This is a genomic window from Streptomyces atratus (assembly GCF_040655115.1).
GTDB lineage: Bacteria > Actinomycetota > Actinomycetes > Streptomycetales > Streptomycetaceae > Streptomyces > Streptomyces atratus_D.
Genome location: NZ_JBFAJH010000055.1, coordinates 1 through 43,389 on the forward strand (window position 1 = coordinate 1; position 43,389 = coordinate 43,389).

Annotated in this window: 26 protein-coding genes and 8 pseudogenes; 15 read left to right on the forward strand and 19 right to left on the reverse strand. The window is 69.8% G+C overall.

From position 1 onward, the window contains the following. Positions 1-96 precede the first annotated feature (96 nt). Positions 97-519: pseudogene (locus AB0I23_RS34920) on the forward strand (Rieske (2Fe-2S) protein); the annotation flags it as partial. 155 nt (positions 520-674) lie between these two features. Here AB0I23_RS34920 and AB0I23_RS34925 read toward each other — a convergent pair. After that, positions 675-1,103, reverse strand: coding sequence for a VOC family protein (locus AB0I23_RS34925; protein ID WP_099505056.1), 429 nt, complete (start codon positions 1,101-1,103; stop codon positions 675-677). Positions 1,104-1,344: 241 nt separating this feature from the next. On the opposite strand from AB0I23_RS34925, the pseudogene AB0I23_RS34930 reads away from it, so the two are divergent. Beyond that, positions 1,345-1,584 (forward strand): annotated as a pseudogene (locus tag AB0I23_RS34930) (DDE-type integrase/transposase/recombinase); the annotation flags it as partial. Here the strand turns inward: AB0I23_RS34930 and AB0I23_RS34935 are convergent. Both AB0I23_RS34935 and AB0I23_RS34940 read right to left on the reverse strand, forming a co-directional pair. Continuing rightward, positions 1,544-1,846: a transposase gene (locus AB0I23_RS34935; RefSeq protein WP_359115727.1), complete on the reverse strand. Its 303-nt coding sequence runs from the start codon at positions 1,844-1,846 to the stop codon at positions 1,544-1,546. The pseudogene AB0I23_RS34930 and the gene AB0I23_RS34935 sit on opposite strands and share 41 nt — an antisense overlap. Before the next feature lie 43 nt (positions 1,847-1,889). Continuing rightward, positions 1,890-2,351, reverse strand: coding sequence for a hypothetical protein (locus tag AB0I23_RS34940; RefSeq protein WP_359115730.1), 462 nt, complete (start codon positions 2,349-2,351; stop codon positions 1,890-1,892). Positions 2,352-3,052: 701 nt separating this feature from the next. Between AB0I23_RS34940 and AB0I23_RS34945 the strand changes: the two genes are divergently transcribed. Further along, entirely contained in the window at positions 3,053-3,550 is a 498-nt protein-coding gene (locus AB0I23_RS34945; protein WP_359115733.1) for a nucleoside deaminase, read from the forward strand. Positions 3,551-3,823: 273 nt separating this feature from the next. On the opposite strand, the gene AB0I23_RS34950 is transcribed toward AB0I23_RS34945, so the two are convergent. The 3 genes from AB0I23_RS34950 to AB0I23_RS34960 form a co-directional block, all read right to left on the reverse strand. Next, the gene (locus tag AB0I23_RS34950; RefSeq protein ID WP_359115736.1) at positions 3,824-7,084 is read right to left on the reverse strand and encodes a family 78 glycoside hydrolase catalytic domain; all 3,261 of its coding nucleotides are present in this window, start codon (positions 7,082-7,084) and stop codon (positions 3,824-3,826) included. A gap of 51 nt (positions 7,085-7,135) precedes the next feature. After that, positions 7,136-10,552: a glycosylhydrolase-like jelly roll fold domain-containing protein gene (locus AB0I23_RS34955; RefSeq protein WP_359115739.1), complete on the reverse strand. Its 3,417-nt coding sequence runs from the start codon at positions 10,550-10,552 to the stop codon at positions 7,136-7,138. A 209-nt stretch (positions 10,553-10,761) separates the two neighbouring features. Further along, on the reverse strand, positions 10,762-13,329 hold the full coding sequence (locus AB0I23_RS34960) for a beta-L-arabinofuranosidase domain-containing protein (protein ID WP_359115742.1): 2,568 nt from the start codon (positions 13,327-13,329) through the stop codon (positions 10,762-10,764). A 239-nt stretch (positions 13,330-13,568) separates the two neighbouring features. On the opposite strand from AB0I23_RS34960, the gene AB0I23_RS34965 reads away from it, so the two are divergent. Continuing rightward, positions 13,569-16,544: a glycosyl hydrolase gene (locus AB0I23_RS34965; RefSeq protein ID WP_359115745.1), complete on the forward strand. Its 2,976-nt coding sequence runs from the start codon at positions 13,569-13,571 to the stop codon at positions 16,542-16,544. A gap of 276 nt (positions 16,545-16,820) precedes the next feature. Here the strand turns inward: AB0I23_RS34965 and AB0I23_RS34970 are convergent, their stop codons facing one another. The 6 genes from AB0I23_RS34970 to AB0I23_RS34995 form a co-directional block, all read right to left on the reverse strand. Next, the gene (locus AB0I23_RS34970; RefSeq protein ID WP_359115748.1) at positions 16,821-17,957 is read right to left on the reverse strand and encodes a LacI family DNA-binding transcriptional regulator; all 1,137 of its coding nucleotides are present in this window, start codon (positions 17,955-17,957) and stop codon (positions 16,821-16,823) included. Next, positions 17,954-18,274 carry an L-rhamnose mutarotase gene (locus AB0I23_RS34975; RefSeq protein ID WP_359115751.1) on the reverse strand — a complete coding sequence of 107 codons (321 nt, stop codon included), beginning with the start codon at positions 18,272-18,274 and terminating at the stop codon, positions 17,954-17,956. Before AB0I23_RS34975 ends, AB0I23_RS34970 begins: the two co-directional genes overlap by 4 nt. 79 nt (positions 18,275-18,353) lie before the next feature. Next, positions 18,354-19,439, reverse strand: a complete 1,086-nt coding sequence (gene rhaS / locus AB0I23_RS34980) for a rhamnose ABC transporter substrate-binding protein (protein ID WP_359115753.1) — start codon at positions 19,437-19,439, stop codon at positions 18,354-18,356. Positions 19,440-19,545: 106 nt separating this feature from the next. Then, positions 19,546-20,580, reverse strand: coding sequence for an ABC transporter permease (locus tag AB0I23_RS34985; RefSeq protein WP_359115756.1), 1,035 nt, complete (start codon positions 20,578-20,580; stop codon positions 19,546-19,548). After that, a complete protein-coding gene (locus AB0I23_RS34990) occupies positions 20,573-21,628 on the reverse strand; it encodes an ABC transporter permease (protein WP_359115759.1) in 1,056 nt (351 codons plus the stop codon). Before AB0I23_RS34990 ends, AB0I23_RS34985 begins: the two co-directional genes overlap by 8 nt. Beyond that, positions 21,625-23,154: a sugar ABC transporter ATP-binding protein gene (locus tag AB0I23_RS34995; protein ID WP_359115761.1), complete on the reverse strand. Its 1,530-nt coding sequence runs from the start codon at positions 23,152-23,154 to the stop codon at positions 21,625-21,627. Before AB0I23_RS34995 ends, AB0I23_RS34990 begins: the two co-directional genes overlap by 4 nt. Positions 23,155-23,541: 387 nt before the next feature. Here AB0I23_RS34995 and rhaI point away from each other — a divergent pair, with 387 nt between their 5' ends. From rhaI to AB0I23_RS35010, 3 genes are all read left to right on the forward strand, one after another. Beyond that, on the forward strand, positions 23,542-24,702 hold the full coding sequence (gene rhaI / locus AB0I23_RS35000; protein WP_359115764.1) for an L-rhamnose isomerase: 1,161 nt from the start codon (positions 23,542-23,544) through the stop codon (positions 24,700-24,702). A 205-nt stretch (positions 24,703-24,907) separates the two neighbouring features. Beyond that, positions 24,908-26,947, forward strand: coding sequence for a bifunctional aldolase/short-chain dehydrogenase (locus AB0I23_RS35005; protein WP_359115767.1), 2,040 nt, complete (start codon positions 24,908-24,910; stop codon positions 26,945-26,947). A 292-nt stretch (positions 26,948-27,239) separates the two neighbouring features. Then, on the forward strand, positions 27,240-28,745 hold the full coding sequence (locus AB0I23_RS35010; RefSeq protein WP_359115770.1) for a rhamnulokinase: 1,506 nt from the start codon (positions 27,240-27,242) through the stop codon (positions 28,743-28,745). A gap of 463 nt (positions 28,746-29,208) precedes the next feature. Here the strand turns inward: AB0I23_RS35010 and AB0I23_RS35015 are convergent, their stop codons facing one another. Beyond that, positions 29,209-29,670: a pyridoxamine 5'-phosphate oxidase family protein gene (locus tag AB0I23_RS35015; RefSeq protein WP_359115772.1), complete on the reverse strand. Its 462-nt coding sequence runs from the start codon at positions 29,668-29,670 to the stop codon at positions 29,209-29,211. A gap of 715 nt (positions 29,671-30,385) precedes the next feature. Here AB0I23_RS35015 and AB0I23_RS35020 point away from each other — a divergent pair. From AB0I23_RS35020 to AB0I23_RS35035, 4 genes are all read left to right on the forward strand, one after another. After that, positions 30,386-31,006 (forward strand): hypothetical protein, encoded by a 621-nt coding sequence (locus AB0I23_RS35020; RefSeq protein ID WP_359115775.1) that lies wholly within the window; start codon positions 30,386-30,388, stop codon positions 31,004-31,006. Between the two features lie 71 nt (positions 31,007-31,077). Then, on the forward strand, positions 31,078-31,443 hold the full coding sequence (locus tag AB0I23_RS35025; protein ID WP_359115777.1) for a hypothetical protein: 366 nt from the start codon (positions 31,078-31,080) through the stop codon (positions 31,441-31,443). A gap of 84 nt (positions 31,444-31,527) precedes the next feature. Beyond that, entirely contained in the window at positions 31,528-34,827 is a 3,300-nt protein-coding gene (locus AB0I23_RS35030) for a PQQ-dependent sugar dehydrogenase (protein ID WP_359115780.1), read from the forward strand. A 305-nt stretch (positions 34,828-35,132) separates the two neighbouring features. Beyond that, positions 35,133-36,305, forward strand: a complete 1,173-nt coding sequence (locus tag AB0I23_RS35035) for an ROK family transcriptional regulator (protein ID WP_359115782.1) — start codon at positions 35,133-35,135, stop codon at positions 36,303-36,305. Positions 36,306-36,329: 24 nt separating this feature from the next. Here the strand turns inward: AB0I23_RS35035 and AB0I23_RS35040 are convergent. Further along, a pseudogene (locus tag AB0I23_RS35040) lies at positions 36,330-36,694 on the reverse strand (cytosine permease); the annotation flags it as partial. A gap of 122 nt (positions 36,695-36,816) precedes the next feature. Here AB0I23_RS35040 and AB0I23_RS35045 point away from each other — a divergent pair. Both AB0I23_RS35045 and AB0I23_RS35050 read left to right on the forward strand, forming a co-directional pair. Continuing rightward, positions 36,817-36,987, forward strand: a pseudogene (locus AB0I23_RS35045) (carboxymuconolactone decarboxylase family protein); the annotation flags it as partial. 415 nt (positions 36,988-37,402) lie between these two features. Next, the gene (locus tag AB0I23_RS35050) at positions 37,403-38,386 is read left to right on the forward strand and encodes a hypothetical protein (protein ID WP_359115793.1); all 984 of its coding nucleotides are present in this window, start codon (positions 37,403-37,405) and stop codon (positions 38,384-38,386) included. A 249-nt stretch (positions 38,387-38,635) separates the two neighbouring features. On the opposite strand, the gene AB0I23_RS35055 is transcribed toward AB0I23_RS35050, so the two are convergent. After that, on the reverse strand, positions 38,636-39,229 hold the full coding sequence (locus tag AB0I23_RS35055; RefSeq protein WP_359115785.1) for a TlpA family protein disulfide reductase: 594 nt from the start codon (positions 39,227-39,229) through the stop codon (positions 38,636-38,638). A gap of 282 nt (positions 39,230-39,511) precedes the next feature. On the opposite strand from AB0I23_RS35055, the pseudogene AB0I23_RS35060 reads away from it, so the two are divergent. Next, positions 39,512-39,636, forward strand: a pseudogene (locus AB0I23_RS35060) (DUF6192 family protein); the annotation flags it as partial. Positions 39,637-39,880: 244 nt separating this feature from the next. Here the strand turns inward: AB0I23_RS35060 and AB0I23_RS35065 are convergent. From AB0I23_RS35065 to AB0I23_RS35075, 3 genes and pseudogenes are all read right to left on the reverse strand, one after another. Further along, positions 39,881-40,122, reverse strand: a pseudogene (locus AB0I23_RS35065) (Ku protein); the annotation flags it as partial. Between the two features lie 72 nt (positions 40,123-40,194). After that, the gene (locus AB0I23_RS35070) at positions 40,195-40,974 is read right to left on the reverse strand and encodes an SDR family NAD(P)-dependent oxidoreductase (RefSeq protein WP_359115791.1); all 780 of its coding nucleotides are present in this window, start codon (positions 40,972-40,974) and stop codon (positions 40,195-40,197) included. A 116-nt stretch (positions 40,975-41,090) separates the two neighbouring features. Continuing rightward, positions 41,091-42,062 carry a saccharopine dehydrogenase gene (locus AB0I23_RS35075; RefSeq protein ID WP_436847046.1) on the reverse strand — a complete coding sequence of 324 codons (972 nt, stop codon included), beginning with the start codon at positions 42,060-42,062 and terminating at the stop codon, positions 41,091-41,093. On the opposite strand from AB0I23_RS35075, the pseudogene AB0I23_RS35080 reads away from it, so the two are divergent. Further along, a pseudogene (locus AB0I23_RS35080) lies at positions 41,952-42,947 on the forward strand (IS110 family transposase); the annotation flags it as partial. The gene AB0I23_RS35075 and the pseudogene AB0I23_RS35080 sit on opposite strands and share 111 nt — an antisense overlap. Positions 42,948-42,967: 20 nt before the next feature. Here the strand turns inward: AB0I23_RS35080 and AB0I23_RS35085 are convergent. Beyond that, a pseudogene (locus AB0I23_RS35085) lies at positions 42,968-43,389 on the reverse strand (transposase); the annotation flags it as partial.

Below are 43,389 nucleotides of genomic sequence, written 5' to 3' on the forward strand. Positions count from 1 at the left end.
TTGCTCATGTTGCTCTTGCCACTCAACCTGGACTGCTTCCTCCGGGACCCATCCGTCCCAGTATCAGGCTGTCCACTTCAGAGGGGGAACTTCAGGCTGTGTATGGCCGGCACCGGCGGGATGCTTGGTGGCCACCTCGCTTATCGCCAGGCCGCAGGCGCCAACAAAACGGCAGCGGTCCCGCATCTGCTGGAAGAGGGTTGGCACCCGGTCGGCAGAGTGGAGGACTTCCCCGTCGGCGAGGCCGTGCGGCGGGAATTGGGCGAGGTGCCTTTGCTGGTGTTCCGTCAGCGGGGCGGCCGCATTCATGTCCTCGCGGAGCGGTGCAGCCACCTGTCAGGGCCCCTGTCGGACGGGAAGATCGCCGACGGCTGCGTGGAATGCCCCTGGCACGGCAGTGTCTTCAGGCTGTCGGACGGCGCGAACGTACGCGGGCCGGCCACCGCACCGCAGCCGTCCTTCCAGGTGAGCGTGGACAGCGACGGCACCGTCCACGTAAAGCTGCCCGGCGCTGGCTGAACCACGCGCGGCTTGAGGGCACGGGTGTCCGGGCGCTCGCCCGAAGGTACGGGATCCATCGCCGAACGGTGGAAGCGCTGCAGCGCCCTGACAGTGTCGGGGGGCGTTCTTCGTCTTGGCCCATGGGGACAGAACGAGGACGCGTTCGCGGCCCCTCAGTCGATACAGAACTCGTTGCCCTCGATGTCCTGCATCGGGATGCACGAATCATTGCCGTCATACAGCGTTCGCACGTGTACCGCGCCGAGCGGGACCAGTCGTGCGCATTCGGCCTCAAGTGCGGCGAGGCGCTCTTTACCTACGAGTCCGGTGCCGACCCGCACGTCAAGATGCAGCCGGTTCTTGGCGGCCTTCCCTTCCGGGACGCGCTGGAAGTACAGTCGCGGGCCCACACCTGAGGGATCACTGCAGGCGAACCATGAATCCCGCTGCTCAGGTGGCTGCGAGCGCTTGAAATCGTCCCAAGTGGCAAACCCCTCCGGTGGCGGCGGTACGACGTACCCCAACACCTCGCACCAGAAACGAGCAAGGCGCTCAGGTTCTGCGCAGTCGAAAGTGACTTGGAACTGCTTGATCGATGCCATCAGTCCTCCATAACGCGTGCTGTTCACCGAAACCCCGGATGTCATCGCCGCGTGGAGAGCAGACGCGCCACCGGGGATCCATCGACGTCCACCCCGTCGTCGTGCGACTTGGTGATCTCAGTCAAGGCTGGCGAGCCTGCCACGTGATCATCCGAGGCTCAACCAATTTTCCACCTGCTGACCGGGGTCGTGCCTCACGTGCCTGGGCGCCTCCGACAACTCGCCGGCCCGCACCGGGCCGTCGTCCCAGTCGCCCACCGCCCCCGCCCTGGACCTGGTCGGCCGTGACGTCACCGCCGAGCGGCCCGGTCGGAAACTGGTCGGCGACATCACGTATCTGCCGACCATCGAGGGCTGGTGGTACCTCGCAACGGTGATTGATCTGGCGACCCGTGAGGTGATCGGGTACGCGATGGCCGACCACCACCGCGCCGAGCTGGTCACCGACGCCCTGGAGACGGCCGCCGGCCGCGGCGCACTCGAACGGCCCGGGCCTGCGACTGCCCGACGATGCGGTGCCAGGTGCCGTCCCGCTGCCAACGCCGGAACAGGCCATAGACCGTCTCCCACGGGCCGTACCGCTCGGGCACGTCCCGCCACGGAGCACCAGCTCGGGTGCGCCAGCGCATGCCGTCCATCAGCTGCCGCTTGGTGTGCGCCGGCGGCCGCCCAGGCTTCTTCCCGACCGGGAGCAACGGCTCCAGCTTCGCCCACTGCGCATTCGTCAGATCACGCCTTCCCACGAAGTGGATCTTGACACATCAAGATCCACTTCTGAAACGCACCCTAGCCGTGCATCGCGGTGCTGTAGACGTACAGGGCGATCACACCGACGACACAGGCGAGGATCACCCATGAACCGAAACTGGTGTGTTTCCCGCTGCCTTTGGGGCGCGCGGCCTTCCCGGACTGATTGGACCGCCCGGGCGCTGCCCGTCCCGGCACGACCGGCGCCGCATCGGCCGCCGCCTCGGCGAGCAGGCGACGGCAGGTCGCGGCGAGCACGCCTGTACCGGCGGAGAGGGGAACCACGGCCTCCGAACGCGCCGGAGCGGTGGTGCCACCGTCCAGGATGCGCCCCGCGCGTACGAGGACCTCGTCCCGGCCGCCCGCCGGCGCGAGGCTGATCCACCGCCGTACATGCTCACCCCGGATGACCACACCGCCGGACCGCTCCCGGTACACGGTGTGTTCCCGCCACAAGATCTCCGCCAACTCCCCGGCGGTGTCCCTCAGTTGCGCGCTCACGACCCCTCCCCCTCCACCTCACGGCGAATCGAACAAGCATCGCACTCTAGCGGTAGGCGCAGAGCGGGGGTCCAGCAGTCCCCCCCAGCGGCCGTGCCCGCCCCCGGGCACGGATCTAGGGCCTGTGCAATGTCGTGATCAATCGGCTGCTCGCAAGAGATCTTCGAGCCAGATCATTGAGGCACGGAGTTCGAGGCCGGCGAGGTAGCTCTCGGGCGTCTTGTCGAAGCGTGCGGCAATGCCGCGCCAGTCCTTCAGCCGGCCCTCGAGATGAGCCAGACCCAGGGCCTGGCAGTTACCGACGCGGCAGCTGGGACGAGGTCCGGGGCAGCGACGACGACAGCCGTGGACGCTGGGTCAGTGACCAGATCGAATAGATCCGGGACCACGACCGGTCAGTCACCGGCTGAGCGACGACGACAGCCGTCGACGCTGGGTCAGTGACCAGATCGAATGGATCCGGGACCACCATGGAGCTCACCACTGGGTCTCGGAGCACGAGGGGCGTTCATACCGCTGACGGCCACCGTTGGTTCCTGTGGAACACCACGGCTGCAGACTTCGATCACACGTGGCAATAGACGCCGATGGCCGGGATGGCCGACATCTCTTGGACGCCGCAGGCCACGGCCTGGCACGGTGGGTTCCGTGGGATCTGCCCCCGACGGCGAGGGTGATCCTGTACACGTGAGGAGCGAGTCTTGTCATCTGCCGAACTGACCGACGTGGAACACCAGCACCTGGAGCGGGCCGTACAGCTGGCGGCCGAGGCACTGCAGGCCGGGGACGAGCCGTTCGGCTCCGTCCTGGTGAGTGCCGATGGCCAGATTCTCGCCGAAGACCGCAACCGCGTGCACAGTCTCGGCGACAGCACCCGGCATCCGGAGTTCGAACTGGCCCGCTGGGCCGCCGTGCACCTCCCGGCGCGCCAGCGGGCCGCGGCCACCGTCTTCACCTCCGGCGAGCACTGCCCCATGTGCTCGGCCGCACACGGCTGGGTCGGCCTCGGCCGCATCGTCTATGCGCACTCCGCGGCCCAGTTGACGCAGTGGCTGGCCGAGTTCGGCGTACCGTCATCACCGGTGCGTTCCCTGGCGGTCCAGGACGTAGTGCCCGGCCTCGTGGTCCAGGGCCCTGTCCCGGCTCTGACCGGCCGTCTGCAGGAGCTGCACCGCACCTTCCACCTGCCGACCCGCTAGGAACTGTCCGGACGATCATGTGGCTGCGCTGCGACTGGGTCGCGGATGTGGCCATGGAGCGGGGTGATTTGGCGCCGCCTCGACACCATGCTCGGCAAGGCGGGGGATGCAGGGACCCCGCCCCGGGTTGGACGCTGCCCCGACAGCCGAGAGAGGCTCGGCTGTTCTTGGGCCTTACCGCCGAACACAGAGATCCTCCCCGGCGGATAACTGCAGGCCGGGGAGGATCTCAATCCCCCGTCACGTTTTCGCGGCCCTGCAAGAGAGCCGCGGTCACGTACCGGGGGTGAAGCTCGACTTGAAGGTCCAGGTGCCCGATCCCACCCGGTAGATCTGCACTCCGTCCCGGTGGCCGGCCGGGCGGGCGCCGTCGGGGGCGGTGACCTGGCCCGAGGTGGACGGAACCTCGACGGTGGCCGTGGTGCCGGCCGGGACGCGCGCGGTGAGGGAGAGTCCGTCCTCGTCGCGCTGCCACTGGCTGGCCGCCTCGCCGTACGGCGTGGTGTAGGTGGCGCTTGCCGAGGTCAGGTCACCGACGACGGCCGGGGCGATCCGCAGCGCGCGGTAACCGACCGATCCCGGTGCCTGGTCGAGGCCCGCCAGGCGGGTGGTGAACCAGGAGTCGATGGCGCCGAGCATGAAGTGGTTCTGCGACTGGCCGGAGCCGCCGTCCCAGGTCTCGCCGAGCGCGGTGTTGCCCGCCAGGACCTGGTAGCCGTAGCTGGGGCTGGTGGTCTGCGTGGCGATCCGGTGGACGATGTCGTCCCGGCCCGCACCGGACAGGACACGGAACGCGGCCGGCAGGGAGATCTCACCGAGCAGCAGATGGTAGTCGGCTGCCTCGACGGACGCCGTGAAATGGTCCAGGAGACGGTCTCGTTCGCCCTCCGGGTAGGCGCCCATGTCCAGGGCGAGGGCTTCCGCGCCCTGGCCGCCGCCGGCGAAGGTGCCGCCCTGCTGGTCGTAGTACTTGTCCGAAAGTGCCTTGGCGCTGGCGTCGGCCTTGGCGCGGTAGGTGGCCGCGTCCTCGTCCTCTCCCAGCACCTTCGCCATGTCGGCCAGGGTGTCGACAACGTGCCAGTAGCCGTACGTTCCGGACACCGCCTTGGGGAAGGTTCTGTCCGGGGTGAACCAGTCGCCGAGGGAGTAGTCGAGGATGCCGCCGGAGACCTTCTGCTCCAGGAACGTCACGTACTTCTTCATCCGGGGGTAGTAGGCGCGCATCGTCTCCTGGTCGCCGTAGGTGGTGTACAGCTGCCAGGGCACGAGAACGAACGCGCCGCCCCAGTTGGCGTCGTTGCGGTAGGTTCCCGCGAGTTCGACGTAGTCGGGGACAGTGGAGGGGATCAGGCCCTCACTGGTCTGTGCGTCGGCCATGTCCCGCACGATCTTGCGGAGGTAGGCGCGCATGTCGTAGTTGGCGGCGAGGGTGGGGAAGACCAGCTGGTCCTGCTCCAGCCAGCCGAGCTTCTCACGGCTGGGGCAGTCGGTGAGGATGCTCATCATGTTGCCCTCGACGGAGCGCCGGATGAGCGAGTGGATGCCGTTGATCAGGTCGTCGGAGCTGGAGAAGGAGCCGGCGGAGTCGTTGTCGGCCCGCAGCGCCTTGCCGTTCACCGAGACGGTGGCGCCCTTCGGCAGACCCTTGATCTCGATGTAACGGAAGCCGTGGTAGCTGAACTTGGGGTGCCAGGTCTCGGACCGCTGGTCGTTGCTGGTGGTGTAGCTGTCCCACAGCGGGGCGCCGACGTTGCTGATGGACTGGTAGGCGTGTCCGTTCTTGAGACTCTCGGCCGGGTAGGCGCGAATGGTGGTGCCTTCGGGGGCGGAGACGGTGATCTCCGGCCAGCCGGCGATGTTGCGGCCGAGGTCGAAGATCCGGCTGCCTTCGGCGGCCCCGTCGACCTCCTTGCCGCTGAGTGTCTCGACGACCCGGACGGGTTCCGTCTCACGGGCGCTCAGGGCAGCCGGGGCGGAGTCGGCGCCGAGGGTGACGGCCCGGTCCCAGTGGGAGCGGTCGCCCCGGGGCTCGTCCCAGTCACGGATCTCGCGCCGTGCGTCGTAGTCCTCGCCGCCGTACCAGTTGGAGGAGGTGGTGGCGCCGAGGGCGGTGCGCCAGTCGTCGCCGGTGGCGATGCGGCGCACGGTGCCGTCGGCGAGCGTCACCTCCAGCTGGGCGATCAGCTTGGGGTCGCTCCGGTTGCCGTACAGCTTGCGGTACCGGTCGGCGGTGCTGAGCTGGTTGGAGATGCCGTTGCCCAGCTCGACCGCCAGTGTGTTGTCGCCGCTGCGCAGCCGGTTCGTCACGTCGTAGGTGGCGTACTGGACTCGGTCGGCGAAGTCGGTGTTGGCGGGTTCCAGGACGGCGTCGCCGACCGGTGCGCCGTTGACACTGGCGTCGTACACGCCGAGTCCGGCGATGTAGAGGCGGGCCGACCGGATGTTCCTCGGGAGGGTGAAGTCCTTCGCGAACAGCGGCAGTGCGGAGGGCAGGTAGGGCTTGGGCGGCTTCTGGCCGGTGACCTGTGCCGCCCGGGTGTACGAGCTGCCGGGCCCGTCGGAGGTGGACAGCGTGTAGTCGACGGGGAAGCCGGGCACCTGCCCGTCGTCGGTGAGGATGTCGGCCCTCGGGTACAGCACGACCTGGTCGAAGGTCTTGGTCACCTTCAGATCGAGGGTGACGGTGACGGGTGCGTCGGAGACGTCGGAGCCGCTGTGCGGCAGGCTGGAGTAGCCGGCTGCCTGGTTCCAGGCGCTGTTGGTGACGGCGTCGGTGGCGAGTTTGGGCTCCCACACTTTGCGTTCGGTGTCCGACTCGGAGGCGGTGACCGTGGCACCCTGGGCGAGGTCGGTGCCGGGGTCGTCGCTGTCGCGCACCTCGATCTCGGCGAGCTGGAGCCGGTGGGCGAGGGCAGGGAAGTCGTCGGCGAGGGGCAGGCCCAGCTCGGTGACGTCGAGACGGACGTACCGGGCGGTGGTCCGGGGCACCTTGACGGTGACCGGTTCGACGGTGTGCTTGCTCAGCTGCCAGTCGTCGTTGGTGATCCAGTCCGCGGACCAGTCGGCGGCGCGGGTCAGGCCGGTCTCGAAGACGACGGGGCTGCTCCAGTTGCCGGGGCGTGAGCCGCCGCGGGACCAGAGCTGGACCCTCCAGTAGACGCGGGTGCGGGAGCCGGGCGTGCGACCGGCGTAGGTGGCCTGCGGGACGGACGACTCGACCTTGCCGGAGTCCCACAGGTCGGGGCGTGCCGACATCAGGCGGTCGCGGCTGGTGGCGGCCTGGATGCGGTAGGCGGTCTGGACCGTGTCGGGGCCGCGGGAGGTGAGCTGCCAGCTCAGGTCGGGGGTGGTGTCGTCGATGCCGAGGGCGTTGCTGAGGTGCTGGGTGCGCAGCTGCTCGGCGGCGGCCGTGGCCTGCAGCGGGGAGGCCGCGGCGGGCGGCGCGAAGGGCGCCGTGGTGACCAGAGCGGTCAGCGCGGAGGCGAGCACAAGGGATCGTCTTGACGTGCGTGATGCACGGGATGTGCGAGACATGCGGAACTCCACGAGTACGTCGGGAAAAGGGTGACCGGTACGGTGCGGGCGTCAGTCCAGTTCGACCGTGAGCGGCAGGCGCGGAAGCAGCTTCACCGGGCCGAGCAGGCCGGAGGGCAGGGGCTTGTTCCGCTCGTTGGAGAGGGTGTTGGACACCCGTACCGAGACCTGGTTGACGCCCGGCTTGAGGGCCTCGGTGACGTCGACGAGGTAGGGGGACCACAGGGCCGGGGCGAGCTTGTGCCCGTTGACGGTGACCTCGGCGACCTCGCGGACCGTGCCGAGGTCGAGGATGTGGTGCCGCCCGGCCAGGGCGCGGGCGTCGAGGGTGACGTCCTTGGTGTAGGTGCCGCTGCCCGAGTAAAGGCGGGCGATGTCGCTCCAGCCGGCCAGAGGGCGGGTGACGGGTTCGGCGCCTTCCTGGGCAAGGGTGAGCGTCCAGTCGCCGTCGAGGGCGATGGGGGTGAGCTGCTCGGTGACGCGGGCCGTCCCGGTGTGGATGTGGTTGCCGTCGCGGGCGGTGAGGCGGTACGTGCCGGGGGCCTCGCCCAGGGCGGTCACCCGCAGCCTGTTGCCGTGCCGGGTGATGCCAGTGACCGGCAGGCCGCCGGTCTCGGTGAGGTAGGGGGTGTCCTCGGCCTTCCGGCGCACCACGACCGCGAGGGTCTCGTAGGGGGAAAGAGTGAGCCGCACCCGGACACCCTTGGAGGTGGGCAGGCCGCGCACCAGGGCGGGGCCGGTGGCGCCGGTCGCCGGATCCCACACCTCGGGCACGCCCTGGGCGGGCAGCAGGGCCTCGGTGCTGACGGCCGTGCCGCTCTCGTTGTTGAACAGGAAGGCGATGTCCTCGCCGCGCCGGGTGCGCAGTACCCGCACGGCCTCGGCAGCCGGTTCGAGGACCGCCGCGGCGGCGCCGGCCGCGTGGCAGGCGGCGCCGAGGCCGGCGCCGTCCGCGACCCGTACGGCCTTGCCCCGGCCGACGGTGCGGCTGCCGGTGCCGGACGGGAAGAGCTCCGCCAGCGAACGCTTGAGTGTGGTGTTGTCCCCGTCGGCGGCGAGGGCGGGCAGGTCGCCCACGGCGACGAGGGTGCCGCCGCCCCGGACGAACGAGGTCAGGGTGTGCAGCGCGGCCGTCTCCAGCACCGGGGTCACTGGCAGCACCACCAGGTCGTAGGAGGCCTCGCCGACCCGGAGCGCACCGTCGCGCGGTTCGGCGTGCGCGAGCAGGTCCGGGTCGCCGGCCAGGGCGCCCTCGTGCACCAGGTCGAAGTCGACCTGGGCGCGTTCCAGGGCGAACGCCGTCTCGTCGAAGGCGGCGTCGACCTCGCCCTGGCGGGCGGTGGCGGTGAACTGTTCGGCGGCACGCTGCGGCTGCAGCAGCGCGGTGCGGGCGCCGGAGGTGCCGCGGGCCAGTTCCATGACCCGCCCGATCCAGGCGGTGATCGGAGGCATTGCCCACCACCAGGGGTTGCGGGGGCCGAACGGCGGCGCGAAGTAGACATGGGTCTCGTCGGTCCACAGCGCGTGCAGCACGGTGAAGTTGATGCCGCGGGTCGCGTACGCACCGAGCAGGGCCCGCATGAAGTCGGGGGCGACCTGCCAGCCCATGTTGCCGAAGGCCTCCATCAGCACGCGCGGGCGCCCCATCTGGTGGGCGACGGAGGCGGGGTTGCGCGGGTCCATGGTGGGCGTGTCGAGTTCGTACTCGGCGGTGATCGCGTCGCCGCCCGGGACCTGCGCCCACTGGTTGACCTTGTGCAGGTCGCCGGTGGACTGCATGCGCTTGGAGGGGGCCGTCTCGTCGTAGAGAGGGTTGGTGATCAGGCTCACGCCGCGGTCGCCGTACCAGGTGGCCTGCTTGGCGAAGTACTGGGCGAACCGGTTGGAGACGGCCTCCCAGTAGCGGCCGTGCAGGATCCGCCCCTGTTCGCCGAGGTCGTCGAAGGCGCTGGCGTAGGCGGCGCCGGGCTCGGCGCCGACGGCCTTCAGTTCCGCGGCGAGCGTGGGCGACCAGGGCCGGCGTTTGAAAGGGTGCGGGGCGGCGGAGGCGATGAACGGCTCGTCGTCCCAGAAGCCCTTGATCACGGAACCGAAGAAGCGGCGGAAGCGGCGGTAGTACTCCCCGGGCACGATGTCGAGGAAGAGTTCGACGGGCTCGTCGTCGAGGAGGTCGGCGCACCCGCGCGTGTAGCCCTTGGAGTCGTCGGTGAGCGTCGTCCCGCCGAACAGGTCGATCTGCCATCGCCCCGCGGGCACCTGCCAGGTGCTGTCGAGGTGTCCGGTGAGTTCGACCAGGTCGCCGGCGTCGGTGGCACCCACGGGGCGTGCGGTGGCGGCGACCGGGCGGGCGGCGTCCTTGGGCAGGTCCCGGACGGTGAAGTCGCCCGCGGCGGACGGTTGGTCGAAGGTCTGCTGGTAGAGGGCGGTGCCGTCGGCGGCGGTGACGGTCAGGTTGTCCCACAGGGAGCGCTGCCCGTCCCGGGCGTGCACGCCGACGCCGCCCTGGACCAGGGTCTCGTCGGTGACGGTGCCCTTGTCCTTGCCGTCGAGGGTGACGGTGGCCGTGGCACCGGTGACCTTGACGGCCAGGGTGTGGAACTTGGTCTTGTTGAAGCCATCGGTGCGGGTGGACCGGGCGAGCTGGGTGACCATGGTGCCGGCGACCCGGCTGATGGTGACGACACCGGTCTGCTCGAACTCCACCAGCAGTGCGTTCTCGCCCGTCGTCGAGGCCTTCACCAGCATTCCGGCCGCGGTGACGTCGGGCTTGACGCTGCCGGAGACGGTGCAGTCGCCCCATCCGGCGCTGTCGCTCAGCACGGCGGGGCCCGCGAGGACCGCCGCGTCGGCCACCAGGCTCCCGGTGTCGACGCCGACACCGGTGGTCCGGGTCGGGCGCGCGCTCGTCGGTCCCTGGACGATGTGCGTGGAGCGCCACAGGCCCTTCAGGCGCAGGTCGGGGCGGGCCTGGTAGGTGCGCGAACCGACGGTGCCGCCCTGGGTGATGAAGTAGCCGGCCCGGCCGCTGGGGAAGTGGTTGTCGTTGAACAGCCACACCTTCATGCCGGTCTTCTCGGCGGTGGTCAGCACGTGCTCGATGACGTCGAACCAGCCCTCGGTGAAGAAGGCGGGCTGCATCTCGGCGTTGTCGTAGGGGAAGACGATGACCTCGTACATGCCCTTGGAGCGGAGGTCGGCCATCTGGGTGTCGACGAGCTCGTTGGTGACCGGGCCGTTCCAGTACCAGTACACGGCGGGCCGGCTGTCGCGGCTGGGGTCGGCGAAGTCGACGTCGCCGAAGGCGGGCAGGGAGGTCACGTCGGAGTGACCGACGTCCCCGGAGGCGAAGGCGGGCAGGCCGTTCAGAGCGCCGCCGGTGACGGTGGCGGCGGTGAGCGCGGCGAGGGTCACGAAGCGGCGCCTGGTCAGGCGGGAGGCGCCTTCGGGAGAGCTGAACATGTGCGGCATGGCTGTGCGCTCTGCTTTCTGTGCTGGTCTACGTAGGGACGGCGCGCCACGGCTGTTGCGTGACGGCACAGGAGAATGACGATCTGTCATGCCCGGGACGACGGCGTCCGGCCGTCGGCACGGGGGTTCGGCCCGGATCGCGCCGAGCCCCGGCCGGCCGAGTGCCCGCGGTCCTCGGCCGGCCGGTCCACAGCCGACGGGGGACGGCCTTATCTGCGTGCCAGCGCCGCCATGTCCTGCGGCGACAGCACCCGGTTGTGGATGCGGAAGTCCGCCACGGCACCGTGCAGGTAGGGGTGGGTGGCGTTCTGCGAACGCCCCAGGTAGTTGCGGCTGGTCTCGCCGAGCAGCAGGGGTGAGCAGACCATGGCCTCGTTGCGGCCGGTCTCGGCCCCGTCGATGTACAGCACTCCCGTGCCGCCGCCGAGGGTGAGCGCCACATGGACCCAGCTGCCCTGCGGCAGCGGCTGGACGGAGTCCACGACGTCCTCGCCCGCCATCCCGGCGATCTTGAGGGCGGCCCGCGGGAAGCCCGTTCCGGTGCGGGCGGCGAGGAAGAGGTAGGTGCTCTTGTGGTAGCCGAGGTCGAAGATCCGTGCCGAATTGGCCACCGAGTCCAGGCGCGTCCAAGCGCTCACCGTGAGCTCGGTCAGACCGGTCACCAGGCCGCGCGGCAGCACGACATGGCCGCCCGAGCCGTCCAGGGCCACCGCTCCGGCCGCTCCGCGTCCGGCGGTCCATGCCGCGCCCTCGGCGAGCCGGCCGTCGGGGTGGTGTCCGGTGGTGTCGGCGACGGTGGTGCCGGCGCCCTCGTCGAGCAGGTAGCGGGCGATGTCTCGCGGGCCGTCCTGGCGGGGCGGCCGCGCGAAGTAGACGTTGTAGTGCTGGTGGTGGACCTGGTGGAAGGGCCGCAGGGTGACCGGCCTCCCGTCAGCGCGCGCCGTGAACGCGGTCCCCCCGTCCGCGGCCGGCCGTACCGGGCCGTCCTCAAGGGCGGGGATCGTCACGGACTCGGTCGTCCCGTACTCGCCGGCCAGCACCAGCGGTCCGTAGGACAACCCCACCACGTGCGGGTTGTCCGGGGCACGGCGCTCCACGACCTCGCGGGGCAGGGTCATCTCGACGGTGTCACCGGACCGCCACTGCCGGTCGAGGGTCGCGTACGTCCCCGGCCTGACGTCGCAGTCGACGGTGCGGCCGTTGACGGTGATGCGGGGGGTCCGGCGGCGCGTGCCGTCGGCGAGCCATCCCGGTATCCTTATCCGCAGCCGGAAACGGGACGGCGAGCCGGTGACCGTGAGCCTGACCCGCCCGGACTCGGGATATCCGCCGCCTTCCTGGCGGATCGTCACCTTCTCTTCCTGCCAGTGCAGTTCGGAGGGAATGAAGAGGTTGACGTAGAGCTCGGGGCGGCCGGCGCGGGCCGAGTGGAAGTAGATGCTGTCCGCGAACTTCGTGTGGGTCTCCAGGCCGGTGCCGTGGTCGCAGGAGAAGTTGTCGTAGTCGCCGCTGTAACTGCCGGGCGCGGCACCCAGACCGCCCTTGGGCTGACGCTGCGACCCCGCCCACAGGCCGGTGTAGTAGGTGACGAAACCGTGTTCGGAGTCGGGGTCCTGCTCGCCGAGCATCTGGTTGTACAGGGCCCATTCGTAGTGGTCCATGCGCTCGGCCCGGGCGGGGTCGTGGAGGAACAGCCGCCGCCCCAGCTTGAGCATGTTGTACGTGTTGCAGTTCTCGCAGGTCTCCTCGGACAGCCGGCTGACAATCTCGCCGGGCGGGCCGAAGAACTCCTGGTTGGCGTTGCCACCGATGACGTACGAGTGGTCGTGGACCACGAGGTCCCAGAAGTTCGAGGCGATCGCGTGGTAGCGCTGCTCGCCGGTCGCCTCGTACATCCGGGCCGCGCCCACGATCTTGGCGATCTCGGTGTTGGCGTGCCGGCCGTTCAGCTCGTCGCGCCCCTCGGCGAGCGGGCCGAACAGGTCCTCCTGGTCGAAGCGGCGGGCCGTGCGCAGGGCTGCCTCGTTGCCGGTGGCCAGGTGCAGGGCGGCGAGCACGTCGTTCATGCCGCCCCACTCCACCCGTCGCACGTGGTCGAGCTGATCCGGGGTGAGCGGGGCGGTGCGGCGGTCGGCCCAGGCTGCCATGGCTTCAAGGAGGCCCAGAGCCCGCTCGTTCCCGCACAACTGGTACTGGTCGAGGAGACCGGCCATGATCTTGTGGATGGTGTAGTACGGCGCCCAGGGCTTCGAGCCCGCCTCCAGGTCGGCGAAGACCTGCTCGGGGAAGGCCGAGAGGTAGCCCTCGCCGTAGCCCGCGGCGGGGGACGCCGCCTGACACTCCGCCAGGGCGTCGACGATACGGCGGCCCTTGTCCGCGTATCGGTCGTCCCCGGTGCCGGCATGCGCGAGCGCGAGGCCGGACAGCAGGTGGCCGGTGCTGTGGCCGCGCAGCTGAACGCCCGGGGCCTCCCAGCCGCCGCAGGGCTGCGCGCTCGACGGCAGGCCGACGTTGGTGCGGAAGGTGTGCAGGAGACGGTCGATGTCGACGGCTTCGAGGTAGGCGCAGGTGCGCCGCATGTGGTCGCGGAAGGGGCTGTCCAGCAGACGTACCGATCCCGGAGCGAACTCGGCCAGCGCGGGGCTGGAGGGCGTGGACCCGGCCCGGGGCCCGTGGCCGTCGGTCGCCGTGGCCGGCGCCCCGGCGACCGCCCAAGCTCCGACCGCCACCCCGGTTCCGATCACGAAGCGTCTTCGCGTCAGGCTCTGTCGTGGCATGCAGCGACTCCTCTGCACAGCAAGAGTTGAATCGTTTTTTTGGATGACGGCCACTCTGGGGGCGGGATCGCCGCGCGTCAAGATGTACGCAACAGCTCTTTTCTTCACCCCTATTGCCTTGAGTACACCGAGCACGTAGATTTCCGGCGCGTTAATTGAATCGTTTGAACCGCGTTTCAAATGAACCTGCGTTCCAGGTCCCGGTGCTTCGCGCCCCGGTGGGCCCGACAAGGAGCAACATGAGCCTGCGACGGCGAACCGTACTGACGATGGGGGCCCTGGCCGGTGCGGCCGCGACTTCCCTGCCCCTGACGGCAGTTCCCGCGGCGGCGGAGGAAGGCAAGGGCAGCACCGTGCCGCGCGGCTTCGGCGACCCGGAGTCCGGCGTGCGCCCCAAGTTCCGATGGTGGTGGCCCGACGCGCTGGTGAACACCCGTGAGATCGCGGACGAGATCGGGAGGATCGCCGCCGCCGGTTTCGGCGGCGTGGAAATCGCGGCCGTCACCCACAGCCTCAGCCAGCAGATCGACGCCCAGCGCTACGGCTGGGGCACCCCGGCGTGGACGGCGGCCGTCGAGGCCGCGCTGCGAGCCGCGAAGCGGCACGACGTGGTGGTGGACCTGACGGTCGGCCCGGCCTGGCCGGCAGCGGTTCCCTCGATCACCCCGGACAGCACCGCGGCGGCCAAGGAACTCGCGCACGGCCAGGCCGTGGTGGCGCCGGGCGAGACCTACTCGGGGCCGCTTCCGGCCGCGGTGTCCGAGGCCTCCGGGGATGTCACCGTCCAGCGGCCGCTGCTGGTGCAGGCCGTCCGGGTCGCCACGGGCAGCTCGGCCGGCGCCGTTCCCGTCGTCCTGGACCAGTCCAGCGTCACCGACCTCACCTCGGCGGTGCGCGGCTCCACCCTGACCTGGACCGCGCCCGACGACGGCAGCTGGCTGGTCGTCGCCTACTGGGAGCGCGGCTCCGGCCAGCGCCCGGAGGGCCCGGCGCACACCGCCCCGCTCTCCTACGTCGTCGACCACTTCAGCGACGCGGGCACCGGCGCCGTCACCGGCTTCTGGGAAAAGCACATCCTCACCCCGGCGATCCGGTCGCTGTTGCGCGACGTGGGCGGCGCGCTGTTCGAGGACTCCATCGAGCTGGAGACCGACGCCACCCTGTGGACCCCGAAGCTGCCCGCCGAGTTCGAGCGCCGCAAGGGGTACTCGCTGCTGCCGTACCTGGCGGCCGTGGTCGAGAAGAAGGAGAAGCCCGTCTTCAGCTTCGGCCCGGCCGTCGACAAGCCGGTGCGCAGCGACGTCATGGACGTCATCACCGAGCTGTACGTCGAGCACCACCTGCGTCCGCTGCAGAACTGGGCACACACTCTGGGCCTGAAGCTGCGCATCCAGCCGTACGGCCTGGAGACCGACGCGATCTACAAGGCGGCGATCCTGGACATCCCCGAGGGCGAGTCCCTCGGCTTCAAGAACCTGGACGACTTCCGGTGCCTGGCGGGCGGCCGGGACATGGGCGGCCGGCTCGTCCTGTCGAACGAGGCCGGCGGTGTGGCCAACGGCGCCTACTCGACCACCTGGTCCGCCACCTTGAAGAAGCTGGTCATCCAGTACGCGGCCGGCGTCAACCAGGCGGTGTTCCACGGCTTCGCCTACGCCGACGCGCCCGGCGCCGCCTGGCCGGGCTTCGCCGCCTTCTCGCCGTACAGAGGCGGTGCCGGGTACGGCGAGGCCTGGGGCCCGCGCCAGCCCACCTGGCAGCACGCCGACATCGTCGCCGACTGCCTGGCCAGGATCCAGCAGGTGCTGCAGACCGGGGTCAACCAGGTCGATGTGGGGGTGCTGCGGCAGAAGGGCTACGCGGGTTCCGGGCTCGGGGCGCCCTGGTTCACCGGTGACGGCGTGCCCGTCGGCTGGACGCACACCTTCCTCAGCCCGCGTCTGCTCGACCTGCCCAGTGCCGTGGTGCGCAACGGCCGGTTCGCCCCCGACGGCCCCTCCTGCAAGGCGCTGGTCGTCGACGGCGACGTCATGAGCGGCCGTGAACACACGCTCCAGCTCGATGTGGCCCGGCGGCTGGTCGCCTACGCGGACGCGGGTCTCGCGATCATCCTGATAGGCAACTGGTCGGACGCGCACGTGCCCGGGATGCCCGCCGCCGCGGACGACAACACCCGGCTGCGCGAACTCCTCGTGGGGCTGCAGAAGCGGCCCACCGTGCACACCGTCGCGGACCGTCCCAACGTGCCCGAGGCCATCGAGGCGCTGGGGCTGCGGCGCGACGTGGAGTACGCCGAGAGATCGATGCTGCTGCACGCGCACCGCCGGGACGACGACGCGGACTACTTCTTCTTCGCCAACGACGCGGTCAGCAAGAAGGGGTCGACAGGTTCCCGGATCCGTCACGATGTCACCCTGACCGGTCAGTCCCGCGGGGCAGTCCCCCACCTGCTGGACCCGTGGACCGGTTCGGTCACGCCGCTCGCCGCATACACCCGCACCGAGGACGGGCGGATCCGTCTCACCGTGGACCTGGCGCCCGGTGCCGTGAGCATCGTGCGGCTGTCCCGGCCCACCGGTGGCGTCTGTGCCCGGCACGTCACCGCCACCCTCGCCGACGAGGTGGTCACCGCCGACGGCCGGACGTTCGAGGTGCGGGCCGCCGCCGCGGGCGCCTACCGCACCACGTTCGACAACGGGCGCTCGGTGAACGCCGTCGTCCGGACGGTGCCCGCGCCGTTCGCCCTGGAGTCGTGGAAGCTGGACGTGGAGGACTGGCAGCCGGGCTCGAAGGCCACCGAGACCGTCCGTGTGCGGCACCGGCTGTCGCTGCCGGACCGGCTGCTGCCGTGGTCGCAGATCACCGGTCTGGAGGACGTGTCGGGCGTGGGTACCTACCGCGCCGCCTTCACCCTGGGCAAGGAGTGGACCGAGGGGACCGGGGCGCGGCTGGAGCTGGGCGAGGTCTGCGACACCTTCCGCATCCGCGTCAACGGCCGAGACCTTCCGCCGGCGGACCAGGTGACGCGGGCGGTGGACCTGGGCTCACGGCTGCGGCACGGCTCCAACACCGTCGAGGTGGAGGTGGCGACGACGCTGCTGAACCGGCTTCGGGTGGCCGACGCGCCGGTGTTCGGCGCCGCCACGCGTCAGGCGTACGGGCTGCTGGGCCCGGTGCGGGTGGTGCCGTACGGGACCGCGACCGTGCACGCGTGAGCACGGCACCGCCGTGAGCGCGCGGGCCGGGGCGGAGGACCAGGTGTCCCCGCCCCGGCCCGCCGTGTTGTACGGGGAGGGCGGAGAACGGGTGGTGGCCGGGGCGACCGGGCTGCGCGGGCACGGCAGAACGCGGAACACCGGGGTTCGCTCCCCCGCCTTCGGGAAGCGGCCCCCGGTGTCTCCCGGCCCGGCATTGCGGACCCCGGCGCTCCGGACCCTGGGCTCCGTGGGCCCCGGCGCTCCGGACCCTGATGCTCCGTGGCCCCGGCGTCCTCAGCCGCCGGCCGTGCTCGACTGCCGTACCACCAGCTCCGGCGGGAGCACCACGTGTTCGTGCCGGTGCTCGCCGGCATTCTCCCCCGTCTCCTGCAGCAGCAGGTCGGCGGCGATGGAGCCGATGGCGTAGGCGGGCTGACGCACCGAGGTGAGCGGCACGGTGGCCGCGGCCGCGAACTCGATGTCGTCGTAACCGACGATGGCGATGTCGTCGGGCACTCTCACCCCCGCGGTGTACAGCGTCTGGAGCACCCCCAGGGCCAGCAGGTCGTTGGCGCAGAACACTGCGGCGGGCCGCCGCGCCAGCCCCAGCAGGCGGGCCCCGGCGTCGCGGCCCGCGGCCACGTCGAGGCGGTCGGTGGGCAGTTCGTGCAGTGCCTCGTGGGGCAGCCCCGCCTCGTCGAGGGCCGCCAGGGCGCCCGCCCGCCGGTCCTGCACCTGTTTGAGGTGCTCGGGCCCGCTGACGAAGGCGATCCGGCGGTGACCTGCGGCCGTCAGGTGTCTGATGGCCAGAGCGCCGCCTGCCACGTTGTCGACGGCGACCGAGCAGCCCTCCTCGTTGCCGTCCACCCGGTCAACGACCACGAAGGGAATGCCGAACCGGCGGAACTCGCGCAGCGTACGGCCGCTGGAGTCGGCGGAGGTGACCAGTGCCCCGCGCACCCGTTGCTCGGCGAAGAGTGCGAGGTAGTCCGCCTCCTCCTGGACGCTCTGGCCACTGTTGCAGACCATGACGCCCAATCCCGCGTCGCGTGCGGTGCGTTCGGCCCCGCGCACGACGTCGACGAAGAACGGGTTGCCCATGTCCAGGACCAGCAGCGAGACGATACGGCTGCGGCCCGCCCGCAGTTGGCGGGCGGACTCGCTGCGGACGTAGCCGAGGCGGGCGATCACCTGCTGGACATGGCGGCGGGTCCGGTCGGAGACCCGTTCGGGGCGGTTGAGCACATTGGAGACGGTGCCGACGGAGACCTTCGCCTCCCGTGCCACGTCCTTGATGCCGACTGCGGACCGGTTGCCCGTCGTACGCCTCGCCAAGGCGCCTTCCCGGTCGGCTCCGCGGATGACGGGGCCGTCGGTCGGCGGGAGGGGCAAGGAGCCGTCCGTCCCGGAGAAGCCCAGCCCGGTTCTCATGGCAGGTGGAACACCTCCGTGAGGGGGAGCATGGCGGCGTCGGGTGCCCGGCCGTCCAGCTCCTCGAAGAACTCGGACATCGCGGCCTGCCACCGCGCGTTCACGTCGGTGGCGTCCATGGCGGCGCGGGCCGCGTCGAAGTCCTCGGTCTCCAGATAGCCGACCAGCAGACCGTCCTCGCGCAGGAAGAGCGAGTAGTTGTGCCAGCCGGCCGCGGAGAGCGCCTCGCGCATCTCGGCCCACACGTGCCGGTGGCGTTCGCGGTACTCCTCGGCCCGGTCGGGCCTGACCTTGAGCAGGAAGCAGACACGCTGCATGTCATGTCCTTGGTGGGTGCGTACGGGGGTGGGGCCGCCTCCCCGCGGTCGCGGCGGAGCGGCCCCACCCGTGCTGGGATCAGAACGTGTACTGGTCGATGTTCTTCGCGTCGAAGACGGTCGGCTTGCCGAGGGAGACCACACCGTCCTTGCCGATGGTGTATGTCCCCATGCCGCCGGCCTTGAAGGTCTGCCCCTCGGCGCCGGTGATCTGGCCCGACTGCAGGGCGACGGCGGTGCGGGCGGCGAGCTCACCGAGCTTGTTCGGGTCCCACAGCTCGAAGGCGTCGACGGTGCCGTTCTTGACGTAGGCACGCATGTCGTTGGGGGTGCCCAGGCCGGTCAGCTTGACCTTGCCCTTGTACTTGGAGCCGGACAGGTACTGGGCGGCGGCCTTGATGCCCACGGTGGTCGGGGAGATGATCCCCTTCAGGTCGGGGTACTCCTGAAGCAGGCCCTGGGTCTGCTGGAAGGACTTCTGGGCGTCGTCGTCGCCGTAGGCGACCTTGACCAGCTTGATGTCCTTGTACTCGGGCTTCTTCAGTTCCTCCTTCATGAAGTCGATCCAGGTGTTCTGGTTGGTGGCGGTCTGGGCGGCGGACAGGATCGCGATCTCGCCCCTGCCGCCGATCTGCTTCGCCATCTGCTGGACCTGGGTACGGCCGAGGTCCTCCGCGGAGGCCTGGGAGACGAAGACCTGGCGGCAGTCGGTCTTGGTGTCGGAGTCGTAGGTGACGACGCTGACGCCGTTCTTCATCGCCTGCTTCAGCGCGGTGCACAGGGCACCGGGGTCCTGGGCGGACACCGCGATGGCGTTCACCTGCTGCTGGGTGAGGGTGTTGACGTAGGAGACCTGGCCGGAGGTGTCGGTGCCGCTGCTGGTGCCGACCTCCTGGTAGGTCGAACCGAGCTCCTCGACGGCCTTCTTGCCGGCCGTGTCGGCGATGGTGAAGTACGGGTTGTTGACCTGCTTGGGCAGGAAGGCGATCTTCAGGCCCTTCTTGGTTTCCGCGTTGGCGTCGGCCTTTCCGGTCACGGCGGAACCGGACTTCTTGTCCGTGTCGTTCTTGGTGGTGCCGCCGCAGGCGGTGGCGCCCAGGGCGAGAACGGTGGCGGTGGCGACGGCGAGGGTGAGTCGACGGGTTCTGACGGCGGCGAGAGACATGAGGGTCCTATCGTTGCGAAGTACGGATTTGTACGGGGGTGTTGCCTGGTTCGGGGCGCGGCGGACGGTGCCGCTCCGCCTCCCCGCCGACAGTGTCGGCGTCCCTTCAGGAGGTGGCGGCCGGCGGTCCCAGGGGAACCGCGGTCGCCTTTCTGCGAGCCCTGCTCTGGGCGATCTGCCGGCCGACGCGCGGGGCGAGGACGGAGACGACCAGCAGGACACCGGTGACGACGATCTGGGACTGGGCGGAAACGTTGAGCAGGCTCATCACGTTCTGCAGGGTGCCGAGCAGGAACACACCGGCGATCGCGCCACCGAGGGTGCCCTTGCCGCCGTCGAAGTCGATGCCGCCGAGCAGGACCGCGGCGATGACGGAGAGTTCGAGGCCGGTGGCGTTGTCGTAGCGGGCACTGGCGTAGTGCAGGGCCCAGAAGACACCGGTGAGCGCGGAGAGCAGACCGGTGGTGACGAACATGGACAGCTTCAGGCGCTTGACGCGGATGCCGGCGAACCGGGCCGCCTCCTCGGAGGCGCCGATCGCGAACAGCGAACGCCCGACGGGGGTGGCGTGCAGGACGACCACCGCGATGGCCAGCAGCACCAGGAACGGCAGTGCGGCGTACGGGATGAAGGTGTCGCCGATCCGGCCCGCGCCGAAGTCCAGGTACTGGGAGGGGAAGTCGGTGACCGAGTCGGAGCCGAGGACGATCTGGGCGATGCCCCGGTAGGCGGCCATGGTGCCGATGGTGACGGCGAGGGAGGGCAGGCCGAGGCGGGTGACGAGCAGTCCGTTGATCAGACCGCAGACCACACCGAGCAGCAGGCACAGCGGGATGGTCGTCTCGATGCTCATGCCCTCGTTCCACAGGGCACCCATCACCGCTCCCGACAGGCCCGCTGTGGAACCCACCGAAAGGTCGACCTCGCCGGAGACCACCAGCAGCGTCATGGGCAGCGCGATCAGGGCGATCGGCAGGGTGTTGCCGATCAGGAACGAGACGTTGAGCGCGTTGCCGAAGTTGTCGACGAACGAGAAGGAGCACAGCAGCAGGACGACGAACAGGGCGCCCACCGCGGTGTCCCAGCGCACCGCGCCGCCGAGGCCGCGCCGGGCCGTGGCCTTCGTAGTGGTGTCAGTCATGGCGGGCACTCCTCATCTGTGCGGCCTTCTTGCGCAGCACTGCGGCGACCCGCAAGGCCAGGATCCGGTCGACGGCGATGGCGAGCAGCAGCAGGATGCCGTTGATCGCGGTGACCCAGACCGAGCTGACGCCGATCGCGGGGAGCACGCTGTTGATGGAGGTGAGCAGGACGGCCCCGAGCGCCGCTCCGTAGACGCTTCCGGAGCCGCCGGTGAAGGCGACGCCGCCGACCACGACGGCGCTGACGACGGTGAGTTCGTAGCCGTTGCCGGTGGCGGAGTCGACGTTGCCGAAGCGGGCGAGGTAGAGGGCGCCGGCGAGTCCGGCGAGGGCGCCGCACAGGACGTACGCGGTCATGATGCGGCCCCGGACCGGGACACCCGCGAGACTGGCCGCCTCGGGGCTGGAGCCCAAGGCGTACAGGTCGCGTCCGCTGCGGTAGCTGCGCAGGTAGTAGCCGACCGTGAGGAGTACGACGAGGGCGAGCAGGGCGAGGTAGGGGACCGCCCAGATGCCGTCGTGGCCGAAGCCGACGAAGCCTTCGGGCAACGCGTCCGCGGTGATCTGACGGGAGCCGACCCAGATGGAGTCGATGCCGCGGATGATGTAGAGGGTGCCGAGGGTGACCACGAGGGCGGGCACCTTGCCGAGGCTGACCAGGGCGCCGTTGAGAAGCCCGAAGAGCGCTCCGAGCGCGACTGCGAGCAGTACCGCGAGCAGCGGGCTGCCCCCGCCGTTCAGGTAGTTGCCGGCGGCGAAGGCGGAGATGCCGAGCACCGAGCCGACCGACAGGTCGACGTTCCGGGTGATCACCACGACGGCCTGGCCGGTGGCGACGAGGGCCAGGATGGTCGCGTTGAGCAGCAGGTCCTTGATGCCCTGCTCGGACAGGAACTCGCCGTTGTAGATCTGGGTGGCGCCGAGCATCACCACGAGCACGGCGAGGACTGCCAGTTCGCGCGCCTTGAACATCTTGTCGATGAGGGTGCGCGCGCCGGCGGCCCGGGATGCGGGTGCGCTCCGCACCGGTTCGGCGGTCGTGGTCATGCCGCGTCCCTTCCTCGGGCTGCGCGGCCGGTGGCCGCCGCCATCACGGTCTCCTCGGTCGCCTCCGCGCGCGGTATCTCCGCGGCCAGGCGGCCCTCGTGCATCACCAGGACCCGGTCGGCCATGCCGAGGATCTCCGGCAGGTCGGAGGAGATCATCAGCACCGCGACGCCCTCGGCGGCGAGCGAGGACAGCAGCCGGTGCACCTCGGCCTTGGTGCCGACGTCGATGCCGCGGGTCGGCTCGTCCACGATCAGCACCTGGGGCGCGGTCGCCAGCCACTTGGCCAGGACGACCTTCTGCTGGTTGCCGCCCGACAAGGTGCCGACGACGTCGGCCAGTCGGGCGTACTTCACCTGGAGCTTCACGGCCCAGTCGACGGCGCGGTCGCGCTCGGCCCGGCGGTTCATCAGGCCGGCGCGGGTGGTTTCGGCGAAGCCGGTGAGCCCGATGTTGCGTTCGATGGACATGTCCATCACCAGGCCCTGGGCGCGGCGGTCCTCCGGGACGAGGGCGAGGCCCGCAGCCATGGCCAGGCTCGGAGCACCCGGCTTGAGCTTCCGGCCGAGCACCTCGACCTCGCCGCCGTCCCAGCGGTCGACGCCGAACACGGCCCGCGCCACCTCACTGCGGCCCGCCCCCACCAGTCCGGCCAGGCCCACGATCTCGCCGCGCCGCACCTCGAAGGACACGTCGGTGAAGACGCCCTCACGGGTGAGCCGGCGCACCGTGAGCGCCGCCTCGCCGGTCTCGGTCTCCTGCTTGGGGTACAGCTCGTCGAGGTCGCGGCCGACCATGCGGCGCACCAGGTCGTCCTCGGTGAGTCCGGCCAGCGGCTCGCTGGCGATCCAGGCGCCGTCGCGCAGGGTGGTCACCCGCTGGCACAGCTCGAAGATCTCCTCCAGGCGGTGCGAGATGAACAGCACGGCGGCGCCCTGCTCGCGCAACGTCCTGACGACGCCGAAGAGGCGGGACACCTCGCTGCCGGTGAGGGCGGCGGTCGGCTCGTCCATGATCAGCACGCGGGCGTCGAAGGAGAGCGCCTTGGCGATCTCGACGAGCTGCTGGTCGGCGATGGACAGTCCGCGGGCGGGCTGTTCCGGGTCGAGGTCGACTCCGAGGCGGGCGAAGAGGTCGGCGGCGGCCTGCTTCACCGCGCGGTGGTCGACCCGGCCGAAGGAGCGGGTCGGCTGGCGGCCCACGAAGATGTTTTCGGCGACCGACAGGTCGGGGAAGAGCGTCGGCTCCTGGTAGATCACGGCGACGCCCGCGTCACGGGCGTCGGCCGGGCCGTGGAACTCCACCGGTGATCCGTCGAGCAGCACCGTACCGGTGTCGGGCCGGTGCACACCGGCCAGGGCCTTGATCAGGGTCGACTTGCCCGCACCGTTCTCGCCGGCGAGGGCGTGGGCCTCTCCGGCGTACAGCCGCAGGGAGACTCCGCGCAGGGCCCGGACGGCACCGAAGGACTTGCTCACCTCCTCCAGCGCGAGGACCGGAGTGGCATCCGGTTCGGGTTGCGTCATGTGTCTCTCCATGGGGGTCAGGGTCGGCCAGGGGATCTGTGCACGCCGAACCGTGCCGATGCGATCACCCGGCATGAAATGTTTCAGTGAGGTTGCCCGGAAGCTAGCCCTGCCCGCCCCTCAGGTCAAGAGGTCGACTTCGACGCAACGGGGCGAAACAGGAGAAAGGCAAGCAAGTCCACCAGTCAGTCCCCCATTACCTGTACGAAATAAAGCCTGCCTGCGGGCCGCGGAAGATCAATAACACGATTGCGCAACGCGGCCGCCTTCAGCGGAGACTCTTGACGCCCACGAAACTCGGGGCTAACTTTCCCGTGTAATGAATCGATTCACACATGTGTGTGTCTGCCGGCCCAGTTCCGGGCTGTCGCGCTTCCCGAGGTGAACATGACTGACATCGCTGCCGTGAAGGCCGCACTCGCCGGACAGCGGATCGAGACGCCGTCCTGGGGCTACGGCAACTCCGGTACCCGCTTCAAGGTGTTCGCCCAGGCAGGAGTGCCACGCACCCCGTGGGAGAAGCTGGACGACGCGGCGAAGGTCCACGAGTTCACCGGGGCCGCGCCGACCGTCGCGCTGCACATCCCCTGGGACAGGGTCGACGACTACGCGGCGCTCGCCTCGTACGCCAAGGAGCGCGGCCTGAAGCTGGGCACCATCAACTCCAACACCTTCCAGGACGACGACTACAAGCTGGGCAGTGTCTGCCATCCGGACGCCGCCGTCCGCCGCAAGGCCCTGGACCACCTCCTCGAATGCGTCGACATCATGGATGCGACCGGTTCGAAGGACCTCAAGCTGTGGTTCGCCGACGGCACCAACTATCCCGGCCAGGACGACGTCCGCGAGCGCCAGGACCGGCTCGCCGAGGGCCTGGCGAACGTGTACGAGCGGCTCGGCGACGACCAGCGGCTGCTGCTGGAGTACAAGTTCTTCGAGCCCGCCTTCTACACGACCGACGTGCCGGACTGGGGCACGGCGTACGCCCACTGCCTCAAGCTGGGCGACAGGGCTCAGGTCGTCGTCGACACCGGGCACCACGCCCCGGGCACCAACATCGAGTTCATCGTCGCCACCCTGCTGCGTGAGGGGAAGCTCGGCGCCTTCGACTTCAACTCCCGCTTCTACGCGGACGACGACCTGATGGCCGGCGCCGCCGACCCCTTCCAGCTGTTCCGGATCATGTACGAGGTGATCCGCGGCGGCGGCTTCACCCCGGACGTCGCGTTCATGCTCGACCAGTGCCACAACATCGAGGCCAAGATCCCGGCGATCATCCGTTCGGTGATGAACGTCCAGGAGGCTACGGCCAAGGCGCTGCTCGTCGACCGTGCGGCGCTGACGGCTGCCCAGCGCTCGGGCGACGTGCTCACCGCGAACGCCGTGCTGATGGACGCCTACAACACGGACGTACGTCCGCTGCTGGGCGAGGTGCGCGAAGAGCTGGGCCTGGACGCGGACCCGGTCGCCGCGTACCACCGTTCCGGCTGGGCGGCGAAGATCGCCGAGGAGCGGGCCGGCGGGCAGCAGGCCGGCTGGGGCGCGTGAGCGCCGCGGCGGATCCGGCCGGGCCGCCACGGGACCGCGAGCGTGCGCCGGTCCCGCCACATCGGCACGGATCCGCCGCACGGCCGCCCGCCAAGGCGGCACGGTTCCCCGCGCCCCGACGGAGCCGCACGGCCGGCGCCGCGGCTCCCCGCGCCCTTCGGGGCTTCCGAGCACAAGCAGACACTCTCTCTTAAGGACCAGGAACATGGCTCCCCATCCCGAAGCCGCGGCCCTGCTGGCCCGGTCCCGCCGGCTCGGCGCCGACCCCCGCAACACCAACTACGCGGGCGGCAACACCTCCGCGAAGGGCACCGAGACCGACCCGGTGACCGGCGGCGACGTCGAACTCATGTGGGTCAAGGGGTCGGGCGGCGACCTCGGCACCCTGACCGAGGCCGGTCTGGCCGTACTGCGCCTGGACCGGCTGCGCGCCCTCACCGACGTCTACCCCGGTGTGGAGCGCGAGGACGAGATGGTCGCCGCGTTCGACTACTGCGCGCACGGCAAGGGCGGCGCCGCCCCGTCCATCGACACCGCGATGCACGGCCTGGTGGACGCGCCCCACGTCGACCACCTGCACCCCGACTCCGGTATCGCACTGGCCTGCGCCGCCGACGGCGAGAAGCTGACCGCCGAGTGCTTCGGCGACAGCGTGGTGTGGGTGCCCTGGCGCCGCCCCGGTTTCCAGCTCGGCCTGGACATCGCGGCGGTCAAGGAGGCCAACCCGCAGGCGATCGGCTGCATCCTGGGCGGCCACGGCATCACCGCCTGGGGTGCCACGGCCGAGGAATGCGAGCACAACTCGCTGCACATCATCCGCACCGCCGAAACCTTCCTCGCCGAGCACGGCCGGGACGAACCGTTCGGGCCGGTCGTCAAGGGATACGAGGCCCTGTCCGAGACGGACCGCCGGGAAAGGGCCGCGGCCCTGGCACCGTGCATCCGGGCTCTCGCATCGCAGGACCGCCCGCAGGTCGGCCACTTCACCGACTCCGACGTCGTCCTCGACTTCCTCGCCCGCGCCGAGCACCCCCGGCTCGCGGCGCTGGGCACCTCCTGCCCGGACCACTTCCTGCGTACGAAGGTCCGCCCGCTCGTCCTCGACCTGCCACCGGCCACGCCCCTGGACGAGGCGGCCGCCCGGCTGAAGGAACTGCACACCGCCTACCGCGAGGAGTACGCCGCCTACTACCAGCGCCACGCGGAGCCCGACTCCCCCGCGATGCGCGGCGCCGACCCGGCGATCGTGCTCGTCCCCGGCGTCGGCATGTTCTCCTTCGGCAAGGACAAGCAGACCGCGCGCGTGGCCGGCGAGTTCTACGTCAACGCGATCAACGTGATGCGCGGAGCCGAAGCCGTCTCCACGTACGCGCCGATCGAGGAATCGGAGAAGTTCCGCATCGAGTACTGGGCCCTGGAGGAGGCCAAACTCCAGCGGATGCCGAAGCCCAAGGCGCTCGCCACACGCGTCGCGCTGGTGACGGGCGCGGGCAGCGGCATCGGCAGGGCGATCGCCCGCCGACTGGCCGCCGAGGGCGCCTGCGTCGTGATCGCGGACCTCGACGCGACGAACGCGCAGGCGGTCGCGGACGAGCTGGGCGGCCCCGACAGGGCCGTCGCGGTCACCGTGGACGTCACCTCCGAGGAACAGATCACCGACGCGTTCAAGGCAGCGGTACTGGCCTTCGGCGGCGTCGACCTGGTCGTCAACAACGCGGGCATCTCCATCTCCAAGCCCCTGCTGGAGACCACCGCGAAGGACTGGGACCTCCAGCACGACATCATGGCCCGCGGTTCCTTCCTCGTCTCCCGCGAGGCGGCCCGCGTGATGATCCAGCAGGAACTGGGTGGCGACATCGTCTACATCGCCTCCAAGAACGCGGTCTTCGCCGGCCCCGACAACATCGCCTACTCCGCCACCAAGGCCGACCAGGCCCACCAGGTACGGCTCCTGGCGGCCGAGTTGGGCGAGCACGGCATCCGCGTCAACGGCGTCAACCCGGACGGCGTGGTCCGCGGCTCCGGAATCTTCGCCGGCGGCTGGGGCGCGCAGCGCGCCGCGACCTACGGCATCGAGGAGGAGAAGCTCGGCGAGTTCTACGCCCAGCGCACCCTGCTCAAGCGCGAGGTACTCCCCGAGCACGTCGCGAACGCGGTGTTCGCGCTGACCGGCGGGGACCTCACACACACCACCGGCCTCCACGTCCCGGTCGACGCCGGCGTCGCCGCCGCCTTCCTGCGATAACGCAACGCTGTCACCGGGCCGGGCACACCGCGCCCGGCCCGGTGACAGCCCGCCGACCCCGCCGGCGCCGGCCCCGCACCGTCGGCCCCGGCTTCCCCCGCACGGGGTACGTCCGACGGTTCACCACCGCACAGGCCGTCCGGACGTCCCCGTGCGTCCACGCCCACGGGCCCGAGGACAGCAGGGGCCCGGCGCGCCCGGTTCCCCGCCGGGGCGGCAAGGCCACGTCACGCCGCTCCGACCCCGCCCTCCCCCATCGACACCACCGCACGCCCCGCGGAGGAGCCACCTCATGACCACCACCCCATCCCCCTCCGCGTCCCCCGCCCTGTTCGCCGCGGCCGACCTGGGTGCCACCAGTGGACGAGTCGTCCTCGGCGAGGTCGCGTCGGACCGCCTCGTCCTCACCGAGCTGCACCGGTTCGCCAACACACCGGTGCGGCTGTCCGACGGGCTGCACTGGGACGTACTCGCCCTCTTCCAGGGGGTCCTCGACGGGCTGCGCCAGGCCGCCCGCAGTACCGACGGCCGGATCGCCTCCGTCGGGGTGGACAGCTGGGCGGTGGACTACGGGCTGCTGGACCGTGACGGCGCGCTGCTCGGGCACCCCTTCCACTACCGCGACAGCCGCACCGACGGTGCCGCCGACACCGTGTTCTCCCGGATCGACGCCCAGGAGCTGTACCGGATCACGGGCCTTCAGTACCTGCCCTTCAACACCGTCTTCCAGCTCGCCGCCGCAGCCGGCACCGCCCAGATGGACGCCGCCCGCACCCTGCTGCTCGTCCCCGACCTGTTCATCCACTGGCTGACGGGAACCACAGGCGCCGAGGAGACCAACGCCTCCACCACCGCACTCTTCGACGCACGCACCGGCGCCTGGCGCCCCGACCTCCTCGAGCAGCTCTCCCTCTCCCCCGGCCTGCTGCCGCCGCTGCGCGCACCCGGTGACCCCGCGGGCACCTTGCTGCCGCACGTCGCCGCGTACACCGGGCTCGGCACCAGCACCCCGGTGACCACGGTCGCCTCCCACGACACCGCCTCGGCCGTCGTCGCGGTACCGGCCACCGACCCCCGTTTCGCGTACATCTCGTGCGGCACCTGGTCCCTGGCGGGACTGGAGCTGAACGCCCCCATCCTGAGCGAGGAGTCCCGGAAGGCCTGCTTCACCAATGAGCGCGGCGTCGACGGCACCATCCGCTACCTGCGCAACATCATGGGCATGTGGCTCCTGGAGGAATGCCGCCGCACCTGGGCGGCGCAGGGTTTGCCGACCGGACTGCCCGAGCTGCTCGCCGAGGCCGGCCGGGCCCGGCCGTTCGTCTCGGTGATCGACCCGGACGCGCCGGACTTCCTCGCCCCCGGTGACATGCCGGAGCAGATCCGCGCCTACTGCCGCCGCACCGTGCAGCCCGTCCCCGACAGCCGGGGCGCCCTGGTCCGCTGCATCCTGGAGAGCCTGGCGCTGGCCCACCGCCGGGTCCTGCGGCAGGCCATGCGGCTCGCCGACCACGACGTCAGCCAGGTCCATCTGGTGGGCGGCGGCTCTCGCAACGAACTGCTGTGCCGGCTGACCGCCGACGCCTGCGGACTGCCGGTGGTGGCGGGCCCCGCCGAGGCCACCGCGCTCGGCAACGTCCTCGTCCAGGCCAGGGCCGCCGGTCTGGTCGGCGACCTCTCCTCGATGCGCCGACTGGTCGCGCACACCCAGCAGTTGCGCCACTACCCGCCCGGCGGCGACCCCGCCGCCTGGGACGCGGCCGAGGCCCGTCTCGCGCCGGCCGGAGAGGGCCTGTGATGCGCGTCGCCTCTTGCCCACCCGAGTGAACGACGCCGTCCACCGGCCACGGGCTTCGCCACCGCGAAGCTCCTCGAACGTCTCGGTGAGGAAGTGGGCTTCCCGGCCGCCCAGAACTGCGGGCAGCCTCCGATCCGCACCGCCTGCCACCGCCGGCGGAACCGGTCGAGCTGCCGGGCTCCGAGGAGTGCTGCGGGTTCGGCGGCACGCTCGCTGTGAAGAACAGGCAGAGCCCCGCTGTGAGCCGGGCCGGGGGCCGATTCCGGCTGACCCGCAGCGGGGCGGCTCATCAGTGTCCCTTCGCAGCGTGGCCGGCTTCTCTCACACCCGCCGACCACACCACGTATGCGGGTACCAGAGCCCGACCGCCCGCGAACTGGACCACCAGGCTGACCCCGCCATGGAGTTGGCCGCAAGCCCACAAGCAGCGTTCCGATGTCTGGGGCGAGGAACGGGACGGCCGTCATCCCAGCCATGTCCCGTCGCGCATGATGACTCTGCCGCGTAGTTCCGGCTCGCCGCGCCAAGCGCGCACAGTCTTCGGCACCACCCGCACATACAGAAAAGAACTTTCCTCCGTGCGCGGGTCCCACCCGAACTTATCGGCGAACGCCTCCGCCGCGTCACCGGGCACCTCCTGGTCGGGGAAGCCGTCCGCCTCACCCTGGAGAAGCACCACATCGAAGGTGTCCGGCAGCGCCAGGCGCACGCGCGGCTCGGTGCGGACGTTCCGCGCAGTCACGGAAGTCGTACTGGTGCACATCCACACCGCTCGCCCATCCCACAAGAACCACAGCGGCACCTGGTGCGGCCCGTGTTCAGGATGAGCTGTCGACACCCAAATATCGCGCTCCGTAACGAGCCGCTCCAGCGTGTCGCGCCTACGCTCCGGCACCTGACGGCGAACGATCCCCGTGGTCTGCATGAGCGCTGACCCTAGCCTGTAGGCCAGAAGCGCGCGTGAGGCGCAAGGCCTACTCCGAGCGACCGATGCCCCCTCAGTCTGTGTCCCGGGCAGCGACCTGAGTGCTTCAGTTGGCCAGGAGCCGCCGTCCGTTACGTCGGTCTGTCCCCGGAACTGGCCGCTGCCCCGGATTCCGGCGTCCGCGCGGCCATGGCCGCCCATCGGGACCTGTCCACTGAGCTGCGAGACCTGCTGGCAGAGGACCCGGAACTCGGTCGCCGAGGCGTGTTACGTCCGCCGGGCCCCCGAAGCCGCCCACTCCCTTCACGACTGCGAACGCTTCGGCACAGACGCGCCGTTGCACACTCCCCCGTGGGTCGGTGGACGTTCCTTCGCCTTTCCTACCGGCACCTCAGATCTTTTGATGATTCATTAGAAAGTTCCAGAGATTCGTACTGAACCTCTGGACAGCCCACACGCGGCGCTCTAATGTCTCGGCCCACCGAGGCATGTGTTTCGTCGCGGTAACCCCGCAGCCGATCAGCTATCACACGAACGCCGTTCATCTCACGAGTCTTTCCGCGTCTCTCCCCCCATGGCCGGGCCACCGGCCGTCAAGAGGCGCTGCGCGATCGCCGTCAAGGCCGCTCACGCACCGTGCAGCACCCCCTGTCGAAAACATGGGAAACCGGCCGGGTCACCGGCTCCGCCGTGACCGCAGCGGAAGGGAAGCGACATGAAGATCCGTACGTTCATCGCCACGGCCTCACAGGTGGCATCCGGGAGCCCGGTGGCCACCGTCAAGGGCGCGCTGACCACCGAATCCGCTTTCGGCACGCACCTGGAGAAGAGCAACCTCAAGGCGGTCAACGCCACCGAGGGATTCGTCTACGCAGTCGACTCGATGCTCGGCGGCAACGTCAGCACCGAGACCGGGGAGCTGTACGTCTCCGGCAGCACCCTCAGCGCGTCGCTGACGGGTGACAGCAACCAGTACACCGACGTGTACGACAGCACCGTCAAGGGCGCGCTCACCTCCAGCGGCAACGCCGTCGGCGGCGTGTTCTGCGCCAGCGAGGTGTACGGCGCCGCCAAGTACGCGGGCAACTCCGACAATCTCCAGATCGGCGGCGAGGGTCTGCTCGGATCCTGCGCGGGCGCCTCATACTTCGGCGGCGACGTCGAGGTCACCGACAGCACCGCGAACGCCGTGCTCGACAACGCGATCGTGCGCGGCGGGCTCACCGCAACCGGCAACAACCCCGTCCTGGTCGTGGGCGAACTGGCGCCGCGGGCTACCGCGCCGCCGCCGACGAGTTCAACGTCTGGGGCGCCGCGGCGACCGCGCGCGGCCTGAAACTCTACCAGCACAACCATGCGGGCGAGTTCGCGTTCGCCACCGACCAGCCGTCGGTCCGGCTGTACGACGTGTTCCTCAAGAACGCCGACCCGCGCCACGTCTATCTGGAGCTGGACATCTACTGGGCGTACGTGGGCCAGTACCGCTGGCCCGGATTCGACCCGGCCGCGTACGTACGCAACCAACCCTACCGCTACCCGCTGTTCCACATGAAGGACGGCGACGCCAACGCGGCGAACGCCAACGGCTTCGACATCGTCGAGTTCGGTGCCGGAGACCTTCCGTACGAGAAGTTCGTCCGCGACATCGGGCCGCGCGCCTCGCATGTCGGCATCTGGGAGCAGGACACGGCACCCAACACCCTGCCCGATCCGCCGGGTTCGCTCGGCGCAGCGGAGCGCAGCTTCGCGGCGCTCAAGGAACTCCTGTGCTGAGACACCCGAAAAGAGGCGTCTTCGTGTCCTGGGGCGCCTTCCCCGTCCACTCCATACCGCCAGCAACCGAGGAGACGCATCACCGTGCACCGCACCCTGAGACGCCTGATCACGGGGGTCCTACTCGTGGCACTGCCCGCGCTGGGCGGTGTGGCCGTCGCGCCCACCGCCCAGGCGCACCCGGGCCACGAACACGCACTGGACTGGTCGAACTACGAGAAAGTCACCCTGACGAAGGACACCGGCGAACCGATCGACCTCGCCGTGCTGCCCGACAGTCGCGTCCTGCACACCGCCCGTAACGGCGACCTACGGCTCACCGACCCCGGCACCGGTGTCACGAAGGTCGTCAACCACGTCGACGTGTACCAGAACTCCGAGATGGGGTTGCAGACGGTCACGCTCGACCCGGACTTCGCCACCAACAAGTGGGTCTACCTCTACTACTCACCGCCGCTGAACACCCCGGCCGGCTCCGCACCGCAACAGCTGCCCGCCGGGCAGACGGACGCGTACTGGAAGCAGTGGGAGGGGTACGACACGCTGACCCGCTTCAAGTGGACCGGCGACAAGCTGGATCTCTCCACCGCGCAGGAGATCATCCGGGTCGACACCAACCGCGGACAGTGCTGCCACGTCGCCGGTGACGTCGACTTCGACAGCGAGGGGAACCTCTACCTCTCGACCGGCGGCAACACCCCGGCCTCGGGCCCGAACGTCAACGGCTATACGCCGATCAACGACGCGGCCGGCTACAACCCGGGCCTCGACGAGCGCCGCGGCGCGGGCAACACCAACGACCTGCGGGGCAAGATCCTGCGGATCGATGTCCAGGAGGACGGCAGTTACACCATCCCGAAGGGGAACCTCTTCGAGCCGGGCACGGCCAAGACCCGCCCCGAGATCTTCGTAATGGGTCTGCGCAACCCCTTCCGGCTGGCGGTGGACCGCGAGACCGATGCAGTGATGTGGGGCGACTACGGCCCCGACGCCGGTACCGCCGACCCGAACCGCGGGCCGATGGGATATGTCGAGTGGCAGACCACCACCAGGGCCATGAACAGCGGCTGGCCGTTCTGCACGGGTGACAACAGCAAGCCCTACAGGGACTTCGACTTCGCCACCCTCACGCCCGGCCCCGCCTTCGACTGCGCGGCGCCGGTCAACGACTCCCGCTGGAACACCGGTCTGACGGAGCTGCCCGCGTCCACGCCGGCCACGCTCTGGTACGGCGACCGGGACACCGACCAGCCGTGGCCCGAGCTGACCGCCTTCCGCGGTCCCGGCGGCCCCGGCGGTCAGGCCCCGATGGGCGGTCCGGTCTACCACTACGACGCGGACAACCCCTCACCGGGCAAGTTCCCCGAGTACTGGGACGGCAAGGCGTTCTTCGCGGAGTTCTCCCAGGACTACGTCGCCGCGTTCACACTCGACGGGCCGAACGGACCCGTGAGCAAGCTGGAGAACGTCCTGCCCAACAGTGAGCGTTCGCAGAACGGCATCCCGCAGTGGGACAACCCGATGGACCTGGAGTTCGGCCCCGACGGCGCGCTCTACGTCCTGGACTACGGCGACGGCTTCTTCCGTCAGAACCCCGACGCGGGTCTCTACCGGATCGACTACGCCGAGGGCAACAAGGCACCCACCGCCGTGATCAAGGTCGACAAGACGTCCGGCCAGGCCCCGCTGGAGGTCTCGTTCAGCGCGACCGGCTCCAGCGACCCGGAGAACGGCGAGCTGACGTACCAGTGGGACCTCGACGGTGACGGCACCTTCGACGCCACCGGCCCCACGGCCAGCCGTACGTACCCGGAGAACGGGCAGTTCCAGGCCCGGCTCAAGGTCTCCGACCCGCAGGGCAAGTCCGGCCTGTCGAGCCGTCAGATCACCGTGGGCAACACGGCGCCGACGGTACGGATCACCTCACCGCCCGACGGCGGGTTCTTCAACTGGGGCGACGCCGTGCCGTACGGCATCGCTGTCGAGGACCCGGAGGACGGCAACACGCCGGACTGTGCCAAGGCGGCCTGGACCTTCGGTCTCGGACACAACCAGCACGGTCACCCGGTCAACAGCGGCACCGGCTGCACGGGCGGTGTCGCGACCCCGGCCGACGCGGGGCACGGGGACACCGAGAACGTCTTCGGCGTCCTCGGGATCAGCTACACCGACAAGGGCGCGGGCGGCGTTCCGCCGGCCACCGGTGACGCCCAGGTGGTGCTCAACCCGACTGTCATGCAGGCCGAGCACTACGACTCGACCGAGGGCGTCACGATCACGGACGACACCACGGCGTCCGGCCAGCGCAAACTGACCTCGTTCGACGCGGGCGACTGGATCGCGTACGACCCGGTGTCGTTCGCCGGGATCACCGGGGTGAAGACCCGTGCGAGCGGCCTCGGCACACTGGCGCTGCGCTGGGGATCGGCCGACGCCGAGCCGTTCGCCACGGTGCCGGTTCCGGCCGGAGATGGCTGGCAGACCGTCACCACCGCGCTGCCGAACGCGCCTTCGGGCAGCGGCGAGGTCTTCGTCACCAGCTCCGGCGGTGTCGAGCTGGACTCACTGACCTTCCAGGGCGCGGGCGTCGCGGACAAGACCGTGCCCAAGGTCACCGCCACGCTCAACCCGCCCCGGCCCAACGGTGACGACGGCTGGTACACGAGCAACGTGTCACTCGCGGTCTCGGCGACCGACAACGGGACGGTCGCCAGTCGTCAGTACTCAGTCGACGACGGGACGACCTGGCAGTCGGCCAATGCGGCCGTCACGCTGTCCAAGGAGGGTGTCACCACCGTCCGTTACCGGGCGACCGACAACGGCGGCAACGTCTCCGAGGTGGGTTCGCTCACCGTACGGATCGACCGCACCGGTCCTACGGTGACGGCCACCGGTCTCGACGCCGACGGCGTCTACGGCGACTCCAAACGCCCGACGCCGGTCTTCTCTGCGGAGGACGCGGTGTCCGGAGGTGCGACCGTGACAGCCACGGTGGACGGCAAGGACCTCACCTCCGGCCAGGCGCTGGAGCTGTGGCGGCTGACGCTGGGGAACCATGACCTCACGGTCAGGGCCCGGGACAAGGCCGGCAACACCACCACGAAGACGGTGTCCTTCACCACCCGCACCTCCTACGCGGACGTCCGCGCGCTGATCACCCAGCTGCGGGCCGACGGCCTGGTCACGGCGCAGGGCCAGCAGCGGCTGACCGTACGGCTCGACCAGGCTGAGGCGCACGCCGACGCGGGCCGCACCAGCCAGGCCGCGGCCGCGCTGGAGTCGTTCGCCGGCTACACGGCCGACATCGCCCTGGTGCCGGACAGCGCGGCGGGCGCGGCCCTGGCACGGGACGCGCGGGCGCTGAAGGGAGGCGCCACCGGCTGACGCCGGGACTGACAGGGCTGCCCCGCTCTCACCGGCGGGGCAGTTCTGTGCCCGGACTCGACTCCGTCGCGGCGCCTGTTTCCGGGCCGCGGCGTCCGCGCCGGGTCGAGTTCCGTCAACAAGGCAGCAACTTTCGACGTTCTGTGAAAAAGTTGCCGGAAGCCGCCACCCGCATCCCTGGAATCCTGCCGCCCGCGGGCACGGGTCTTGCCGGGCGGTAAGGTGCCCGGTCCCCGTACCGCTCGCGTTCCGCCCCCGCGACACCTCCCGAAAGCTGTCCGAAGGCGCCCAGAGGAAGTGAGTCCGTGAACATCCAGTACCGCGTGTTGAGTCTGCTGCGTGAAAACGGCCCGCTGTCCCGCGCTCAACTCGCAGACCGGCTGGAGGTTCCCCGCCCGCGGCTGCTCGGCGAACTCGACCGCATGGTCGCCGCCGGGCGGGTCAGTGAGGCGGGCCCCGCCGCGTCGCGCGGCGGGCGGCGCTCCACCCTCGTCCAGCTCGACCCCGGTCTGCGGTTCGCCGCCGTCGATCTGGGCGCCAGCTCCGTCGACATCGAGATCACCGACGGCGCGCTCGCACCGGTGGCCTCCTGCTCCGAGCCCGCCGACATCCGCTCCGGTCCGGTCGCCGTACTCGGCCGCATCAGCGAACTCCTGCGCGCGATGGCCGACCAGGGGCACTACGCGCGGCTCGACGCCATCGGCATCGGTCTGCCGGGGCCGGTCAGTTTCCGGGAGGGCGTACCCGTCTCGCCGCCGATCATGGTGGGCTGGAACCGCTTTCCCGTACGCGACACCCTCGCCCGCGCGCACGGCTGCCCCGTCGTCGTGGACAACGACGTCAACGTGATGTCCCTCGGGGAGCGGCACAGCGGGGTCGCGAGGACCGTCGACCATCTGCTCTTCGTGAAGATCGGCAGCGGTATCGGCTCCGGCATGCAGCACCACGGCCGTATCTACCGGGGCGCGGAGGGGTGCGCCGGGGACATCGGGCACGTTCAGGTGGAGGCCGAGGCAGACGGGCCCGTCTGCTCCTGCGGGAACACCGGCTGCCTGGAGGCGTACTTCGGCGGCGTGGCCCTGGCCAGGGACGCCATGGAGGCCGCGAAGTCAGGCCAGTCGCCCGCACTCGCCGAACGACTGGCCGAGCGGGGGGCGTTGACCGCCCTGGATGTCGCGGAATGCGCGTCCGGCGGCGACAACACGAGTGTCAACCTCGTCCGGGCCGGCGGCCACCGGGTCGGGCAGGTCCTCGCCACCCTCGTCAGCTTCATGAACCCGTCGATGATCGTGATCGGCGGCGGTCTGACCGGGCTCGGCTACCCGCTGCTCGCCGAGATCCGCAGCGTCGTGTACAAGCGCTCGCTTCCTCTCGCCACGGGCAATCTGCCGATCGTCATGTCCGAACTCGGGCCCCGCGCGGGGGTCGTGGGCGCGGCGTTCCTCGCGAGCGAACTCGCGTACAGCGAGGAGTCCTGACATGGATCAGCCCGTCCGGCGATTGTTGAGCATTCCGGCAGGCCAGTTGCCGCGCACGCCGAAGAGGGGCGGGAGATGACCAGAGTGGCGGTGCCGGTGCGGATGCCGCTCAGTCCGGCCGCGCTGATGGCGAAGAACGACAGGCCACCGAGGATCACGACACCGGTCGCCTGCCAGAAGGACAGACCGAAAGCGACGGCCAGAGCACCGTTGATGACATAGGTGAAGGTGAGGTTGGACCCGAACCAGAGCCAGAACAGGTCCTTCGAGCTGCCGTGACGGTCCTCGTCGGGAATCGGGGCGATGCCGTGGGTCTCGACCTGGAAGACCTGGTCGGCCGCGCCCGTCGTCCCACCCGGTGCCCTCGTGGTCGTGTCCTGCTCCGTCATGCGGCTGCGCTTGCCGAATACCCTATCCAGCCTGGTCAGGCTGCATGTGCGTACTCGTGCACGGTGCCACCAGGTCGCGAGCGTCGTCGTATGTCGAGGCGTGCGATCCGCTCTGGATCCAGGCACAGAACGAGAACCTGGACCTGGCCAAGGCGAGCCAGGTGCCGTGCTGGCGGGAGTCGGAGGTGTTCACGCCGCTGGAGCGGGACGTGATGGGGTACGCCGAGGCCATGACGAACACACCGCCGACCGTCACCGACGAGGTGTACGCCAGCCTGCTCGACCGGCTCGGGGTACGCCTCGCGTTTGGCGTGTTCGGCGAGCGCCCGGTAGATGCTGGCCACCGAGGGGTTCCGTCCCTTGCGGTTGCCGGTGGGGATGATCAGCCTGTACCGCGCCGACCTCCCGACCGGTGTCCTGGACGCAGCAGTGGTCCACCCCGCGAAGGCAGTCCGCGGCACAGCCGCAGAATCACGGAGACTCTCGCCCGAACAGTGGAGCCGACTGCTCGGCGCCACTGCGAATCCGAAATTCCGCGACGCCCCGGCGGAGCTGGCAGCAGAGCAGGCCGCACACCGAGCCTCCGGAGCACGGACCGGTGTCGAGCGAGCGCCGGACTCGGCGGCCCGACTGCCTGCGAGTCCGGCCGAGATCGCGGCGATGGCAGCCACCGTTCCGGACGTCACCGCGGATCACCGCACGTACGCGGTGTGGTGGATCGCCGCCCTCCACGACAACGCCGAAACCACGCGCCAGCTCGCAATGTCGCCGAACCTGGGGACCCGCCGCAGCGTCGCCCGTGCCCGGCACCTTCCGCCAGACGTGGCGAACCTCCTCGCCCACGACGAGGACCGCATCGTGCGTCTCTACCTCACCGAGTCCTGCGACGACGCCCCGGCGGACGTGCTACTGGACGTGTGGAGCTGGTGGCACGGCAGCTTCTCGTTCCCGGGGCGTCCCCGCAACCACCCCAACTTCCCCCGCCATGACCTGCTCCGCTTCGCTCAGGACCCAGAGCCCCGCATACGCCTGCTGGCGCTCGACGATCACGCATCGGATGCCGCCCTCGTCGAACGGTTCAGCCGCGATCCCGACGCCCAAGTGCGAAGCGCCGCCGCCGGCGACCCGCGCCTGTCTCCCGAATCCGCTGTGCGGCGAGCCGACGACGCCGACCAGGCTGTCCGCAGCTCAGCCTGGCGGAACCCTGCCCTGCCGCCAACAGTCCTGATCCCCTTGCTCCTCAACGAACACAGCGCCGAAGACGCCGCCCGGAACCACCGGTCGACGGCTACGGCCTGGCGGACCTCTTCCCACCTGGCCTCACCGGGTTCCACGACGGTGCGCTGGTGCCGATCGCTGCCGGCCTGGAACTCGTCCGGGCCATGCTCCGCGACAACAGCGCCCGGTGCCGCCTGGAGGCGGAGGGAGCATTCACCGTGCACGTCGGCTGGAACCAATACCTCTACATCGGCAGCAGCCTGCGAAATCGATGCCCTCAAGCAACCCAGCGACGATACAGACCCACGCTGGTCGCAGATCGACGATCTGATCACGGAGGGGCGCAGGATTCAAGCCTTGCAGAGGATCCGTGACGAGTTCGGCGGCGGCATCCACGATGCGCTCGACCTGCTGAACCACCGCTACATCCGGCTACAGCAAGACCAATCAAAAGACTTCACGACCGGCAACTGATTGCGGTTCGGTAGTAGCGGCCGGATCGGCTGAGGTTGGCACCGATCAAGCTCGCCGCAACGGGCGAGACGTGGCGGGCCCTGATTACGTAGAGCTACTTGTCACTTCGCGGCAGCTTCGGGAGTGCATGGGCGATCCGCTCGATCCGCGCCCTGGTCCTGCATCTCGCCCGGGAGGCGGTTCAGGGTCGCGATGCCGGCATGGGGTCGATCGATTCGACTGAGGAATGCGATCGATGGGTCAGTTAGTTTACTTCTCCTTGATCAGCGGGTCAATCATCTTATGCAGTTTGCTGTCATCGATTGAACCGATTGCCCTGGCCGCTATCTTTCCGTTTCGGTCCAGAACGACAGTGGATGGAATGGACTGAAGATTCACTGTGCCCTTGGGGAATCGCAGGAGCAGTTTTCCAGTCGGATCGTACAGGCTCGGGTATGTCATATTGAAGTCGTCTTCAAATGCCTCGGACAGACTCTTGTTGCCGTCGCGGACGTTGATGCCAACGAATTCGACACTCTTGGTCTTCATTTCCTTGGCGACCTTGTTGAAGTATGGGGCTTCGGCCCGGCATGGCGGGCACCAGGAACCCCAGGCATTGATCACGACGACCTTGCCTTGGAAGTCGGCGACGTCGAGGTGCTTGCCTTGAAGGGTCTCGCCCTTGATCGGGCCGACAGGCTTCCGCTCTCCCTTGGCAACGGTTGAGATGCCGCCCGTGCTCGTTACGTAATTCGTCTGACCGTCGCCTCCGGACTTGCCGCTGCCACAGGCGGACAGAGAGAGCGAGCCAAGCGTGACGATCGCGGTCAGTGCGACGGCACGGGAGCCGGGTCTGAGAATCATGTGATGAGTTTCCCATGAGCCCGTGAAGAGGAAGTCACCCTCATCGGGTCGGGGCGAATCGGCGCACCTACGCCGGATAGCAAGTTGCGGCAAGGCCGGCGCATCGGTGGGCCTTCCACCGACGTCTACGCTACGCGTACGCCGCGGGTTCTGGGCCCAAGCGTCCGCGCGAGAAGAGAAGGGCTCCACCCGCGGCCAAGAAGCAGTTCCCCCCTCAACACGTCGCCTCACGAGGCAGAGATCGGCAACGTGACGTTGCTGTTCCGACCGGAGGTCTTCGGGGACCGGCGCACCATCGTGCACGAGAACGTCGCGAAGGGCGGGCGACACTGGACTGGATCGAGACCGCGGTCGACACGGGCAAGGTCGACATGGACGGCGAGCTGACGCGTCCACTGAAGGGCGAGTGGACATGCCCCGCGCCGCACGGCGCCGGGGCGACGCCGCCAAGCGACATGCGGACGCCCTGCGGATTCGTGCGGTTCGAGGCCCGATCCACATCCACCAGCTGCGCTCCATGCCGATATCGGAGCATGCACATGCTCAATCGCCGCCCCGAACGGCAACCAGTCACACGAACGAGCGATCACGAACCCGTAGAGGTGGGACTTAACGCCCTCTGAATACCACGAACTCGCGCGCTTCGCGGTGGACGAAGGCAACGATCTCGATGGCCTTGGTGGTGGGCAGCGTACGGGTCGAGCTCTTCGTCAGTGACAGGGATGACCTGGTCCTTGGTGAGCTCGTGTCCCTTGCCCATCTCCTCCTGGCCCAGGGCCTGGCCGTCGATCTCGCAGACCTTCCGATTTCCTTGTGCGGCCCATGTCTTCGAGGTGGATCTGCCGGAAGGCGATCGAGTGGTCTTCAGTCACGGAAGAGACTCGGCTAGGAATGGTGACCGGCCCCCGAGATCCTCACCAGGCGCGGAGGAAGCGGTACCCCACCAATTTTATGCGGTGTTGGGCTCAGTGAACGGAGAACCCGCCGTCGACGAAGATTGCCTGCCCGGTGACGTAGCCGGCTGCGCGGCCGGCCAGGAACACCGCCGCTCCGGCGAAGTCCTCGGCCAGGCCGTTGCGCCCGACCATCGTGCGCGCGGCCAGCGCCGCCGCCTTCTCCGGGTCGGACGACAACCTCGCATTGAGCGGGGTCATGACGAAGCCGGGCACCAGCGTGTTGCAGGTGACGCCGTGTGGCGACCACGCCTCAGCCTGAGAGCGGGCCAGCGACTCCAGCGCCCCCTTGGACACCCCGTAGGCGCCGCTCTGGACAAAGGCCCGATGCGCCTGCTGGGAAGTGATGTGGATGATCCGCCCGAAGCCCCGCTCGGCCATGCCGGGACCGAACCGCTGGCCCAACAAGTAGGGTCCCTCCAGGTTCACCGCCATCGTGGCATCCCACACCTCCTCGCCCAGCTCGCCCATCGGCGGCCGCAGGTTGATCCCGGCGCTGTTGACGAGAATGTCGGGCTCGCCGAACACCTCGGCTGCCTGTTCCGCCGCCGCGCGCACCCTGTCGCGCGTGCTCAGGTCTGCGCTCACCCAGGCTGCCCGGCAGCCGTCCGCCGCCAGCTCGTCGACCGTGGCGGCCAGTTCCGACTCCTTGCGCGCCACGATCACCACGCTCGCCCCCGCTCGCGCGAGAGCCCCGGCGATGGCTCGGCCGATGCCGGAACTGCCGCCCGTCACCACGGCGACCCGACCGTCCAGCGAGAACAGTTCGGAGAGGTAGCTATGCGAGATCATGCCCACACCCTAGACAGCGCGTCCACGGCGACCGGGCCCGGGGCGGAACGCATGGGGTGGCGAGATCAACCCAGCAGGTCGGCCATCCCATGAGCACCGGGGGGAAGTCAGGCCGGTCAGTGCTGAAGCTCGACCGACAGATGCGGGGTCAGCGCCTGGAGGAAGTCCGCCGCGTCGAACATTGCGCCGGCCGAGGCTACACCCGTTGTCCGGGTGTGCCCGGCCAGGATGCGCTGGACGGCCTCCACCACCAGTGGTGCGGTGACCGCGTAGATGTCCTGACCGCGGGCCGTGGCACGTCGCTCGACGCCGCCTGCGCGGACCAAAACGTCGACGACAAATATCTGGTTCGACCGCCCCAGAGCGTCGACCGGCTCCGGCTCCGGCGTGTCCTCCTCGGCCAAGTCCCTCGCGGCTTCGACGGTCATGCAGGTGCGGACTTCAGGCACGGCCACGTGGCTCGGAACGGTGACGACATCGGTCATGGTGAACTCCGCGATCACCGCTCGCCGGCCCCACGGCTCTGGAAAGAGCCAGTCCTGCTCTGATGCCTTGTCGTCGTGGTACTGCAGCTCACCGTCCGCGAACCGCACCCGACGGCCCGCGCGACGCTGATGGGACACCCGACCCGCCGCCCGGGTGCCCGCCGTGGGATGCCAGCTGCTCAACCCGTACGCGACGTGCGCCACGTCCGCAGCAGTCCATTCCCCCATCGCCGCGGTCACCAACAGGTCACCCAGTCCACCGTAGAACGCCATCGCCGGCACCACGGGGATGTCTGACCTTCGGGCTGCTTCCGCGTAGTCGGCGAACATCGAAACGTTCGCTTCGATCTCTGCCGCGACGTCGCCGTACGGAATCCCCGCGCGCAGGGCCGCCTCGACGACCGGGCCTCCCGTCACCGCGAACGGTCCGGCGCAGTTGATGACAGCCGCTGCGCCGGCGAGAGCCCGGTCCAGCGAGCTCGCGTCGTCCACAGTGGCCGGCCGCACCGCCACATCTCCCCACACTCCGTCGCCCGCAAGAAGTCGGACGCCGTCGACGCCGCGGCCCTGGCCAACATCCTGCGGACCGACATGGCCGCCCACAGATCGCTGCCGGCGGACTCCGAACTCGTTCAAGCCATCGCCGTGCTCGCCCGGGCCCAACAAGACGCCGTCTGGGCCCGCGGCCAGGCCCACAACAAGCTTCGCTCCCAGCTGAGAGAGTTCTACCCAGCAATCCTCGACGCCTTCGCCCAGCACAAACACGGCCTGTGCTCGAGGGAAGCCCGCAGCATTCTGGCTGCAGCACCGACCCCCACTATTGCCGCGAAACTGACACGGCGGCGCCTGCAGTCACTGCTCAGGCAGGCAGGCCGGGTCCGCGGCATCCAGACCGAAGCCGAAAGGCTCCACGAGGTCTTCAAACGCGACTACCTCCACCAGCTCCCACAGGTCGAGGCGGCTCTCGGGCATCAGACGTCTGCTCTGCTCAGGCAGCTGAACACCGCCTGCGACAACGCCAGCCAGCTCGAAGAAGCCGTCACGCAAGCCTTCGAAGAGCATCCGGACGCACCCGTGATCCGCAGCTTTCCGGGTCTCGCCGCACTGACCGGCGCCCGGGTCCTGGCGGAGATCGGCGATGACCGGGCTCGATTTGCCAGCGCCGGTTCCTTGAAGGCCTACGCGGGAAGTGCCCCGGTCACCAGAGCCAGCGGCAAGAGCTGCAAGGTCATGAGTCGGAAGGTCAAGAACCAGCGACTGGCTGCCGTCGGCTACGTCTGGGCCTTCGTCTCTCTCACCAGGTCGCCAGGCGCCAGAGCCCACTACGACCGCCGACGAGCAGCTGGCGACCGTCACGTCGCAGCACAGCGGAACCTCTTCAACCGATTCATGGGCATGCTGTTCCACTGCCTCCAGAACGGCCACACCTACGACGAAGCAATCGCCTTCCCGCAGCCCTCAACCGGGCATATCGCAGCGGCAGCTTGACGCTTATCCGCGTGGGATGTCTTGTCGGCGGCGACGGCCCGGGGGCGGGTGCGGGGGCGACCGACCGGCCCACGGATCCTGACTCGGTCGAGGACCGCGGCGAAACGCGGACTGTCGGCCGCCTGTCCCGGCGTCACCACGAACGACAGCGGGCGGCATCGCCGGTCGGTGGCCAGGTGCGTCTTGACCGTCAGCCCGCCCCGCGAGCGCCCCAACGCGGCGGCTTTCAGGCGGGCCTTGTGGTGGCGGCGTATCCGTCGTCGTTCGGCACGTAACGCTTCCTCGACCGGGTCGCCTTCGGCCGTCACCTGGGCGGATTGTCCCTTTGCTGGAGCCCCTTTTCCTCATCGGCGGCTTTCACCAGTTCCTCCAGGAGCTCGGGGTCGACGGCCATGCCGGCCGCGTGGTGATGCGCGCGTGCGACGGTGGAATCGACGCTGAC

Coding starts and splice junctions, on each gene's coding strand:
- AB0I23_RS34925 (WP_099505056.1), bottom strand. CDS start 1,103: ATGGCATCGATCAAGCAGTTCCAAGTCACTTTCGACTGCGCAGAACCT.
- AB0I23_RS34950 (WP_359115736.1), bottom strand. CDS start 7,084: ATGTCTCGCACATCCCGTGCATCACGCACGTCAAGACGATCCCTTGTG.
- AB0I23_RS34955 (WP_359115739.1), bottom strand. CDS start 10,552: ATGCCGCACATGTTCAGCTCTCCCGAAGGCGCCTCCCGCCTGACCAGG.
- AB0I23_RS34960 (WP_359115742.1), bottom strand. CDS start 13,329: ATGCCACGACAGAGCCTGACGCGAAGACGCTTCGTGATCGGAACCGGG.
- AB0I23_RS34965 (WP_359115745.1), top strand. CDS start 13,569: ATGAGCCTGCGACGGCGAACCGTACTGACGATGGGGGCCCTGGCCGGT.
- AB0I23_RS34970 (WP_359115748.1), bottom strand. CDS start 17,957: ATGAGAACCGGGCTGGGCTTCTCCGGGACGGACGGCTCCTTGCCCCTC.
- AB0I23_RS34975 (WP_359115751.1), bottom strand. CDS start 18,274: ATGCAGCGTGTCTGCTTCCTGCTCAAGGTCAGGCCCGACCGGGCCGAG.
- rhaS (WP_359115753.1), bottom strand. CDS start 19,439: ATGTCTCTCGCCGCCGTCAGAACCCGTCGACTCACCCTCGCCGTCGCC.
- AB0I23_RS34985 (WP_359115756.1), bottom strand. CDS start 20,580: ATGACTGACACCACTACGAAGGCCACGGCCCGGCGCGGCCTCGGCGGC.
- AB0I23_RS34990 (WP_359115759.1), bottom strand. CDS start 21,628: ATGACCACGACCGCCGAACCGGTGCGGAGCGCACCCGCATCCCGGGCC.
- AB0I23_RS34995 (WP_359115761.1), bottom strand. CDS start 23,154: ATGACGCAACCCGAACCGGATGCCACTCCGGTCCTCGCGCTGGAGGAG.
- rhaI (WP_359115764.1), top strand. CDS start 23,542: ATGACTGACATCGCTGCCGTGAAGGCCGCACTCGCCGGACAGCGGATC.
- AB0I23_RS35005 (WP_359115767.1), top strand. CDS start 24,908: ATGGCTCCCCATCCCGAAGCCGCGGCCCTGCTGGCCCGGTCCCGCCGG.
- AB0I23_RS35010 (WP_359115770.1), top strand. CDS start 27,240: ATGACCACCACCCCATCCCCCTCCGCGTCCCCCGCCCTGTTCGCCGCG.
- AB0I23_RS35015 (WP_359115772.1), bottom strand. CDS start 29,670: ATGCAGACCACGGGGATCGTTCGCCGTCAGGTGCCGGAGCGTAGGCGC.
- AB0I23_RS35020 (WP_359115775.1), top strand. CDS start 30,386: ATGAAGATCCGTACGTTCATCGCCACGGCCTCACAGGTGGCATCCGGG.
- AB0I23_RS35055 (WP_359115785.1), bottom strand. CDS start 39,229: ATGATTCTCAGACCCGGCTCCCGTGCCGTCGCACTGACCGCGATCGTC.
- AB0I23_RS35070 (WP_359115791.1), bottom strand. CDS start 40,974: ATGATCTCGCATAGCTACCTCTCCGAACTGTTCTCGCTGGACGGTCGG.